The organism is Paenisporosarcina sp. FSL H8-0542 (assembly GCF_038632915.1).
Taxonomy (GTDB): domain Bacteria; phylum Bacillota; class Bacilli; order Bacillales_A; family Planococcaceae; genus Paenisporosarcina.
On record NZ_CP152050.1, the window covers coordinates 12,501 to 70,171 of the forward strand.

Annotated in this window: 50 protein-coding genes, 1 tRNA gene, 6 rRNA genes, 1 other RNA gene and 1 other annotated feature (2 of these 59 cut by a window edge); of the genes, 51 read left to right on the top strand and 7 right to left on the bottom strand. The window is 41.9% G+C overall.

Annotation, left to right across the window (positions count from 1 at the left end; translation table 11 throughout):
* The 6 genes from MHH33_RS00040 to MHH33_RS00065 all read left to right on the top strand — a co-directional run.
* Positions 1-142, top strand: a 16S ribosomal RNA gene (locus tag MHH33_RS00040) (it extends 1,413 nt beyond the left edge of the window).
* 202 nt (positions 143-344) lie between these two features.
* A 23S ribosomal RNA gene (locus tag MHH33_RS00045) occupies positions 345-3,276 on the top strand.
* Between the two features lie 64 nt (positions 3,277-3,340).
* Positions 3,341-3,456: ribosomal RNA gene (gene rrf, locus MHH33_RS00050) — 5S ribosomal RNA — on the top strand.
* The 16S, 23S and 5S rRNA genes sit together here, the layout of an rRNA operon.
* Positions 3,457-4,436: 980 nt before the next feature.
* Positions 4,437-4,913 (top strand): glutathione peroxidase, encoded by a 477-nt coding sequence (locus MHH33_RS00055; RefSeq protein ID WP_342542598.1) that lies wholly within the window; start codon positions 4,437-4,439, stop codon positions 4,911-4,913.
* Between the two features lie 107 nt (positions 4,914-5,020).
* On the top strand, positions 5,021-6,484 hold the full coding sequence (guaB, locus tag MHH33_RS00060) for an IMP dehydrogenase (protein ID WP_016428950.1): 1,464 nt from the start codon (positions 5,021-5,023) through the stop codon (positions 6,482-6,484).
* Positions 6,485-6,627: 143 nt separating this feature from the next.
* Positions 6,628-7,983 carry a serine hydrolase gene (locus MHH33_RS00065; protein ID WP_016428951.1) on the top strand — a complete coding sequence of 452 codons (1,356 nt, stop codon included), beginning with the start codon at positions 6,628-6,630 and terminating at the stop codon, positions 7,981-7,983.
* Positions 7,984-8,036: 53 nt separating this feature from the next.
* Here the strand turns inward: MHH33_RS00065 and MHH33_RS00070 are convergent, their stop codons facing one another.
* Positions 8,037-9,446, bottom strand: coding sequence for a PLP-dependent aminotransferase family protein (locus tag MHH33_RS00070; protein WP_342543704.1), 1,410 nt, complete (start codon positions 9,444-9,446; stop codon positions 8,037-8,039).
* Between the two features lie 104 nt (positions 9,447-9,550).
* Between MHH33_RS00070 and pdxS the strand changes: the two genes are divergently transcribed.
* The 4 genes from pdxS (at position 9,551) to serS (ending at position 14,843) form a co-directional block, all read left to right on the top strand.
* Positions 9,551-10,441 carry a pyridoxal 5'-phosphate synthase lyase subunit PdxS gene (gene pdxS / locus MHH33_RS00075; RefSeq protein WP_016428953.1) on the top strand — a complete coding sequence of 297 codons (891 nt, stop codon included), beginning with the start codon at positions 9,551-9,553 and terminating at the stop codon, positions 10,439-10,441.
* 1 nt (position 10,442) lies between these two features.
* On the top strand, positions 10,443-11,030 hold the full coding sequence (gene pdxT / locus MHH33_RS00080) for a pyridoxal 5'-phosphate synthase glutaminase subunit PdxT (protein ID WP_342542599.1): 588 nt from the start codon (positions 10,443-10,445) through the stop codon (positions 11,028-11,030).
* Positions 11,031-11,368: 338 nt separating this feature from the next.
* Positions 11,369-13,030, top strand: coding sequence for a M4 family metallopeptidase (locus MHH33_RS00085; protein ID WP_016428955.1), 1,662 nt, complete (start codon positions 11,369-11,371; stop codon positions 13,028-13,030).
* Between the two features lie 115 nt (positions 13,031-13,145).
* Positions 13,146-13,360 (top strand) — a binding site (T-box leader).
* 205 nt (positions 13,361-13,565) lie between these two features.
* Positions 13,566-14,843 carry a serine--tRNA ligase gene (gene serS, locus MHH33_RS00090; RefSeq protein WP_016428956.1) on the top strand — a complete coding sequence of 426 codons (1,278 nt, stop codon included), beginning with the start codon at positions 13,566-13,568 and terminating at the stop codon, positions 14,841-14,843.
* A 38-nt stretch (positions 14,844-14,881) separates the two neighbouring features.
* On the opposite strand, the gene tadA is transcribed toward serS, so the two are convergent.
* Positions 14,882-15,367 carry a tRNA adenosine(34) deaminase TadA gene (gene tadA / locus MHH33_RS00095; protein ID WP_016428957.1) on the bottom strand — a complete coding sequence of 162 codons (486 nt, stop codon included), beginning with the start codon at positions 15,365-15,367 and terminating at the stop codon, positions 14,882-14,884.
* Positions 15,368-15,452: 85 nt separating this feature from the next.
* Between tadA and MHH33_RS00100 the strand changes: the two genes are divergently transcribed.
* The 3 genes from MHH33_RS00100 (at position 15,453) to MHH33_RS00110 (ending at position 18,008) form a co-directional block, all read left to right on the top strand.
* Entirely contained in the window at positions 15,453-16,592 is a 1,140-nt protein-coding gene (locus MHH33_RS00100) for a glycosyl hydrolase family 18 protein (protein WP_342542600.1), read from the top strand.
* Positions 16,593-16,704: 112 nt separating this feature from the next.
* On the top strand, positions 16,705-17,343 hold the full coding sequence (locus tag MHH33_RS00105; RefSeq protein ID WP_342542601.1) for a deoxynucleoside kinase: 639 nt from the start codon (positions 16,705-16,707) through the stop codon (positions 17,341-17,343).
* Positions 17,340-18,008: a deoxynucleoside kinase gene (locus MHH33_RS00110; RefSeq protein ID WP_016428960.1), complete on the top strand. Its 669-nt coding sequence runs from the start codon at positions 17,340-17,342 to the stop codon at positions 18,006-18,008. Before MHH33_RS00105 ends, MHH33_RS00110 begins: the two co-directional genes overlap by 4 nt.
* 51 nt (positions 18,009-18,059) lie before the next feature.
* Here the strand turns inward: MHH33_RS00110 and MHH33_RS00115 are convergent, their stop codons facing one another.
* From MHH33_RS00115 to MHH33_RS00125, 3 genes are all read right to left on the bottom strand, one after another.
* Positions 18,060-18,527: a hypothetical protein gene (locus tag MHH33_RS00115; protein ID WP_342542602.1), complete on the bottom strand. Its 468-nt coding sequence runs from the start codon at positions 18,525-18,527 to the stop codon at positions 18,060-18,062.
* 202 nt (positions 18,528-18,729) lie between these two features.
* Positions 18,730-18,822, bottom strand: a tRNA-Ser gene (locus tag MHH33_RS00120).
* Positions 18,823-18,987: 165 nt separating this feature from the next.
* Complete coding sequence (locus MHH33_RS00125; protein WP_342542603.1) at positions 18,988-19,833, bottom strand: hypothetical protein; 846 nt, start codon at positions 19,831-19,833, stop codon at positions 18,988-18,990.
* Between the two features lie 159 nt (positions 19,834-19,992).
* Between MHH33_RS00125 and ffs the strand changes: the two genes are divergently transcribed.
* The 18 genes from ffs (at position 19,993) to rsmI (ending at position 36,501) form a co-directional block, all read left to right on the top strand.
* Positions 19,993-20,260, top strand: an RNA gene (gene ffs / locus MHH33_RS00130) — signal recognition particle sRNA large type.
* Between the two features lie 152 nt (positions 20,261-20,412).
* Entirely contained in the window at positions 20,413-22,185 is a 1,773-nt protein-coding gene (gene dnaX, locus MHH33_RS00135; protein WP_342542605.1) for a DNA polymerase III subunit gamma/tau, read from the top strand.
* 14 nt (positions 22,186-22,199) lie between these two features.
* Positions 22,200-22,520 (top strand): YbaB/EbfC family nucleoid-associated protein, encoded by a 321-nt coding sequence (locus MHH33_RS00140; protein ID WP_016428964.1) that lies wholly within the window; start codon positions 22,200-22,202, stop codon positions 22,518-22,520.
* 11 nt (positions 22,521-22,531) lie between these two features.
* The gene (gene recR, locus MHH33_RS00145) at positions 22,532-23,128 is read left to right on the top strand and encodes a recombination mediator RecR (RefSeq protein WP_016428965.1); all 597 of its coding nucleotides are present in this window, start codon (positions 22,532-22,534) and stop codon (positions 23,126-23,128) included.
* 20 nt (positions 23,129-23,148) lie between these two features.
* Positions 23,149-23,361, top strand: coding sequence for a YaaL family protein (locus tag MHH33_RS00150; protein ID WP_016428966.1), 213 nt, complete (start codon positions 23,149-23,151; stop codon positions 23,359-23,361).
* Positions 23,362-23,428: 67 nt separating this feature from the next.
* Positions 23,429-23,689, top strand: coding sequence for a pro-sigmaK processing inhibitor BofA family protein (locus tag MHH33_RS00155; RefSeq protein ID WP_016428967.1), 261 nt, complete (start codon positions 23,429-23,431; stop codon positions 23,687-23,689).
* Between the two features lie 307 nt (positions 23,690-23,996).
* Positions 23,997-25,551 (top strand): 16S ribosomal RNA (locus MHH33_RS00160).
* Between the two features lie 202 nt (positions 25,552-25,753).
* A 23S ribosomal RNA gene (locus MHH33_RS00165) occupies positions 25,754-28,685 on the top strand.
* A 64-nt stretch (positions 28,686-28,749) separates the two neighbouring features.
* A 5S ribosomal RNA gene (gene rrf, locus MHH33_RS00170) occupies positions 28,750-28,865 on the top strand.
* Between the two features lie 917 nt (positions 28,866-29,782).
* Positions 29,783-31,210, top strand: a complete 1,428-nt coding sequence (locus MHH33_RS00175) for an aminotransferase class I/II-fold pyridoxal phosphate-dependent enzyme (RefSeq protein WP_342542606.1) — start codon at positions 29,783-29,785, stop codon at positions 31,208-31,210.
* The gene (gene tmk / locus MHH33_RS00180; protein ID WP_016429976.1) at positions 31,207-31,851 is read left to right on the top strand and encodes a dTMP kinase; all 645 of its coding nucleotides are present in this window, start codon (positions 31,207-31,209) and stop codon (positions 31,849-31,851) included. The genes MHH33_RS00175 and tmk overlap by 4 nt, the downstream gene beginning before the upstream one ends.
* A gap of 55 nt (positions 31,852-31,906) precedes the next feature.
* On the top strand, positions 31,907-32,236 hold the full coding sequence (locus MHH33_RS00185) for a cyclic-di-AMP receptor (protein ID WP_016429975.1): 330 nt from the start codon (positions 31,907-31,909) through the stop codon (positions 32,234-32,236).
* A gap of 111 nt (positions 32,237-32,347) precedes the next feature.
* Positions 32,348-33,352, top strand: a complete 1,005-nt coding sequence (holB, locus tag MHH33_RS00190) for a DNA polymerase III subunit delta' (RefSeq protein WP_016429974.1) — start codon at positions 32,348-32,350, stop codon at positions 33,350-33,352.
* Positions 33,345-34,160 carry a stage 0 sporulation family protein gene (locus MHH33_RS00195; RefSeq protein ID WP_016429973.1) on the top strand — a complete coding sequence of 272 codons (816 nt, stop codon included), beginning with the start codon at positions 33,345-33,347 and terminating at the stop codon, positions 34,158-34,160. Before holB ends, MHH33_RS00195 begins: the two co-directional genes overlap by 8 nt.
* A gap of 25 nt (positions 34,161-34,185) precedes the next feature.
* The gene (gene yabA, locus MHH33_RS00200) at positions 34,186-34,551 is read left to right on the top strand and encodes a DNA replication initiation control protein YabA (protein ID WP_016429972.1); all 366 of its coding nucleotides are present in this window, start codon (positions 34,186-34,188) and stop codon (positions 34,549-34,551) included.
* Positions 34,552-34,614: 63 nt separating this feature from the next.
* Positions 34,615-35,361 carry a tRNA1(Val) (adenine(37)-N6)-methyltransferase gene (locus MHH33_RS00205; RefSeq protein ID WP_016429971.1) on the top strand — a complete coding sequence of 249 codons (747 nt, stop codon included), beginning with the start codon at positions 34,615-34,617 and terminating at the stop codon, positions 35,359-35,361.
* Positions 35,348-35,620, top strand: coding sequence for a GIY-YIG nuclease family protein (locus tag MHH33_RS00210; protein WP_342542607.1), 273 nt, complete (start codon positions 35,348-35,350; stop codon positions 35,618-35,620). The genes MHH33_RS00205 and MHH33_RS00210 overlap by 14 nt, the downstream gene beginning before the upstream one ends.
* Entirely contained in the window at positions 35,620-36,501 is an 882-nt protein-coding gene (gene rsmI, locus MHH33_RS00215; protein WP_342542608.1) for a 16S rRNA (cytidine(1402)-2'-O)-methyltransferase, read from the top strand. Before MHH33_RS00210 ends, rsmI begins: the two co-directional genes overlap by 1 nt.
* Before the next feature lie 39 nt (positions 36,502-36,540).
* Here rsmI and MHH33_RS00220 read toward each other — a convergent pair whose 3' ends face one another.
* Positions 36,541-36,819 (bottom strand): AbrB/MazE/SpoVT family DNA-binding domain-containing protein, encoded by a 279-nt coding sequence (locus MHH33_RS00220; RefSeq protein ID WP_016429968.1) that lies wholly within the window; start codon positions 36,817-36,819, stop codon positions 36,541-36,543.
* 341 nt (positions 36,820-37,160) lie between these two features.
* Here MHH33_RS00220 and metG point away from each other — a divergent pair, with 341 nt between their 5' ends.
* From metG to spoVG, 11 genes are all read left to right on the top strand, one after another.
* Positions 37,161-39,119 (top strand): methionine--tRNA ligase, encoded by a 1,959-nt coding sequence (gene metG, locus MHH33_RS00225; RefSeq protein WP_342542609.1) that lies wholly within the window; start codon positions 37,161-37,163, stop codon positions 39,117-39,119.
* A 259-nt stretch (positions 39,120-39,378) separates the two neighbouring features.
* Positions 39,379-40,149 carry a TatD family hydrolase gene (locus MHH33_RS00230; RefSeq protein WP_016429966.1) on the top strand — a complete coding sequence of 257 codons (771 nt, stop codon included), beginning with the start codon at positions 39,379-39,381 and terminating at the stop codon, positions 40,147-40,149.
* Between the two features lie 129 nt (positions 40,150-40,278).
* Positions 40,279-41,487, top strand: a complete 1,209-nt coding sequence (locus MHH33_RS00235; RefSeq protein ID WP_016429965.1) for a G5 and 3D domain-containing protein — start codon at positions 40,279-40,281, stop codon at positions 41,485-41,487.
* 180 nt (positions 41,488-41,667) lie between these two features.
* Positions 41,668-42,234 carry a ribonuclease M5 gene (gene rnmV / locus MHH33_RS00240; RefSeq protein ID WP_016429964.1) on the top strand — a complete coding sequence of 189 codons (567 nt, stop codon included), beginning with the start codon at positions 41,668-41,670 and terminating at the stop codon, positions 42,232-42,234.
* A complete protein-coding gene (gene rsmA, locus MHH33_RS00245; RefSeq protein WP_016429963.1) occupies positions 42,227-43,120 on the top strand; it encodes a 16S rRNA (adenine(1518)-N(6)/adenine(1519)-N(6))-dimethyltransferase RsmA in 894 nt (297 codons plus the stop codon). The genes rnmV and rsmA overlap by 8 nt, the downstream gene beginning before the upstream one ends.
* Before the next feature lie 147 nt (positions 43,121-43,267).
* Positions 43,268-43,531, top strand: coding sequence for a Veg family protein (locus MHH33_RS00250; protein WP_016429962.1), 264 nt, complete (start codon positions 43,268-43,270; stop codon positions 43,529-43,531).
* A gap of 114 nt (positions 43,532-43,645) precedes the next feature.
* Positions 43,646-43,834 (top strand): small, acid-soluble spore protein, alpha/beta type, encoded by a 189-nt coding sequence (locus MHH33_RS00255; RefSeq protein ID WP_016429961.1) that lies wholly within the window; start codon positions 43,646-43,648, stop codon positions 43,832-43,834.
* 158 nt (positions 43,835-43,992) lie between these two features.
* A complete protein-coding gene (gene ispE, locus MHH33_RS00260) occupies positions 43,993-44,859 on the top strand; it encodes a 4-(cytidine 5'-diphospho)-2-C-methyl-D-erythritol kinase (protein WP_016429960.1) in 867 nt (288 codons plus the stop codon).
* 56 nt (positions 44,860-44,915) lie between these two features.
* Positions 44,916-45,746, top strand: coding sequence for a pur operon repressor (gene purR / locus MHH33_RS00265; RefSeq protein ID WP_342542610.1), 831 nt, complete (start codon positions 44,916-44,918; stop codon positions 45,744-45,746).
* Positions 45,746-46,120, top strand: a complete 375-nt coding sequence (locus MHH33_RS00270; RefSeq protein WP_016429958.1) for a RidA family protein — start codon at positions 45,746-45,748, stop codon at positions 46,118-46,120. Before purR ends, MHH33_RS00270 begins: the two co-directional genes overlap by 1 nt.
* 153 nt (positions 46,121-46,273) lie before the next feature.
* Entirely contained in the window at positions 46,274-46,564 is a 291-nt protein-coding gene (gene spoVG / locus MHH33_RS00275; RefSeq protein ID WP_016429957.1) for a septation regulator SpoVG, read from the top strand.
* A gap of 21 nt (positions 46,565-46,585) precedes the next feature.
* Here the strand turns inward: spoVG and MHH33_RS00280 are convergent, their stop codons facing one another.
* Positions 46,586-46,708: a hypothetical protein gene (locus tag MHH33_RS00280; protein WP_342542612.1), complete on the bottom strand. Its 123-nt coding sequence runs from the start codon at positions 46,706-46,708 to the stop codon at positions 46,586-46,588.
* A 442-nt stretch (positions 46,709-47,150) separates the two neighbouring features.
* On the opposite strand from MHH33_RS00280, the gene glmU reads away from it, so the two are divergent.
* The 9 genes from glmU to mazG form a co-directional block, all read left to right on the top strand.
* Positions 47,151-48,512, top strand: coding sequence for a bifunctional UDP-N-acetylglucosamine diphosphorylase/glucosamine-1-phosphate N-acetyltransferase GlmU (glmU, locus tag MHH33_RS00285; RefSeq protein ID WP_342542613.1), 1,362 nt, complete (start codon positions 47,151-47,153; stop codon positions 48,510-48,512).
* A gap of 24 nt (positions 48,513-48,536) precedes the next feature.
* A complete protein-coding gene (locus MHH33_RS00290) occupies positions 48,537-49,496 on the top strand; it encodes a ribose-phosphate diphosphokinase (protein WP_016429955.1) in 960 nt (319 codons plus the stop codon).
* Between the two features lie 75 nt (positions 49,497-49,571).
* On the top strand, positions 49,572-50,228 hold the full coding sequence (locus MHH33_RS00295; RefSeq protein ID WP_016429954.1) for a 50S ribosomal protein L25/general stress protein Ctc: 657 nt from the start codon (positions 49,572-49,574) through the stop codon (positions 50,226-50,228).
* Positions 50,229-50,334: 106 nt separating this feature from the next.
* Positions 50,335-50,898 carry an aminoacyl-tRNA hydrolase gene (gene pth, locus MHH33_RS00300; RefSeq protein WP_342542614.1) on the top strand — a complete coding sequence of 188 codons (564 nt, stop codon included), beginning with the start codon at positions 50,335-50,337 and terminating at the stop codon, positions 50,896-50,898.
* Positions 50,899-50,953: 55 nt separating this feature from the next.
* The gene (locus tag MHH33_RS00305; protein ID WP_016429952.1) at positions 50,954-51,181 is read left to right on the top strand and encodes an anti-sigma-F factor Fin; all 228 of its coding nucleotides are present in this window, start codon (positions 50,954-50,956) and stop codon (positions 51,179-51,181) included.
* A 292-nt stretch (positions 51,182-51,473) separates the two neighbouring features.
* Entirely contained in the window at positions 51,474-55,016 is a 3,543-nt protein-coding gene (gene mfd / locus MHH33_RS00310) for a transcription-repair coupling factor (RefSeq protein ID WP_342542615.1), read from the top strand.
* A gap of 90 nt (positions 55,017-55,106) precedes the next feature.
* Positions 55,107-55,643 (top strand): stage V sporulation protein T, encoded by a 537-nt coding sequence (gene spoVT, locus MHH33_RS00315; RefSeq protein WP_016429950.1) that lies wholly within the window; start codon positions 55,107-55,109, stop codon positions 55,641-55,643.
* A 384-nt stretch (positions 55,644-56,027) separates the two neighbouring features.
* Positions 56,028-57,647, top strand: coding sequence for a polysaccharide biosynthesis protein (locus tag MHH33_RS00320; RefSeq protein ID WP_342542616.1), 1,620 nt, complete (start codon positions 56,028-56,030; stop codon positions 57,645-57,647).
* Positions 57,648-57,652: 5 nt separating this feature from the next.
* Positions 57,653-57,671, top strand: partial view of a nucleoside triphosphate pyrophosphohydrolase gene (mazG, locus tag MHH33_RS00325; protein ID WP_342542617.1) — the start only. The gene runs 1,445 nt beyond the window's last position; the window shows 19 of its 1,464 coding nt (coding positions 1-19); it begins with the start codon at positions 57,653-57,655; the stop codon falls past the right edge of the window.

The following is a 57,671-nucleotide window of genomic DNA, read 5'->3' on the forward strand; positions in this document are numbered from 1 at the left end:
CCCGTCACACCACGAGAGTTTGTAACACCCGAAGTCGGTGAGGTAACCTTTTAGGAGCCAGCCGCCGAAGGTGGGACAGATGATTGGGGTGAAGTCGTAACAAGGTAGCCGTATCGGAAGGTGCGGCTGGATCACCTCCTTTCTAAGGATAATCACGGAATATAGACCTTGGGTCTATAAGTTGACGTTTTGCGTTCAGTTTTGAAGGTTCATCTTCTTTATAGAAGACGATACTTTTAAAACTTGTTCTTTGAAAACTGGATAAAACGACATTGAAAGCAATAAACATTCAAGTAATTCAACATACAACTTCGGTTGTATGCGTAAGAACTTTTTAACTTTTAGGTTAAGTTAATAAGGGCGCACGGTGAATGCCTTGGCACTAGGAGCCGATGAAGGACGGTACTAACACCGATATGCTTCGGGGAGCTGTAAGTAAGCTTTGATCCGGAGATTTCCGAATGGGGAAACCCACTGTTTTTAATAGAGCAGTACGTTTGCGTGAATACATAGCGCATCCGTGGCACACCCAGGGAACTGAAACATCTAAGTACCTGGAGGAAGAGAAAGAAATTCGATTCCCTGAGTAGCGGCGAGCGAAACGGGAAGAGCCCAAACCAAGAAGCTTGCTTCTTGGGGTTGTAGGACACTCAATACGGAGTTACAAAGGAACGAGTTAGACGAAGCGATCTGGAAAGGTCCGCCGCAGCAGGTAAAAGCCCTGTAGTCGAAAGTTCGTTCTCTCCTGAGTGGATCCTGAGTACGGCGGAACACGTGAAATTCCGTCGGAATCTGGGAGGACCATCTCCCAAGGCTAAATACTACCTAGTGACCGATAGTGAACCAGTACCGTGAGGGAAAGGTGAAAAGCACCCCGGAAGGGGAGTGAAAGAGATCCTGAAACCGTGTGCCTACAAGTAGTTAGAGCCCGTTAATGGGTGATAGCGTGCCTTTTGTAGAATGAACCGGCGAGTTACGATTGCATGCAAGGTTAAGCTGAGAAGGCGGAGCCGCAGCGAAAGCGAGTCTGAATAGGGCGATAGAGTATGTAGTTGTAGACCCGAAACCAGGTGATCTACCCATGTCCAGGGTGAAGGTAAGGTAACACTTACTGGAGGCCCGAACCCACGCACGTTGAAAAGTGCGGGGATGAGGTGTGGGTAGCGGAGAAATTCCAATCGAACCTGGAGATAGCTGGTTCTCTCCGAAATAGCTTTAGGGCTAGCCTCAATTTTGAGAATCCTGGAGGTAGAGCACTGTTTGGACTAGGGGCCCATCCCGGGTTACCGAATTCAGACAAACTCCGAATGCCAGAGATTTATAATTGGGAGTCAGACTGCGAGTGATAAGATCCGTAGTCAAGAGGGAAACAGCCCAGACCACCAGCTAAGGTCCCCAAGTAATTGTTAAGTGGAAAAGGATGTGGCGTTGCTTAGACAACCAGGATGTTGGCTTAGAAGCAGCCATCATTTAAAGAGTGCGTAATAGCTCACTGGTCGAGTGACGCTGCGCCGAAAATGTATCGGGGCTAAACAATTCACCGAAGCTGTGGATGGATTCCGTATGGAATCCGTGGTAGGAGAGCGTTCTAAGGGCGTTGAAGCTAGACCGGAAGGACTGGTGGAGCGCTTAGAAGTGAGAATGCCGGTATGAGTAGCGAAAGACGGGTGAGAATCCCGTCCACCGAATGACTAAGGTTTCCTGAGGAAGGCTCGTCCGCTCAGGGTTAGTCGGGACCTAAGCCGAGGCCGATAGGCGTAGGCGATGGACAACAGGTTGATATTCCTGTACCACCACTCCACCGTTTGAGTAATGGGGGGACGCAGAAGGATAGGGTAAGCGTACTGTTGGTTATGTACGTTCAAGCAGTAAGGCGTGGAATGAGGCAAATCCCGTTCCTATAACGTTGAGCTGTGATGACAAGGACCATTAGGTCTGAGTTCCTGATTTCACACTGCCAAGAAAAGCCTCTAACGAGGTGGAAGGTGCCCGTACCGCAAACCGACACAGGTAGTCGAGGAGAGAATCCTAAGGTGAGCGAGAGAACTCTCGTTAAGGAACTCGGCAAAATGACCCCGTAACTTCGGGAGAAGGGGTGCTCTATTAGGGTGTTAAAGCCCGAGAGAGCCGCAGTGAATAGGCCCAGGCGACTGTTTAGCAAAAACACAGGTCTCTGCAAAACCGTAAGGTGACGTATAGGGGCTGACGCCTGCCCGGTGCTGGAAGGTTAAGAGGAGTGCTTAGCGCAAGCGAAGGTGCGAATTGAAGCCCCAGTAAACGGCGGCCGTAACTATAACGGTCCTAAGGTAGCGAAATTCCTTGTCGGGTAAGTTCCGACCCGCACGAAAGGCGTAACGATCTGGGCACTGTCTCAACGAGAGACTCGGTGAAATTATAGTACCTGTGAAGATGCAGGTTACCCGCGACAGGACGGAAAGACCCCGTGGAGCTTTACTGTAGCCTGATATTGAATTTTGGTACAACTTGTACAGGATAGGTAGGAGCCTGAGATTCCGGAGCGCCAGCTTCGGAGGAGGCGTCGGTGGGATACTACCCTGGTTGTATTGAACTTCTAACCCTTGCCCCTTAGCGGGGCAGGAGACAGTGTCAGGCGGGCAGTTTGACTGGGGCGGTCGCCTCCTAAAGTGTAACGGAGGCGCCCAAAGGTTCCCTCAGAATGGTTGGAAATCATTCGTAGAGTGTAAAGGCAGAAGGGAGCTTGACTGCGAGACCTACAAGTCGAGCAGGGTCGAAAGACGGGCTTAGTGATCCGGTGGTTCCGCATGGAAGGGCCATCGCTCAACGGATAAAAGCTACCCCGGGGATAACAGGCTTATCTCCCCCAAGAGTCCACATCGACGGGGAGGTTTGGCACCTCGATGTCGGCTCATCGCATCCTGGGGCTGTAGTCGGTCCCAAGGGTTGGGCTGTTCGCCCATTAAAGCGGTACGCGAGCTGGGTTCAGAACGTCGTGAGACAGTTCGGTCCCTATCCGTCGTGGGCGTAGGAAATTTGAGAGGAGCTGTCCTTAGTACGAGAGGACCGGGATGGACACACCGCTGGTGTACCAGTTGTTCTGCCAAGAGCATCGCTGGGTAGCTATGTGTGGCCGGGATAAGTGCTGAAAGCATCTAAGCATGAAGCCCCCCTCAAGATGAGATTTCCCATTACGCAAGTAAGTAAGATCCCTCAAAGACGATGAGGTAGATAGGTTCGAGGTGGAAGCGCGGTGACGTGTGCAGCTGACGAATACTAATCGATCGAGGACTTAACCAAAATGAATTTGAATGGTTTTCAATGACCCGTTTATCCAGTTTTGAGTGAACAAACACTCAAATAGTCTAGTGATAATGGCAAAGAGGTCACACCCGTTCCCATACCGAACACGGAAGTTAAGCTCTTTAGCGCCGATGGTAGTTGGGGGTTTCCCCCTGTGAGAGTAGGACGTCGCTAGGCAAAATAAGAAACCGATACCTTTCGAGGTGTCGGTTTTTTTGTGTTGTTTTTTAAGCTTAGTACGAAGGTGTGCGAGAAAGAGGAGGAACAAAGAGTTCGAGGAAACAAAGGGATGAGACTCGGAGCGTATAATATACGCGAGACTCGAAGACCTGCGGTTGACGAAGAAATCTGCCTTGCATCGTCTTTCGCAGCCTAGCACCGATGGTAGTTGGGGGCACCCTCTGTGAGAGTAGGACGTCGCTAGGCAAAATAAGAAATCGATACCTTTCGAGGTGTCGGTTTTTTTATGTTCTTTTTTAAACAGGAATCGAAGGTGTGCGATAAAGAGGAGGAACAAAGAGTTCAAGGAAATAAAGGGATGAGACTCGGAGCGTATAATATACGCGAGACTTGAAGACCTGCGGTTGACGAAGAAATCAGCCGTTCATCGTCTTTCGCAGCCTAGCGCCGATGATAGTTGGGGGGCACCCCCTGTAAGAGTAGGACGTCGCTAGGCAAATAAGAAACCGGTATGGTTTGAACAAGCGCATAGCGAAAATATAAACAATTAGTCTTTCTAAGACCTTAACTTTATGTAATAACCCAAGAACTTAAATGGGAAACCACTCTGCGTATGCTCCAGGGCTCTTTTCCGAGGAGGAAGGGTTATTTAAAGGGAAGATTCGGTTGATTAGGAGAAGTTGATTCAACAAGTCTACTAGCCAGTGAGATGAGTTTGAGCGATAAATTTTCAAACCCCTGATATAGAAAAGATATCTTGTTTCACTAATCAACTTAACTTGGCTTATGAGATTAGCTACAGCATGCTATATGTCTTGAAAGAGTGATTGTCATGAAGTAATCCATTAATCTATCAATCGTTAACTATTAAACCTATAGCTAGTTTGTAAGCGTATTGATGAATCCAATTACTTGTACATTACCGGGTAACTCGATATGTTAAGAATATAAAATGCAAGACGAGAGGATGTTGCCAAATGACGAATGTTTATGATTATGCTGCAACTTTAGTGAATGGCAAGGAAGTTTCATTAAGTGATTATAAAGGGCAACCTATGATTATTGTGAATACTGCTAGTAAATGCGGATTCACTCCACAGTTTCAAGAGTTACAAGAATTATATGATGAATATAAGGATCAAGGTCTTGTCGTTTTAGGTTTCCCATGCGGGCAATTTAGCAATCAAGAGTTTGATGATGTAAAAGAAACAATGGAATTTTGTCAATTGAATTATGGCGTATCATTCCCGATGTTCCAGAAGATAGATGTGAAAGGTGACAATGCTCATCCATTGTTCCAACACTTGGTTTCTGAGAAGAAAGGGTTATTGACCGAAGATATTAAATGGAACTTTACAAAGTTTTTGGTCGATCCCGACGGGCAAGTTGTAAAACGTTATGCACCACAATCATCGCCAAAGAAAATTGAAGGTGATTTGTTGCAATATATTTAATGAAATATCCGAATAATCTTTCTTATTACATGTTCCTTGACAGTCCATGTAGCCGCTGATAACCTTATCAATAATATTCATGAGGATATAGGGAGGCGTAAGAGATTATGTGGGAATCAAAATTTGTTAAAGAAGGCTTAACGTTTGATGATGTACTGCTTGTTCCAGCGAAGTCTGAAGTGTTACCGAAAGATGTTAGTTTGTCTGTTCATTTGACGTCAAAAATCAAATTAAATATACCAATCATCAGTGCTGGTATGGATACGGTCACTGAAGCTGCAATGGCGATTTCAATGGCTCGTCAAGGTGGTCTTGGTGTGATTCATAAAAACATGAGCATTGAAGAACAGGCTGAGCAAGTAGTCACGGTAAAACGTTCTGAAAATGGCGTTATTACAGATCCTTTCTTCCTTACGCCGACTCATCAAGTATACGATGCAGAACATTTAATGGGTAAATACCGTATTTCTGGTGTACCGATTGTTAACAATGAAGAAGAGTTAAAGTTGGTCGGGATTATTACAAACCGTGATCTTCGCTTTATTCAGGACTACTCATTGGCAATTGAAGATGTGATGACGAGAGAAGAATTGGTTACTGCTCCAGTAGGGACAACTCTTGAGGATGCAGAAAAGATTTTACAACAATATAAAATTGAAAAGCTACCGATTGTGGATGAGTCCGGTGTATTAAAAGGATTAATTACGATAAAAGATATCGAAAAAGTAATTGAGTTCCCCAATGCAGCAAAAGACCATCATGGACGTTTATTGGTGGGTGCGGCAGTAGGAGTTACTTCTGACACAATGAAGCGTGTTGAACACCTTGTAAAAGCTCAAGTCGATGTGATTGTTATCGATACGGCTCATGGTCATTCACAGGGCGTAATCGATACTGTCAGTGAGATTCGTAAAACGTATCCTGAATTGGATATCATTGCAGGGAATGTAGCAACTGCTGAAGGTACGGCGGCATTATTTGAAGCTGGTGCTGATGTGGTGAAAGTAGGAATTGGTCCAGGATCAATTTGTACAACTCGTGTTGTTGCTGGTGTCGGTGTTCCCCAAATTACGGCTGTTTACGATTGTGCGACAGAAGCTCGTAAACATGGCAAAACAATCATTGCCGATGGCGGGATTAAGTATTCTGGAGACATTGTAAAAGCTTTAGCGGCAGGTGGACACGTTGTTATGCTCGGAAGTTTACTAGCAGGAACTTCAGAAAGTCCTGGAGAAACTGAAATCTTCCAAGGTCGTCGATTCAAAGTATATCGTGGAATGGGTTCAATTGGGGCGATGGAAAAAGGCTCGAAAGACCGTTATTTCCAAGATGATGCTAAAAAGTTAGTACCTGAAGGAATTGAAGGTCGTCTTCCTTATAAAGGACCACTTTCAGATACAATCCATCAATTGATGGGTGGTATTCGTGCAGGTATGGGATACTGTGGAACGAAAGATTTACAAGATTTACGCGAGAATTCACAGTTCATCAAAATGACGGGTGCAGGGTTGATTGAAAGCCATCCGCATGACGTGCAAATTACGAAAGAATCTCCAAATTACTCTATCTAATTAAATAACGGAACTTTAGCACCTATCTGCCGTCTATATTTTAGGCAGATTGGGTGCTTTTTTTTCAGAACGTCCCGTATGCCAGATTTTTGTGATAAAATGAGCAAGGGAAAATTAAAAAAGAGAATGGCGGAGGTTCTGAAGTGAAAAGTGCAGTGAGCAAGGCGCTAGTGCGCTGGTTACTCCTTCCGATTCTGATGGTAAGTATGGTTGTAACGCAACCGGCTTCTACAGATGCTGAAGAGAGTCTGAATTTATTGGTTGACGGTGCTATATTAATTGACGCGGATACAGGAAAAATATTATACGAACAAAATGCAGATACAGCTTTAGGTATAGCAAGTATGACGAAAATGATGACTGAGTACTTATTATTTGAAGCGATTGAAAACGGACAAGTTACTTGGGATCAACAATATTCAGTAACAGATTACACATGGAAGATTTCACAAGATCGTGTATTGAGTAACGTGCCTCTTCGTCGTGATGGGTCATACTCTATCAAGGAATTATATGAAGCAATGGCGATTTATTCAGCCAATGCAGCAACCATTGCCATCGCTGAAACGATTGCAGGTACGGAATCAGAATTCGTCAACATGATGAACAAGAAAGCCGAAGAGATGGGATTGGAAGGATATAAATTCGTCAACTCTACTGGGTTGAGCAATTCTGATCTACAAGGCATGCACCCTCAAGGCACTGGACCTCAGGATGAAAACGTTATGCCTGCAAAGTCTGTTGCGAAACTTGCTTACCATTTGTTGAAAGATTACCCGGAAGTGCTTGAAACGACGAGCATTCCACGAAAAGTTTTCCGTGAAGGCACAGACGACGCCATCAACATGGAAAACTGGAACTTCATGCTTCCAGGATTGGTGTATGAATACAAGGGTGCTAAAGTAGACGGGCTGAAAACCGGTACAACGAATTTTGCCGGCCACTGTTTCACTGGTACAGTTGAAAAAGATGGAATGCGTGTGATTGCGGTTGTCATGAAGGCAGTAGACAGCAAAGGCGAGGGTTCTTACAAAGCACGATTTGACGCTGCTCGTGCATTGTTTGATTATGGGTTCTCGCAATTTGCAAAAGAAGAAGTTTTACCTGCAGGGTATGTATTTAAAGACCAAAAAGATATCCCTGTAATTAAAGGGAAAGAAGACCAAGTCGGCATTACAGTAAAAGAGCCGATTGAAATGGTCATTAAATCAAGCGAAAAAGATTTATACAAGCCCAAATTGGTGCTTGATGAGAAGAAAATGAAAGATGGTTCTTTGGAAGCTGCGATTAAGAAGGATGAAGTAATTGGTCATGTGGAAATTGTAAAGTCTGAAGGGTCAGATTACGGGTACATCACAGGCGCATCAAATTCTTCTGATGTTGTAACAACTGAAGCCGTTGAACGTGCAAGTTGGTTCTCTTTAGGCTTACAAGGTGTTGGTCATTTCTTCGGCAAACTATGGAATGGTGCTTCTGACTTTGTCGGTGGATTATTCTAAGCAAAAAACAAATCAAAACCGTGATTCCTTCAATTGAAGAAATCACGGTTTTTTTATGCTTTCTTTATATGCCAAGCTTTCATTAAGGCCTCTATTGCTGGTCCAAATGCTTCTTCTTCAAAACCACCGAAACCAATCAGCACTTGGGGGTTGGAGGGGATATTTTCGGTTGGATGATGGTAGTCGGACAAGGCGTATACCCGAATGTCTTGCTGTTTGGCAAGTTCAACTAACTCGCGATCAGACGATTCGCTATCAATCGTTAAAACGATGTGCATGCCTGCTTGCTCGCCTGAAATTTGAACTGTAGGTTTATACGCGTCCAATGCTTGCGTTAACTTCTCCAATTTTTTACGGTATAACTTTCTCATACGATTCAAGTGCTTTGAAAAATGGCCGTCTCTCATGAACTGCGCAAGAACATGTTGATCGAGTCTCGGCACCGTTGATGAATAATACGGAAATGTTTGCCGATACGCTTGCAGTAAGTGCATTGGTAACACAAAATAGGCAATGCGTAGGGAAGGCATAAGTGATTTTGAAAAGGTACTGATGTAAATGACGCGTTCTCGCTGATCCATTCCCTGAAGAGATGGGATTGGTTTACCAACGTAGCGGAATTCACTGTCATAGTCATCTTCGATAATATAGCGCCCTTCTTTGGCAGAAGCCCAGTTAAGTAATTGAACCCGTCTGGAAGCGGAGAGAATCGCCCCGGTAGGGAATTGGTGGGAAGGCGTCACATAGGCAACGTTTGCAGGTTTCTTATCCAATTCTGCTACTTGCATACCATCTTCATCGACAGGAACGGCCAAAGTTTTCCGATCGTTATTGTCAAAAATATGGTGGGTCATCGGATAGCCCGGGTTTTCAATGGCGAAGACGGATTGTTTCCCGAGTAAACGGATCAAAAGTGGCATCAGCTGTTCGGTTCCTGAACCTATCACTACTTGTTGTGCTGTACAACGAACACCACGAGAGGAGTATAAATAACTCGCAATTTCCTGTCTTAACTCCACATCCCCTTGAGGGTGACCGAGTAGCAATAAATCCCGAGACGTTTCATCTAACACTTCTTTTGCATACTTTCGCCATTGATTGAAAGGGAAAGCAGAAGTGTCAATACGACCCGAGTTAAAATCAATACTGTAGACGTGTTTCAACGATTCCGATTGCTCATGTTCCATACGTGTTTCATCTACATAAGCAAGCTCTTCCACTTGTTCTACGTAATATCCACTCCGCGCAACAGCTTTAATAAAACCTTCAGCAACCAGCTGTCCATAGGCGAGTTCAATTGTTGTTTGACTGATAGCTAGAAACTCCGACAGTTGTCTTTTAGAAGGCAACTTAGTGCCGACCTCTAAGTCACCCCGAATGATTGCTTCCTTCATTTCATGATAAAGCTGCTCATATAGAGGTGTTGGTGAGGATTTATCTACTTGATTGAGCCAAATATCCATCATTCGCTCCTAACTGACCTTATTAAATAGTTCGAAACTGACACTTTTTAAATGGTCATACTTCACTATACTAATAATATTAGATGAAATGGAGGCTATATACAATGACTCAACATTTAACAGGTACGGATCGTGTAAAACGTGGTATGGCAGAAATGCAAAAAGGTGGCGTCATCATGGACGTTATCAACGCAGAACAAGCTCGTATTGCTGAAGCGGCAGGAGCAGTAGCGGTAATGGCATTGGAACGAGTACCTTCTGATATTCGTGCAGCAGGTGGCGTAGCACGAATGGCTGATCCGCGTATTACGGAAGAAGTACTGAATGCAGTAACAATTCCAGTTATGGCAAAAGCACGTATAGGTCATATTTCTGAAGCCCGCATGTTAGAAGCAATGGGTGTAGATTATATTGATGAATCGGAAGTATTAACACCAGCAGACGAAGAGTTCCATTTAATTAAGAGTAATTTCACCGTTCCTTTTGTATGTGGGAACAAAGATTTAGGAGAAGCAGCTCGAAGAATTGGTGAAGGTGCTTCCATGCTTCGCACAAAAGGGGAACCTGGTACGGGTAATATTGTAGAAGCAGTGCGTCATTTGCGTAAATTAAATGCTCAGGTACGTAAAATCATTCACATGAATGAAGACGAATTAATGACGGAAGCAAAAATTCTAGGTGCTCCTTACCATGTGTTACTTGAAATCAAACACTTGGGCAGATTACCGGTTGTAAACTTTGCAGCAGGTGGGGTAGCTACTCCTGCAGATGCAGCATTGATGATGGAACTTGGAGCAGACGGAGTTTTCGTAGGATCAGGTATCTTCAAATCAGATAACCCTGAAAGATTTGCACGTGCAATCGTTGAAGCGACGACGCACTACCAAGACTACAAATTACTTGTTGAGATTTCAAAAGACCTTGGAGTGCCGATGAAAGGGATTGAAATGTCTCGTTTAGAAGCGAAAGATCGAATGCAGGATCGAGTACTGTAATATGGTGAAAATCGGTGTATTGGCTCTACAAGGAGCTGTTCGAGAACATATTCAATCGATAGAAGCGAGCGGAGCACAAGCAATCGTTGTCAAACGTGTGGAAGACTTGTCTGGGATTGATGGATTAATTCTACCGGGCGGAGAAAGCACAGCGATGCGTCGACTGATTGATTTATACGGCATGATGGAACCATTACGCGAATTTGCAAAAGCGGGACATCCGATGTTTGGGACATGTGCAGGGCTTATCCTCCTGGCCGGTTCACTTGTAGGATATGAGCAACCGCATATAGGAGTAATGGATGTGACAGTAGAACGTAATTCATTTGGTCGACAAGTCGATAGTTTCGAAGTGAGCCTTTTAATAAAAGGTGTAGCGGATGATTTTCCTGCTGTGTTCATAAGGGCACCGCATATTAATGAAGTTGGACCTAAGACAGAAGTCTTATGTGAACATAACGGTCGTATTGTGATGGCTCAACAAGGACAATTTTTAGGATGCTCTTTTCATCCTGAACTGACGGACGATCATCGTGTAACTGCTTATTTTGTCCAATTAGTAGTAAATTTTATAAAGCAAAAAGTTTAAGATTAAGCCTGCCATTGTGCAGGCTTATTTTTTTTGAAGTTCTAAATGGGATTATTAAATTGTAATCATCTAATTGAATTTAGGGAAATATGTAAATACAAATCAAAAATGGATATTAATTAGATAATCTTTCTATCTATTGATATAGGTTTATTAAACCAAATGATTCTAAAGATAGGTTTAAGAAAAATTATCCATTTTTTCAACAGGATAATAAACCTGTATTTAATCAATAAAAAACAGTGATAGTTACCTATTTATTCAGAATAGTAGAAAAGATACAATACGAATTACCCGGAATTATTTCGGAATTTTCAGAAACTGAGGAGTGAAGTTGAGTGAAGAAGAAAAAAGTCGTGAGTCTGAGTTTAGCAGCAACAGTTGCATTATCGGCAGCTATTGCACCAGTACAGGCAGCACCAGGAAATGCAAATTCTGAAAAAGTCCACATGAATCAAAAAAGCAATACACCGGATTTTATTTCTGGTAAACTAACAGCCCCATCAAAGAAAGCAGCAAAAGACATCGTGTTAAATTATTTAGCAGAAAAACAAGGACTCTATAAAACCAGCAATGATTCTTATTCTAATTTCAAAGTACTGAATGAAACAAAAGATGAAGCGGGCTTCACTCTAGTAAAATTACAACAAGTTTATAAAGGTGTACCAGTTTTCGGATCAGTATTAACAGCGCATATTGATGCGGATGGTGTATTGACAGCTGTATCCGGTGAACTAGCACCAGAATTAGATAAAAAACAATCTTTAAAGAGTGGCGCAAAAATCAAACATGCTGAAGCTCAAGCGATTGCATCCAAAGATCTGGAAGCAAAAGTAGGAGAAGCTCCAGAACTTGCGAAAGAAGCAAAACCTGAATTCGTAATCTATGTGAAAGATGGAAAAGCTAACTATGCGTATGCTCTTGAGTTTGAATTCTTATATCCATCACCAGGTAACTATCAGTACTTCGTAGATGCACAAACAGGGGATATTTTAGCCTCGTATAATCAGATTCATGAAGCAAAATCATCACCTGGTGCTACATCACCAACAGGTACCAACACAGTAGGTTCGGGTAAGGGTGTTTTAGGTGATACGAAGTCATTTAATACGGTAACGAACAGCAATGGTTCATATTTGGTGGATCGTACGCGTGGAAATGGAATCTTTACGTATAATGGTAAAAACCGTACACAAACACCAGGAACGTTATGGTTGGATACAGATAACGTGTTGAATGCGGCTTTTGATGGACCAGCTGTTGATGCTCACGCTTACGCTGCCCAAACATATGATTATTATAAAAATGTCCATAACCGTAATAGCTATGATGGCAATGGGGCACAATTAATTTCTACCGTACATTACGGTCGCAATTACAACAATGCTTTCTGGAGCGGTTCGCAAATGGTGTATGGTGACGGAGATGGCTCTACATTCATCCCTCTATCAGGATCGCTTGACGTTATCGCACATGAGTTAACTCATGCCGTGACGGATACAACTGCGGATTTAGTCTATCAAAATGAATCAGGCGCAATCAATGAATCAATGTCTGATATTTTCGGTACGTTAGTAGAATATCATTTCAATAACAATCCTGACTGGTTAATGGGAGAAGACATTTATACACCGGGAACATCAGGCGATGCATTACGATCCATGGCAGACCCAACAAAAAATGGAGATCCGGATCATTACTCGAAACGTTATGTGGGAACACAGGATAATGGCGGTGTTCACTCGAACAGTGGAATCAGCAACAAAGCTGCATACCTGTTAGCAAATGGCGGCACACATTACAGTGTCAGCGTAGCAGGAATCGGCAATGACAAAACGGGTAAAATTTTCTACCGTACGTTAACACAGTATTTAACACCAAACTCTACTTTTAGCCAATACCGTGTAGCAGCTGTTCAAGCAGCGACTGATCTTTATGGCGCAAGCAGCAGTGAAGTGGCAAGTGTGAAATCAGCATTTACAGCAGTGGGTGTAAATTAATTATTGAAATTTAAAAGACATCAGCTTGTTCCTTAAATGGAGTAAGTTGATGTTTTTTCTTGTATAACAGCTTGCCAAAATACATATCCTGTAGTAAAGTATGGATAATTTCACATATGAAACGTTGATGGGAAGTAGTAACAAGTTCCGTTTTTTGAAGAGAGCCAGCGGTTGGTGCGAGCTGGTAAAAACACTTGTGAATCCGTCCTGGAGTTGCGCGACTGAAAATTAGTAAGTTGCAGCCGGTTGAAAAGCCGTTATGAGACAAGTGGATTTGTTCGCATGGACAAATCAATCAGGGTGGCAACGCGGGTAGCTCTCGTCCCTTTCCAAGGGGATGGAGGGCTTTTTTTGTTGTCCAGCTTCGTAGCCCAGCTCGCACCTTCGCTTCAGAAACTCATTCGAAAACGAGTTTTCGATTCCTCACCGGAGGAGTCGAGCTAGAGTGGGCTACAACGCTTTTCGGCGATTTCTAAAACGTCTTTTTAACGCTTGTTACTAATCTCCCATCATCGAAATCGAAGGAGGAAAATACATGTTAGATGTAAAACGCGTAAGAGATAATTACGAAGAAGTGAAAGCAAAACTTGAAAAACGCGGTGAAGACTTAGGGAACTTTGATCAATTTGCAGAGCTTGATTCTAAACGTCGTGAACTAATCGGCAAAGCAGAAGTATTAAAAGCAGAACGAAATGAGGCATCTGAAAAAATTGCGGTTATGAAGCGCAATAAAGAAAATGCGGACGATGTAATCTTGCGTATGCGTCAAGTAGGCGATGAAATTAAAGTGTTGGATGAAGAATTACGTAGTGTAGAAGAAAAGTTTGCAGATATGATGATGCGTCTTCCAAATATTCCACATGACAGCGTTCCGGTTGGGGATTCTGAAGATGATAACATTGAAGATCGTACATGGGGAGAAATACGTGAATTTGATTTTGAACCAAAACCTCACTGGGATATCGCGACAGATTTGAATATTGTCGATTTCGAACGTGCGGCAAAAACAACTGGTAGCCGTTTCCTATTCTACCGTGGTCTAGGTGCTCGTTTGGAACGTGCTCTTATGAACTTCATGATCGATCTTCATACCGAAGAGCATGGCTATGAAGAAATGCTACCTCCATACTTGGCAAACCGTGCAAGTCTTACAGGTACAGGTCAATTGCCGAAGTTTGAAGAAGATGCATTCTTAATTGAAAAAGAAGATTTCTTCTTGATTCCGACGTCTGAAGTAACGGTAACAAACTTCTACCGTGATGAAATTTTAACAAAAGATGCATTGCCACAAGGTTTTGCTGCATACAGTGCTTGTTTCCGTTCTGAAGCGGGTTCTGCCGGGCGTGATACACGTGGTTTGATTCGTCAACATCAATTCAACAAAGTGGAACTTGTTCGTTTTGTGAATCCTGATGATTCTTATAATGAATTGGAGAAATTAACAGGACATGCGGAGAAAGTTCTTCAATTATTGGGCTTGCCATATCGTGTCTTGAAAATGTGTACAGCGGATTTAGGATTTACGGCAGCGAAAAAATACGATATCGAAGTATGGATTCCTGCACAAGGCGTGTACCGTGAAATTTCTTCTTGCAGTAACTTTGAGGATTTCCAAGCACGTCGTGCAAACATTCGCTTCCGTCGTGAGCCAAATGCCAAACCGGAATTTGTGCATACGTTAAACGGTAGTGGATTGGCACTTGGCCGTACAGTAGCTGCTATTTTGGAAAACTTCCAACAAGAAGACGGCTCTGTTATCATTCCTGAGGTTTTACGTTCATATATGGGTGGAAAAGAAATCATCAGTAAATAAATATTGAAAAATGAAGAAAACCGGAAATGAACTTTAACTTAAGTTCGTTTCCGGTTCTTTTTTTGTTCACGCAAATTACGGAAAAATTGTGTAAGAATTCCGCCGCATTCTTCAGCTAATATTCCTTCAGTTACCTCACATTCATGATTAAACCGTGCGTCGTTTAACAATCGATAGAGTGAGTCGACGCAACCTGCTTTAACGTCACGCGCACCGTAAACCACCCGGGGAATTCGTGACTGCAATATTGCCCCAGCACACATCGGGCAAGGTTCAAGTGTGACGTAAAGGGTCATTTCTTCCAGACGCCAACTTCCGATTTTTGCACAAGCTTGCTGGATTGCCAACAACTCTGCGTGAGTCGTTGCGTTTTGAGTCGTTTCTCTTAAGTTATGTGCACGTGCAATGATTTCATCCTGATAAACAATAACTGCACCAATTGGCACTTCACCTAGAGTGGCAGCTTTTTGAGCTTCGCTTAATGCTTCAAGCATGAAAGTCCGGTCTTTTTCAAATACATCCATTCCGCATCGCTCCTTCATTTTAGTGTAGCATGTTTTGTTCATCCTACGCATAGCATAAATGAGATGTGGAACAAGGAGGTTTTAGATGAATATTTATGTAGTAAAGCAAGGGGATAGTCTGTACTCTATTGCCAATAGGTTCGGGGTCGACCCTACCACACTGGCCAATTTCAATGAGCTTACTGATCCGAACGTTTTGGTAGTCGGTCAAACGATTGTCATTCCTGGCGCACCAGATCCAAATCGCCCAACGACTGAAACGAATGCGTACGTGGAATGGTACACCGAAAAACCATCCCAAGCCGTGCTGGATGAGGTAAAGAAACGTGGTCCATTATTGACGTATATGATGCCATTTTCATATGAAGTCAAACGGGATGGTACGTTAACGCCATTGGATTGGAGTGGACTTGATCAGATTGCGCAAGATCAAAATATGGTTTCTGCAATAGTTATTTCTAATATTGAGAATGGTGCATTCAGTGATACTTTAGCGCAAGACATTTTCGCGAGCACTGCTGTGCAAGATAAACTCATTCAAAATATCCTGGCTGAAGCCAAGGCGAAAAATGCAAAAGATATTCATGTGGATTTTGAGTATTTACGAAAAGAAGATCGACAAAACTATGTTAACTTCTTAAAGCGTTTAAAAACAGCGGCAAAAGGTTTGACTCTTTCTGCTGCACTTGCTCCGAAAACGTCCGCCGATCAGGTCGGAAAATGGTATGGAGGGCATGACTACAAAAAAATCGGTGAAGTAGTCGATTTTGTTGTCATTATGACCTATGAATGGGGCTATAGCGGAGGTCCACCGATGGCCGTGTCTCCAATTGGACCGGTACGTAATGTACTCACATACGCATTAACAGAAATACCTGCTAAAAAAATCATGATGGGTCAAAATTTGTACGGGTATGACTGGACATTACCATATAAACCAGGAAATCCACCGGCTCAAACGATTAGTCCGAAGCGGGCTGTGGAACTTGCCCGGGAACGTAATGCAGCAATCTTATATGATGAGGTAGCGCAAGCACCATATTTCAATTACTGGCGGGATGGAAAAGAACATGTAGTATGGTTTGAGGATGCCCGTTCGATTAAAGCGAAATTTGATTTATTAAAAGAATTAGGTTTGAAAGGAATCAGTTACTGGCACATTGCCTTCCAATTCCCACAGAACTGGGTCGTTCTTAATGAAATGTTCCACGTGAAAAAAAGATAGAGCTAAAACCCTTTTCCGCTTTGGAAAAGTGGTTTTTAGCTCTGTTTTTCGTTTTCCAGCTATGATAGAATAAAGGGCACTGAACGACTGAGAACGAGTAGGAGGACTTCTGATGCCGATTCCATTTATCACAGTTGAAGGCCCAATTGGTGTTGGAAAAACTTCATTATCTAAGGCCATAGCCGATGCAAATAAGTTTCAACTTTTAAAAGAAATTGTGGATGAAAATCCATTTTTAAATAAGTTTTATGAAGATATCGATGAGTGGAGTTTCCAAACGGAAATGTTTTTCCTTTGCAACCGCTACAAACAACTAAGTGATATTCAAAAGAAATACATTGCCAATCATGAACCTGTCGTTGCAGATTACCACATTTTCAAAAATTTAATCTTCGCCAAACGTACACTTCCGGCAGAAGAGTATGTGAAGTACGAATCAATTTACCGTATTTTGACTCAGGATATGCCAAAGCCGAACATGGTCATCTATTTGCATGCAAGCTTGGATACACTGATGAAACGCATCGCACAGCGCGGGCGTGAATTCGAAAAATTGATAAGTGCAGAATATATGGAACAACTTTCAGCTGATTACCATGCATTCATTCAGTACTTCGAAGAAACACATCCGGAAATTCCAGTTCTTCGTTTCAACGGAGATGAAATTGATTTTGTTCAAAACGAATCTGATTTGAAATGGATCTTAAATAAAGTAGATGATACACTACAAAAAAGGAGTCTCCACGCATGAACTTACGTGAAAAATATGGCATTCCAAAAAATGCCGTGATTACAATAGCAGGTACAGTGGGTGTAGGGAAATCAACGATGACCAAAGCACTTGCAGACGCACTAAAATTCCATACCTCTTTTGAAAAAGTGGACGCCAATCCATATTTAGATCGTTTCTATGATGACTTTGAAAAATGGAGCTTCCACTTACAAATTTATTTCCTGGCAGAACGTTTTAAAGAACAAAAACGTATTTTTGAATACGGCGGCGGTTTTATTCAAGATCGCTCGATATACGAAGATACAGGGATTTTCGCTAAAATGCATATGGAAAAAGGAACAATGAACCTAACAGATTATGAGACGTATACAAGTCTCTTTGATGCAATGGTGATGACGCCGTATTTCCCGCATCCAGACTTACTTATTTATTTGGATGGATCTATTGAAGACATTTTAAGCCGCATTCAATTACGTGGGCGTCCAATGGAACAATCCACGCCAGTTGAGTATTGGTACGAAATGCATGAACGCTATGAAAACTGGATCAATTCTTTCAACGGCTGTCCTGTCCTGCGATTAAATATCAATGATTATGATTTGATGAAAAATCCTGAGACTGTGGAACCGATTGTTGAGCGTATTGGCCACTTTATTCAACAAACATCGATGTTACGTAGATAAAATGAACGAGCCTCCAGCGCAAGCTGGAGGCTTTTTCTATTTATGAATATCTCATTTGTTTTGCTTAACTGTTAGGTAGCTGGCAAACGCAATGATTGGGAAAAGTGCCAACAGACCGATGAGTAAAGTGAAACCGTCATTATTGTTAGGACCTGAAAAAGGGGTGGGAAGTTTGTTGCCAGCATATTCCCCATCACGCGTCGCTTTATAATATTGCCCATCGGGGTCTTCAATCGCTATCGCTTCATCTGTGCTTGTATCAATGATAGAAAAATACTTCGTGCCACTGGCGTACGAATTTGAGAAATTACCGGAATACGTACCCTCATTCGTAGAATATAAAGTAACTTCTCCGATTTCTTTATCGATTTGATCGACAATCTCATCACTTAAGACGTAAACATAGCCATCCCATACGACAAAAGAATATGCCCACTCAGCTGATGATTTATTGGGCAAGAAGACCGTCGTACATACAAGTGATATTAAAAAGGAAATTAATAAAGATTTACATTTCATCCGAACCCTCCTTATTCTTCCATTTGACGTTAGAAAAGCAGTTTACGTTACAAATCATTGGAAATTAGTTGTTGGAAAGCACAAAAAAAGGCAACTCAATGAGTTGCCTTCATAATATTCTGATTAGTTATGTTAGAAGAAAATTCGTTACGTTAGTAACGAATAACAATCTCCATTTATATGCGCGTGTTTGTTGAAAAAATGGAGGAGGTAGAGGGATTCGAACCCCCGCGGGATTTGACTCCCCTGTCGGTTTTCAAGACCGATCCCTTCAGCCAAACTTGGGTATACCTCCGTGTCAACAAGATATAATTTATCATGTACAAAAACTAAAGTCAACAACTACAGGTGATTAAATTAAAATTTAAGTATTTTGTTTTTTTGCGCACTTTTTTCAAATGATTTGCGGTGCATAAGATAATAAAGGAAAGCGGGAAGTGAGAGCTGCCCTTTTGAAGTGTTAAATCACTTTTTCTTTCACGATTACTTCCAGCATGGTTTTATACTGTGTGAAATTATACGAAGAGTTATTCACTCTTACCGTCATAAAATCAATTTGATCAACGATTTCATTTTCCAACAACTTTCTCGCTTCCAGAACTTTTAAGGTTCCTTCGACTCCTGTATAGTCATTTGCTTTTCCATACCCTTGATTCGTATAGTAATCAATAAATCCTTCAGCCCAATTGTTGTCTCGTTCTTTATAGGCTTTTTCAAATGAGGCATGAAGATTTTCTTGATCCACGTAAATTAACAAAGGGTTCAATGGTTCAATTATTTTTGCCAGCTGTAAGATATAGTCTGAAACAATACCGCTAGAGGCGTTGTATTTAATCATGCTGATGGTTATAGGGTTCTGTATCAAACAGCATTCGAAAATATAGGTTTTGTGACTCTTGAGCGCGTGTTGAACAAATTCCTTCCAATTATTTATCATAAGTGGAATATGTATATCGAGAGGCAATTCATAAATATCATTTTTTGAAAGAAGCGTATATACGTCATCAGAAAGACTTGAATGGTTTGTATTTTTCATTTTTTGATAGGAAATGAAAGTTCCGTTCTCTTGTTGTTTCGCATTTTCTTTTAATATAGTTGCGTACTCAGTGTTTGCTGAAAGTAATTTTTCAAATTCTTCGTTTGTATAATAAGCAACTCCATCATAATCTGCAGGATGGTTTAGGTTTCCTTCAGAGAAAAGTTCGTTTTCAATATCATGCTCTTTCAATAGTTCATGCATAAGCTTGGCTGTTGTTGATTTCCCAAAGCCAGGCAACCCTTCAACTAAAATCAATTTTGTGTTCATGCTAGGTTTCTCCTTAAAGTGAGGATAAATTTACATTCCTATTATTCAATAAGAAAAACCCTTTTTCCTTCAAGCGAGGTAATGATTTTGTAAAAAGTCTCAGAGAATGGAAATAGAAGGATTTGATTTTTTGTGGCTAAGTAAGTATACTAATAAATACCGTGCTAGGTGGGAAGGTAGCGGTGTCTTGTAACTCGCAATCCGCTCTAGCGAGACTGAACTCCTTCTCTGAGGCTGTTTATATGTAGGGTCTGACTTTTGCACGTAGTGTTGACGTCTGGGTCCTGCGCAATGGGTATCCATGAATCAGGTCAGGTCCGGAAGGAAGCAGCCTTAAGTGGACTTTTCTCATGTGCCGCAGGGTAGCCTAGGCAGAGCTAACGACAGAGGTTCCGCTTATGTATAGCAGTCGAAGGAAGGTGCACGGTATACATACTTCCATACAGGTGTTTGTTCGCTAACCATGCGAATGAACGCCTTTTTTCATTCTCGAATTCTTTGCTTTCAAAGAGCTAGAGTGAGTGCCTTATGTTATAATTAAAGAACTGTTTAAAATCACACTATAAGGGGAGAAATCAGTTGGCGTATCAAGCTTTTTATCGTGTTTACCGACCTCAATCATTCGCAGAAATGTCAGGTCAAGCACATGTGAAACAAACCCTTCAAAATGCTCTCCTTTATAATAAAACGACACATGCTTATTTATTCAATGGTCCACGGGGGACAGGGAAAACAAGTGCGGCAAAAATCTTTGCCAAAGCGCTGAACTGTGAAAAGGCACCCGTATCTGAGCCGTGTAATGAATGTGAAACGTGTAAAAGTATAACCAACGGATCGAATACAGACGTTATTGAATTCGATGCTGCGTCTAATTCACGAGTTGAAGAAATTCGCGATATCATTGAAAAAGTTCGGTTTGCTCCTGCAAACTCGCGTTTTAAGGTGTATATCATCGATGAAGTGCATATGCTCTCCAACAGTGCTTTCAATGCTTTATTGAAAACACTTGAGGAACCACCGGCTCACGTTGTGTTTATACTAGCGACCACAGAACCTCATAAATTGCCACTCACGATTATTTCCAGATGTCAGCGCTTTGACTTCAAACGAATTACGGCATCCGACATTGTGGACCGCATGAATGTCGTATTGGCTGATTCAGGAATCCCATCAAATGATCAAGCATTGAAAGTTATTGCGCAAGCTGCATCAGGCGGTATGCGTGATGCGTTGAGCATGCTCGATCAAGTGGTATCGTTCAGTGGTGACGAAATGACAGTGGAAGATGCACTTCTTGTAACAGGGTCAATTGGGCAGGATATCTTCTACCAACTGGCAGAGTCCTTATTAACGAAAGATGTTGGGAAAGTATTAACTCTTTTAGAAGAATTAATGAAAGAAGGAAAAGATGCAGTTCGCTTAACTGAGGACTTAATTACCTTCTTCAGAGACCTGCTATTAATGAATACAGCTCCATCTCTTGATGAGTTATTGGAACTCGCATCCGGTGAGGAGAAGTTTAAACAACTTGCCCATCAGTTCCCGATTGATACGTTATATCGTTACATCGAAATCCTATCAGCCACTCAACAGGAAATGCGTTACTCGAATCATGCAAAAGTCTATTTAGAGACCGCTCTATTAAAAATGTCACAAGTTAAAGTAACTAATTCTCAGCAAGCGACAGTGGATTTAAGTCCCTTTGAAGAGAAAATTGCTCAACTTGAACGAACTGTCATCGCGCTTGAACAACAACTGAAACAAGGTATTGCAACAAATGGTGCACAAACTCCTCAAGCGAGTGAATCACAAAAACGCCAGAGGTTAAGAACTCAAACTGGTTTCAAAGCACCGTCAGGCCGCATTCAGGAAGTCTTAAAAACGGCAACGAAGCAAGATATTCAGTTAATCAAATCGCACTGGCCAACGATTATGACGCAATTGCAAAAATCACATGCCGCATTATTGAATGAAGCAGAACCAGTTGCGGCATCTACCGGTGCATTTGTGTTAAAATTCAAATATGATATTCATTGCCAAATGGCTGCGGATAATCAAACGTTTTCAAGCGCCTTTTCTCAATTGCTCATGAATTTAACAGGCAAGATGTATGAGATTCTTTTTGTTCCTGAAGAAGCTTGGGTGAAAATCCGTGAAGAGTTTATTCGCAACAAAGGGTTGAAGGCGTCCGATTCTGATGCAGATGCAACAGCTGAGCCAAGTGAGACGGAACAAGCTGCAGATGAAATGTTAAGCTTTATGCAGGAAGAGAAAGCAGCCACGGAAGACCCGTTGATTGTGGAAGCGGAAAAATTATTTGGTAAAGAATTTGTAGAAATACATGATGATTAGGGAGGAAAAATAGTATGCGTGGAATGGGTAATATGCAAGGTATGATGAAACAAATGCAAAAAATGCAAAAGAAAATGGCTGAGGCTCAAGAAGAATTGGGAACTCAACATTTTGAAGGTGTTGCAGGTGGCGGTATGGTTAAAGTAACTGTTACTGGACACAAAGAAGTAATCAGTGTTGCTTTGGATGAATCAGTTGTTGATCCAGAAGACATCGAAATGTTACAAGACTTAATCGTAATCGCTACAAACGAAGCGATGAAAAAAGCGGAAGAAACTTCGAACTCCACGATGGGACAATTCACGAAGGGATTGAACCTCCCTGGCATGTTCTAGGAGGAAATCACATGCATTATCCTGAACCGATATCAAAACTAATTGATAGTTTTATGAAATTGCCAGGTATTGGGCCGAAAACTGCGGCCCGTCTGGCATTTTTCGTGCTAAGCATGAAAGAGGACACTGTACTTGAATTTGCTAAAGCGTTGGTAGATGCTAAGCGTAACTTAAGTTACTGTTCTATTTGTGGTCATATTACAGATATAGACCCATGCCATATTTGTCAAGACAAACAACGCGACGACACCATCATTTGTGTTGTCCAAGATACGAAAGATGTCATCGCCTTGGAAAAAATGAGAGACTACAAAGGACTTTATCATGTGTTGCATGGAGCGATCTCGCCAATGGATGGGATAGGACCTGAAGATATTAACGTTCCGCCTTTACTGAAAAGACTGCAGGATGAGCGAGTGCAAGAATTGATTTTAGCAACGAACCCTACAATAGAAGGTGAAGCAACTGCTATGTATATTTCCCGTCTTGTAAAGCCATCCGGAATTCGGACAACCCGAATTGCACATGGTCTTCCTGTAGGTGGAGATTTAGAGTATGCGGATGAAGTTACTTTATCGAAAGCGTTAGAAGGCCGACGTGAGTTATAAAGAGGAGGCCTAACTGCCACATGTTTTTCAAGAAAGCGAAACTTAAAAGAGAGTTTGATACAAAGTTAATTTCTTTAATGAAAGAAACGAAAGAAGAATGGCAGCAAGCGCAACTCATTGAAGAACTAATGGATGACTATGAGTTGGCTATCATTGTCCAGCGCAAAATTACCGAAAGCAAACACTTCTTTCTATATAAAGAAGCAAGAATACGAAAAATCCTTTTGAAATGAAGTATATGTTATACCGATTCCTTCATATAGTTAGTTGATAACTTATATGAGAGGTGGGAGAAGCTCCATGAAGCTGACTCTTTATTTAATTGGTATAGCTGTACTTCTTTTTTTATTTTTAAACAAAGCATCAAAAGGACGAGTAATCGAAGCATTCTCTATTTGGTGGTTTAGAATTGCCTTTGCTTTTGTCATCTTGTTTGCAATCCACTTGATCGCAAGTCAATTTGGTCTTTTCATTCCCGTCAACATTGTATCTGGCTTATTGATTGCATTCCTTGGCGTTCCAGGAATAGCTAGTGTATTAACGATTTCTATATTCCTATAACTTTTTAAGAAATAGTGTTGACTTTTATAAGTCAGGCTGATATATTTATAAAGTTGCTGATTTGAAAGCGACAAAGTGAAAAAAGAATATCAAAACTTTTTGTTGACATAGCAAACAGGATTTGATAAGATATAAAAGTTGCCATTACAACAACGGCAAACAAATGAACCTTGAAAACTGAACAGCAAAACGTCAACAATAAAGCGGAACACACTTCGGTGTGGGAAGCAAAACTTGAACTTAATTGTTCATTTTAAAACGTCATTAATTTGACGCCAGCAACAAAGTCGAGCTAATCGACTCACCTATTATGGAGAGTTTGATCCTGGCTCAGGACGAACGCTGGCGGCGTGCCTAATACATGCAAGTCGAGCGGAATGATGAAGAAGCTTGCTTCTTCTGATTTTAGCGGCGGACGGGTGAGTAACACGTGGGCAACCTACCTTGTAGATTGGGATAACTCCGGGAAACCGGGGCTAATACCAAATAATCCATTTTGCTTCATGGCGAAATGTTGAAAGGCGGCTTCGGCTGTCACTACGAGATGGGCCCGCGGCGCATTAGCTAGTTGGTAGGGTAACGGCCTACCAAGGCGACGATGCGTAGCCGACCTGAGAGGGTGATCGGCCACACTGGGACTGAGACACGGCCCAGACTCCTACGGGAGGCAGCAGTAGGGAATCTTCCACAATGGACGAAAGTCTGATGGAGCAACGCCGCGTGAGTGAAGAAGGTTTTCGGATCGTAAAACTCTGTTGTAAGGGAAGAACACGTACGAGAGTAACTGCTCGTACCTTGACGGTACCTTATTAGAAAGCCACGGCTAACTACGTGCCAGCAGCCGCGGTAATACGTAGGTGGCAAGCGTTGTCCGGAATTATTGGGCGTAAAGCGCGCGCAGGCGGTCCTTTAAGTCTGATGTGAAAGCCCACGGCTCAACCGTGGAGGGTCATTGGAAACTGGGGGACTTGAGTACAGAAGAGGAAAGCGGAATTCCAAGTGTAGCGGTGAAATGCGTAGAGATTTGGAGGAACACCAGTGGCGAAGGCGGCTTTCTGGTCTGTAACTGACGCTGAGGCGCGAAAGCGTGGGGAGCAAACAGGATTAGATACCCTGGTAGTCCACGCCGTAAACGATGAGTGCTAAGTGTTAGGGGGTTTCCGCCCCTTAGTGCTGCAGCTAACGCATTAAGCACTCCGCCTGGGGAGTACGGCCGCAAGGCTGAAACTCAAAGGAATTGACGGGGGCCCGCACAAGCGGTGGAGCATGTGGTTTAATTCGAAGCAACGCGAAGAACCTTACCAGGTCTTGACATCCCACTGACCGGTTTAGAGATAAGCCTTTCCCTTCGGGGACAGTGGTGACAGGTGGTGCATGGTTGTCGTCAGCTCGTGTCGTGAGATGTTGGGTTAAGTCCCGCAACGAGCGCAACCCTTGATCTTAGTTGCCAGCATTCAGTTGGGCACTCTAAGGTGACTGCCGGTGACAAACCGGAGGAAGGTGGGGATGACGTCAAATCATCATGCCCCTTATGACCTGGGCTACACACGTGCTACAATGGACGATACAAAGGGCTGCAAACCCGCGAGGGGGAGCCAATCCCATAAAATCGTTCTCAGTTCGGATTGTAGGCTGCAACTCGCCTACATGAAGCCGGAATCGCTAGTAATCGCGGATCAGCATGCCGCGGTGAATACGTTCCCGGGCCTTGTACACACCGCCCGTCACACCACGAGAGTTTGTAACACCCGAAGTCGGTGAGGTAACCTTTTAGGAGCCAGCCGCCGAAGGTGGGACAGATGATTGGGGTGAAGTCGTAACAAGGTAGCCGTATCGGAAGGTGCGGCTGGATCACCTCCTTTCTAAGGATAATTACGGAATATAGACCTTGGGTCTATAAGTTGACGTTTTGCGTTCAGTTTTGAAGGTTCATCTTCTTTATAGAAGACGATACTTTCAAAACTTGTTCTTTGAAAACTGGATAAAACGACATTGAAAGCAATAAACATTCAAGTAATTCAACATACAACTTCGGTTGTATGCGTAAGAACTTTTTAACTTTTAGGTTAAGTTAATAAGGGCGCACGGTGAATGCCTTGGCACTAGGAGCCGATGAAGGACGGTACTAACACCGATATGCTTCGGGGAGCTGTAAGTAAGCTTTGATCCGGAGATTTCCGAATGGGGAAACCCACTGTTTTTAATAGAGCAGTACGTTTGCGTGAATACATAGCGCATCCGTGGCACACCCAGGGAACTGAAACATCTAAGTACCTGGAGGAAGAGAAAGAAATTCGATTCCCTGAGTAGCGGCGAGCGAAACGGGAAGAGCCCAAACCAAGAAGCTTGCTTCTTGGGGTTGTAGGACACTCAATACGGAGTTACAAAGGAACGAGTTAGACGAAGCGATCTGGAAAGGTCCGCCGCAGCAGGTAAAAGCCCTGTAGTCGAAAGTTCGTTCTCTCCTGAGTGGATCCTGAGTACGGCGGAACACGTGAAATTCCGTCGGAATCTGGGAGGACCATCTCCCAAGGCTAAATACTACCTAGTGACCGATAGTGAACCAGTACCGTGAGGGAAAGGTGAAAAGCACCCCGGAAGGGGAGTGAAAGAGATCCTGAAACCGTGTGCCTACAAGTAGTTAGAGCCCGTTAATGGGTGATAGCGTGCCTTTTGTAGAATGAACCGGCGAGTTACGATTGCATGCAAGGTTAAGCTGAGAAGGCGGAGCCGCAGCGAAAGCGAGTCTGAATAGGGCGATAGAGTATGTAGTTGTAGACCCGAAACCAGGTGATCTACCCATGTCCAGGGTGAAGGTAAGGTAACACTTACTGGAGGCCCGAACCCACGCACGTTGAAAAGTGCGGGGATGAGGTGTGGGTAGCGGAGAAATTCCAATCGAACCTGGAGATAGCTGGTTCTCTCCGAAATAGCTTTAGGGCTAGCCTCAATTTTGAGAATCCTGGAGGTAGAGCACTGTTTGGACTAGGGGCCCATCCCGGGTTACCGAATTCAGACAAACTCCGAATGCCAGAGATTTATAATTGGGAGTCAGACTGCGAGTGATAAGATCCGTAGTCAAGAGGGAAACAGCCCAGACCACCAGCTAAGGTCCCCAAGTAATTGTTAAGTGGAAAAGGATGTGGCGTTGCTTAGACAACCAGGATGTTGGCTTAGAAGCAGCCATCATTTAAAGAGTGCGTAATAGCTCACTGGTCGAGTGACGCTGCGCCGAAAATGTATCGGGGCTAAACAATTCACCGAAGCTGTGGATGGATTCCGTATGGAATCCGTGGTAGGAGAGCGTTCTAAGGGCGTTGAAGCTAGACCGGAAGGACTGGTGGAGCGCTTAGAAGTGAGAATGCCGGTATGAGTAGCGAAAGACGGGTGAGAATCCCGTCCACCGAATGACTAAGGTTTCCTGAGGAAGGCTCGTCCGCTCAGGGTTAGTCGGGACCTAAGCCGAGGCCGATAGGCGTAGGCGATGGACAACAGGTTGATATTCCTGTACCACCACTCCACCGTTTGAGTAATGGGGGGACGCAGAAGGATAGGGTAAGCGTACTGTTGGTTATGTACGTTCAAGCAGTAAGGCGTGGAATGAGGCAAATCCCGTTCCTATAACGTTGAGCTGTGATGACAAGGACCATTAGGTCTGAGTTCCTGATTTCACACTGCCAAGAAAAGCCTCTAACGAGGTGGAAGGTGCCCGTACCGCAAACCGACACAGGTAGTCGAGGAGAGAATCCTAAGGTGAGCGAGAGAACTCTCGTTAAGGAACTCGGCAAAATGACCCCGTAACTTCGGGAGAAGGGGTGCTCTATTAGGGTGTTAAAGCCCGAGAGAGCCGCAGTGAATAGGCCCAGGCGACTGTTTAGCAAAAACACAGGTCTCTGCAAAACCGTAAGGTGACGTATAGGGGCTGACGCCTGCCCGGTGCTGGAAGGTTAAGAGGAGTGCTTAGCGCAAGCGAAGGTGCGAATTGAAGCCCCAGTAAACGGCGGCCGTAACTATAACGGTCCTAAGGTAGCGAAATTCCTTGTCGGGTAAGTTCCGACCCGCACGAAAGGCGTAACGATCTGGGCACTGTCTCAACGAGAGACTCGGTGAAATTATAGTACCTGTGAAGATGCAGGTTACCCGCGACAGGACGGAAAGACCCCGTGGAGCTTTACTGTAGCCTGATATTGAATTTTGGTACAACTTGTACAGGATAGGTAGGAGCCTGAGATTCCGGAGCGCCAGCTTCGGAGGAGGCGTCGGTGGGATACTACCCTGGTTGTATTGAACTTCTAACCCTTGCCCCTTAGCGGGGCAGGAGACAGTGTCAGGCGGGCAGTTTGACTGGGGCGGTCGCCTCCTAAAGTGTAACGGAGGCGCCCAAAGGTTCCCTCAGAATGGTTGGAAATCATTCGTAGAGTGTAAAGGCAGAAGGGAGCTTGACTGCGAGACCTACAAGTCGAGCAGGGTCGAAAGACGGGCTTAGTGATCCGGTGGTTCCGCATGGAAGGGCCATCGCTCAACGGATAAAAGCTACCCCGGGGATAACAGGCTTATCTCCCCCAAGAGTCCACATCGACGGGGAGGTTTGGCACCTCGATGTCGGCTCATCGCATCCTGGGGCTGTAGTCGGTCCCAAGGGTTGGGCTGTTCGCCCATTAAAGCGGTACGCGAGCTGGGTTCAGAACGTCGTGAGACAGTTCGGTCCCTATCCGTCGTGGGCGTAGGAAATTTGAGAGGAGCTGTCCTTAGTACGAGAGGACCGGGATGGACACACCGCTGGTGTACCAGTTGTTCTGCCAAGAGCATCGCTGGGTAGCTATGTGTGGCCGGGATAAGTGCTGAAAGCATCTAAGCATGAAGCCCCCCTCAAGATGAGATTTCCCATTACGCAAGTAAGTAAGATCCCTCAAAGACGATGAGGTAGATAGGTTCGAGGTGGAAGCGCGGTGACGTGTGCAGCTGACGAATACTAATCGATCGAGGACTTAACCAAAATGAATTTGAATGGTTTTCAATGACCCGTTTATCCAGTTTTGAGTGAACAAACACTCAAATAGTCTAGTGATAATGGCAAAGAGGTCACACCCGTTCCCATACCGAACACGGAAGTTAAGCTCTTTAGCGCCGATGGTAGTTGGGGGTTTCCCCCTGTGAGAGTAGGACGTCGCTAGGCAAAATAAGAAACCGATACCTTTCGAGGTGTCGGTTTTTTTGTGTTGTTTTTTAAGCTTAGTACGAAGGTGTGCGAGAGAGAGGAGGAACAAAGAGTTCGAGGAAACAAAGGGATGAGACTCGGAGCGTATAATATACGCGAGACTCGAAGACCTGCGGTTGACGAAGAAATCTGCCGTGCATCGTCTTTCGCAGCCTAGCACCGATGGTAGTTGGGGACACCCCCTGTGAGAGTAGGACGTCGCTAGGCAAAATAAGAAACCGATACCTTCCGAGGTATCGGTTTTTTTTATGTTCTTTTTTAAACAGGAATCGAAGGTGTGCGAGAAAGAGGAGGAACAAAGAGTTCGAGGAAACAAAGGGATGAGACTCGGAGCGTATAATATACGCGAGACTCGAAGACCTGCGGTTGACGAAGAAATCTGCCGTGCATCGTCTTTCGCAGCCTAGCGCCGATGATAGTTGGGGGCGCCCTCTGTGAGAGTAGGACGTCGCTAGGCAAAATAAGAAACCGATACCTTCCGAGGTGTCGGTTTTTTTGTGTTGTATTCAATGGTTTGAACAGGAGCGCAGCGAAAACAGAACTAATAGGGGGTTAAGAGTAATGGAAACCAAATTCTTAAATTAGGATCCATGACGCTGACTCTTCATGAATCTTTTCTGTTGGTGGAAGGTTTATATTATGGGAAGTAGGATTGAACGGGTGAATTGATTCAACAAGTCAACTTACCAGTGAGATGAGTTTGAACGAGAAATACTTCAATCTGAGCGATAAATTATCAATCGCATATATAAAAAGAGATATTTTGTTTCAGTGGTCAACTTAACTTGGTGTATGAGATAACAGTGCAATGGCCGTCGGTGATTGTCCATCTTGTTGTATAATAAAGCTATATGAAAAATTGTGAGGGATTAGATATGAAGGAACGTCCAATAGTAGAAGCGATGCAACGTTTTTATGAAAATCAAAATAGCTCGTTTCATGTTCCTGGACATAAACATGGGGCATTGTCCGAATTGCCGCGTGCTTTTAAAGATGTAATGAGGTTTGATTACACAGAGCTCAGTGGACTTGATGATTATCATCATCCGGAAGAAGTCATCGCGGAGGCACAAGATTTATTGGCAAAAACCTACGGAGCGCAACATAGTTATTTTCTGGTGAATGGCTCTACCGTGGGAAATTTGGCGATGGTGTATGCAACTTGTGGGGTAGGAGATCGAGTACTGGTGCAAAGGAATGCTCACAAGTCGGTATTCCATGCACTTGAGCTGGTAGGTGCACAACCCGTGTTTTTAACACCTCAATGGGATGAGGCTACCTATACGCCATCACACGTCAGCTTTTCTACTGTAGCTGCGGCTATCGACTATTATCCAGATGCAAAAGCAATTATTTTAACTCACCCCACTTATTATGGCGTGACGAATTCTGAAATGATTGAAACCATTCAGTTGGCGCATGAACACGGAATTCCCGTCCTAGTTGACGAAGCACATGGGGCGCATTTTATTGGAAAAGGCAAATTTCCGATGTCCGCAATTGAAATGGGCGCAGATGTGGTTGTACAGTCCGCTCATAAAACACTGCCGGCATTGACCATGGGTTCATTTCTTCATATCAACTCAAATCGAGTGGCAAATGATAGAGTGAATCGCTATTTGCGTATGCTTCAATCCAGCAGTCCCTCGTATCTATTACTCGCATCCTTGGATGATGCCCGACATTATATCGGAACGTATGCGCATGAAGATCATCAGCTGTTTATCAAGTCACGAAATCAGTTCGTGGATGGGTTAAAGACGATTCCTTCTCTTGAAGTTATTGAAGTTGATGATCCACTGAAGTTACTTTTACGGGTATCCCATTTGACTGGCTTCAGCTTGCAAAAACAATTGGAGCACCAGGGAATCTATGTAGAACTAGCGGACCCCGAGCAAGTTTTAATGATCTTGCCTTTATTAAAAGCTAGACATCACTTCCCGTTTGCAGAAATACGAAGGAAGATAAAATCTGCTGTTGAAAAATGTTCTAAACAGCAAAGAGATAAAGTGGAAATTGATTATTCGCATGATATAGAAGCGCTATCAACTTTAGCCGTTTCATATAAAGAGTTACAGACGGCAGAAAATGAATGGATTTCATTTACGAAAACTACCGGACGAATCTGTACGGGAATGGTTATTCCGTATCCACCCGGTATTCCTTTGTTTGTTCGTGGGGAGAAAATTACAACTAATAAATTGAAAATGCTTGCAGATTATTTAGCGAGTGGTGCAACGATTCAAGGTGAGCATGATTTGAGCCGAAAACAGTTGCTTGTCTTGAAGGAGGAAAAAGAATGAACAACCAAGGATTTTTTATTACAATTGAGGGACCAGAAGGTGCAGGAAAAACAACTGTGATGGGTGATGTTGTTGCACAATTAACGAATGAGGGATACGAGATTGTATCAACACGTGAGCCGGGTGGTATCCGCATATCAGAACATATACGTGAAGTCATATTAAATAACGATTACACGGAGATGGATGGCCGTACAGAAGCACTATTGTATGCCGCGGCGAGAAGACAACACTTGGTGGAAAAAATCACGCCTGCATTAAATGAAAATAAAATCGTTTTATGTGATCGATTTATTGATGCATCTCTTGCTTACCAAGGTCACGCCCGCGGGTTGGGAATTGACGAAGTACTTTCCATCAATGAGTTTGCAATTGGCAAGTTAATGCCCAACCTAACATTATTATTTGATTTGGAACCTTCATTGGGTCTAAAAAGGATTGCAAAGCATGATGAAAGGGAAAAGAATAGACTAGATGCTGAAAATTTGGCATTTCATGAAGCAGTAAGAGAAGGTTACCAGGAAGTCGTCAAACGATATCCAGAACGAATACATGTGGTGGATGCTTCCAAATCACAGGAAGAAGTAACGGAATACGTACTGAATGTTCTGAAAAATTATCTTGCTTCACGTATGAAATGAATAAACTTTTCATGTTATAATAGTAGGAAGAACTTCTGGAAAAGGGGCCGAGTTGATGAAGCTTATAGTGGCTGTGGTGCAAGATCAAGATAGTAACCGTTTATCAAACGCACTTACGAAAGGTGACTTTCGTGCAACCAAATTAGCAAGTACTGGTGGTTTTTTACGATCAGGAAATACGACGTTTTTAATCGGTACCGATGACGAATTAATTCCGAAAGCACTTGATTTAATCCGTGATAATTGTCGTTCTCGTGAGCAGATGGTTGCTCCGGTATCGCCAATGGGCGGTAATGCTGACTCATACATTCCTTATCCAGTAGAAGTTGAAGTAGGTGGCGCAACAGTATTTGTGCTTCCGATTGAACAGTTCCATCATTTTTAAATTTTAGTACTGCATTTATGAATCAATTTTATTTAGCTACACACGAAAAATCCCGTGTTTTCCGGATGTCCGGAGCACGGGTTTTTTCAAAAAGAAAGGGTGAGCAACTTCATGGATGCAAACCAAAAAGATGTCAGACAGTTACAGCCAGTTGTAATGAAACAACTCCAAACGGTTTTTCAGAAAAATCGTGTTGCTCATGCGTATCTTTTTGAAGGAGCAAAAGGAACTGGCAAAGTAGCGGTCATGCGCGCTTTTGTGAAATTATTATTATGTGAACAACCCGTACAAAATGTTTCATGTGAAACGTGCCGAGGGTGCAGAAGATTTGAATCTGGCAACCATCCTAACTTTATTCAAATTGAGCCGGATGGACAAGATATCAAAAAAGATCAAATGCTCCAGTTGATATATGAGATGAATAAAACAGGCCTTGAAGCTGGCCGTAAAATATATGTGCTCCACAGGGCAGATCGCTTAAACGCATCTGCTGCGAATACATTGCTCAAATTTTTAGAAGAACCTGAAGGTCTAATTACAGCGATTTTGTTAACGGAAAAACCACATGCGATTTTACCGACAATTCGATCGCGTAGTCAAATTATTTCTTTCCCTGCTATTCCTTATGAAGAACGGGTGAAAGTACTGATAGATCAAGGCTTGACTGCGTCTATGGCGGCAACTGTTTCCATGTTGACGAATGATTTGGAAGAATCTTCACAATTGGCAAAAGATGAGCAGTTTGCACAGGTTCGAAAAACAGTGTTAAAATTGGTTGAGGCAGTCGAATCTAATGTACATGAAGCGATGTTGACCGTACATGAAGATTGGTTACCTTTGTTAAAAGAAAAAGAAGAAACAGAACAGGCATTGGATTTGCTTTTATTCGCATACCGCGATTTAGTATCAGTCAAGGCCAAAAGTGATTCAGCTTACGCGTATCCAGATTTTTTGCCCTTTTATCAACGACGTGCCCTTCATACTACGTATGAGCACTTGTCCAATAAAATAGAGGCCATATTAAAAGCGAAGCAACAACTGCATCGCAATATGAATCGGACGCTGTTAATGGAACAGTTAATGCTGAATCTTCAGGAGGGGTTTTCGTTTGTATAACGTGGTAGGTGTCCGCTTTAAGAAAGCGGGTAAAATATATTATTTTGATCCAGCTGATTTTCCTTTAGAAAAAGATCAGTATGTTATAGTTGAGACAGCTAGAGGGGTAGAATACGGGAAGGTCGTCGTTCCTGTAAAGCAAGTTGAAGAACACGATGTGGTTTTGCCACTTAAGCAAGTTGTACGTCCGGCTGATGAGCGTGATCGCCATCAAGTGGAAGAGAACCAACTTGAATCGCAACAGGCATTTGAGCTTGGAACAGAGAAGATTGTTGAACACACGCTGGATATGAAGCTGGTCGATGTAGAGTATACATTTGATCGAAATAAAATAATTTTTTATTTCACGGCTGAAGGTCGAGTGGACTTCCGTGATTTGGTGAAAGATTTAGCTTCTGTTTTCAGAACTCGAATCGAGTTACGTCAAATCGGGGTTCGAGACGAAGCAAAAATGCTTGGTGGAATCGGACCATGTGGTCGTATGTTGTGCTGTTCTACATTTTTAGGTGATTTTGAACCTGTTTCAATCAAAATGGCCAAAGATCAAAACCTTTCTCTAAACCCATCAAAAATTTCGGGTTTATGTGGTCGATTGATGTGCTGTTTGAAATACGAAAATGATGAGTATGAAACAGCAAAAGAGTTAATGCCCGATATGGGTGCGCGAATTTCCACACCTGATGGCAAAGGAAAAGTCGTCGGAATTAATTTGCTGGAACGCGTGATGCAAGTTGAATTAGCTGAGCAACAACGTGTGCTTGACTATACATTAGAAGAAATTCAACAATATGCAGAAAACCAAGTGTAATGGACTGAACAACGAGGTGATGTACGTGAAAGATCGTAATTTTTTGGATACGGTCATGGAGTTTGAACAGCAACTGGAATCTTTGCAAGGGCAGTTCCATGCACTTAAAGAGTTCGTGGCATTGATGATGGAAGAACATCAGTCTTTGCAGCAAGAAAACTTCCTTCTTCGAACGCGACTGGATGAAATTCATGCAGCGGAAGAAGAAGTCCTGAAGCAGAACGAACTAAATGCAAAAAAATTAAGCCGGCTTGATATTGGAGAAGGTTACGATAACTTGGCACGATTATATCAAGAAGGATTCCATGTGTGTCATGTGCACTTTGGAAGCTCACGTAAAGGTGAAGATTGTTTATTTTGCCTTTCTTTTTTAAATAAACAAAACGGGTGATGAAAGACTGATTCCACTTATTCAAGTGGATGTCGGTCTTTTGTTATGTCGGAGGGTTAACCAATGGAAATCGACTTACAAGATGATGAAAGACTAGACTATTTGCTTGCAGAAGAACTACGGATTATTCAGAGTCCGTCCGTTTTTTCATTTTCACTCGATGCGGTCCTGCTTGCAAAATTTACGTATGTACCGATTAAACAAGGGTCTATCGTCGATTTGTGTTCAGGAAATGGCGTCATTCCTTTATTTTTAAGTGCACGGACGAAAGCCAAAATAACAGGTGTAGAATTACAGGAACGATTGGCTGATATGGCCAAGAGAAGCGTTAGTTATAATCAATTGAATGAACAAATTACTATTGTTGAAGGGGATGTAAAAACGATTCCAAAAGAGTTAGGAATTGAAAAGTATGATGTGGTGACGTGCAATCCTCCATATTTTCCTGCCCATGAAGCAAGTAATAAAAACTTGAAAGAGCATTTAGCGATAGCCCGTCATGAACTTTATTTAACGTTAGACGAAGCGGTTCAATCTGCAAGTCAGCTGTTAAAACAAGGTGGAAAAGCGGCATTTGTTCATCGACCTGGCAGATTGTTGGACATTGTTACGGCGATGAGAGCCAATCGACTGGAGCCGAAACGCATTCGCTTTGTTTATCCGAAAGAAGGCAAAGAAGCGAATACCTTGTTAATAGAAGGAATCAAAGATGGAAAACCTGATTTAAAAATTCTTCCCCCTTTATATGTGTACGATGAAAAAGGTGTATATACAGAAGAAGTGCGTGAGATGCTTTATGGAAAGAACTAATGAGCATGTTTTTTATGTATTGGAATGTGCTGATGGTTCCTATTATGCCGGCTATACCAACGATTTAACAAAACGTGTAAATGTTCATAATAGCGGCAAAGGCGCCAAGTATACCCGAGCAAGACGACCGGTCACTTGTATTTATCAGGAAGTATTCGAAACGAAACAACTGGCGATGAAAGCGGAGTATGCATTTAAACAATTAAAGAAAAGTGACAAAATAGATTATATGGCAAATGGAATGAGAGGTGAACAGTAATGCACGCACAAAAGAGTTTTTCAGGACAATCTTCTACTGGTATTTTATATTTGGTGGCGACACCTATTGGAAACTTGGAGGATATGACCGTTCGTGCGATTCGAATGATGAAAGAAGCGGATTATATTGCTGCGGAAGATACACGTAATACGAAAAAACTGTGTAACTACTTTGAAATTGATACACCGCTTATCAGCTACCATGAACATAACTTGGAATATGGTGGGGACAAACTTTTAGAGCTTCTGCGAAAAGGAAAGAATATTGCACTTGTTAGTGATGCCGGCTTACCGTGCATTTCAGATCCGGGAGCAGATATTGTGGCAAAGGCAGTAGCGGAGAATTTATCCGTGGTGCCAATTCCTGGTGCGAATGCTGCATTGAGTGCGTTAATATCATCTGGACTTTCCACTTTGTCATTTACTTTTTATGGTTTCCTTCCGAGGCAAAAGAAAGATCGGAAAGCTGCGCTTGAAGACCTTCAATATCACAAAGAAACGATGCTTTTTTATGAAGCTCCACATCGATTAAAGGAAACACTAAGAGATGCTCAACAAATACTGGGATCTTCGCGAAAAGTGGTCTTGGCTCGAGAAGTTACGAAGAAGTTCGAAGAGTTTGTAAGAGGAACTTTAGAAGAAGCAGTGGCTTGGGTAGAGAGTGAAGACGTGCGTGGAGAATTTGTATTGGTTATCGATGGTTCTAAAGAAGAAAATCCTGAAAAAATGGAAAAATGGTGGTTGAATTTATCCATAACTGAGCATGTTAACCATGTAATGGATAATCAAATGCTTTCTTCAAAAGAAGCCATTAAAGTCGTGGCCAAGGAAAGAGATTTACCAAAGCGGGATGTTTATCAGCAGTATCATATTGAAGCATAAAAAATCCGGAGTGACGTATTGTCGCTCCGGATTTTGAAATTATTTAGTAAGATTAGATTGAATTTCTTTTACCAATAAGTCTGCGCCTTCTGGGCTCAAGATCAGTTTTCCGCCTACTAAACGTAGGTTGTCATCTGATACTTCACCAGTAACAGCACATGTCATGTTTGGTAAATATTTTTTCAAGATGATTTTATCGTCATCCACGTAAATTTCCAATGCGTCTTTTTCAGCAATGCCTAATGTACGGCGAAGCTCTATTGGAATAACTACGCGTCCTAATTCATCAACTTTACGAACGATACCTGTAGATTTCATGAAAAGTACTCCTCCCGAATTATAAAAGTAATTCGTCAAATTTCGACATTTCTTTCTTGTCTGTTATTTATCATACCAACTCCTCCCAAATTCGTCAATAACTATTACTCCCAATTCAAAGTAATAATTGTTAAAAATATGATATTATATAGTTATAATATAATATTTTTGACACGAAATATTTGTTAGTGTCAAGAATATGGCAATAATAGAAAAAAACTGAATTAAAACTCAATGTAATTATTATTCGACAATTTCCGTCAATCTTACAGCATTGAAACAATTCAGGTACTCAGATAGAATAGTATTACTACTTTATGGGCACGAAAGGGCGAATTTAAGTGAACAGTAAAAAAAATTCTTTTTATATTACGACTCCAATTTATTACCCAAGTGGCAAATTCCACATTGGAACTGCATATACAACGGTGGCTTCCGATGCGATGGCTCGCTACAAGCGTTTACGTGGCTTTGATGTTCATTTTTTAACAGGAATGGATGAGCATGGTCAAAAGATTCAGGAGAAAGCGCAAGAAGCTGGAAAAGATCCACAATCATATGTCGATGAAATTGCGGAAGCTTCCAAACAGGTTTGGGACTTGATGCACATTTCCAATGACGATTTTATTCGTACGACTGAACAGCGTCATAAAGATGGCGTTGAAAAGATTTTTCAGTTATTCCTTGATAACGGCGATATTTACAAAGGTGAGTATGAAGGATGGTATTGCACGCCTTGTGAATCTTTCTTTACTGAATCACAATTGGAAAATGGAAACTGTCCGGACTGTGGACGTCCAGTGAAAAAAGTCAAAGAAGAATCATATTTCTTCAATATGAAAAAATATGCTGACCGCTTGCTGAACTATTATGAAAATAATGTGGAATTTATTGAACCTGAGTCCAGAAAAAACGAAATGATAAATAACTTCATCAAACCAGGATTGGAAAATTTATCTGTGTCCCGAACTTCATTTGATTGGGGAATCCGAGTACCTGGAGATGCAAAACATGTCATTTATGTATGGGTAGATGCTCTATCAAACTACATTACAGCTCTCGGGTATAAGTCGGATGATGAATCATTATTTAATAAGTTCTGGCCTGCTGATGTACATGTGGTCGGTAAGGACATTGTGAGATTCCATACAATTTACTGGCCAATTTTCTTGATGGCTTTGGATTTACCGTTACCTAAAAAAGTATTTGCACATGGCTTTATCATGATGAAAGACGGGAAAATGTCGAAGTCAAAAGGCAATGTTGTCACACCGGAACTTTTAGTGAACCGTTATGGACTAGATGCTACTCGTTATTTCTTATTACGTGAGTTACCATTCGGTGCTGATGGTGTCTTTTCACCGGAATCTTTTGTGGAACGTACGAACTATGACTTGGCAAACGACTTAGGAAACTTACTTAATCGTACTGTTTCCATGATGAATAAATATTTTGATGGTGTGATTCCAACAGAAGGAAATGAACCAACAGAATTTGATGCTACTTTACAAGAGCATGCAAAAGAAGTGAAAGAAAAATATGAAGCAAGTATGGAGAAGATGCAGTTCAGTATCGTGTTAAGCGATTTGTGGTCTCTTGTTTCTCGTACGAATAAATATATTGATGAAACACAACCATGGGTATTGGCTAAAGAAGAATCAGACAAATCAAAACTAGGTTCAGTTATGTGGAATTTGGCTGAAAGTCTTCGTAAAATAGCCGTTTACTTACAACCTTTTATGACAAATGCGCCAAAACAAATTGCTGAGCAACTAGGGTTGTCTGCAGATGCATTGACATGGGATTCACTTGAAAACACATCAAGCATTGCAACTGGCACAAAAGTGATTGAAAAAGGCGTACCGATTTTCCCAAGGTTAGAAGTGGAAACAGAAATTACGTATATTCAAGAACAAATGCGTGGTCCTGTAAAAGCGGAAGAATATGAAGTGGTAAAAGAAGAAGTGGCAGAAGTGCCAGAAATCACAATTGATGAATTTTTGAATGTAGATTTACGAGTGGCCACTGTCACAGCTTGTGAAGCAATTCCTAAAGCGGATAAATTATTGAAGCTGCAAGTAGATTTGGGATACGAACAACGTCAGGTTGTATCGGGCATTGCCAAAAGTTACAAGCCTGAAGAATTAGTCGGGCAGAAAGTTATTGTTGTAGCCAACTTAAAACCAGTCAAGCTGCGCGGAGAATTATCGCAAGGAATGATTCTTGCTGGAGAAAAAGACGGTTATTTAACATTGGCAACCGTAGATGAAAAGCTTGAAAATGGTGCGAAAGTAAAATAAAAGAGAATCCCTATAGCCTGTCCAGCATTTGCTGAGCAGGCTTTTTCCTTGTCACTATGAATCGGAACGTGCTATTCTTTGGAAAGTTTAGGTCGTTGGAATCACTGGAAATAAAATACAATTAGTTATAATTGCCATTTCCAGGTTATTTAGTCCTGATTGTTATGAAGAACACATGGTTCTGTCGTCAATTTGTTACAAGACAGAGATGTAGGAAATACTTATTAATTCTAAAATAGAAACAGTGAGGCGATTAATCATGTACATAGACACACATGTCCATTTAAATGCAGATCAATACGATGAAGATTTACAACAGGTCATTGAACGGGCACTAGAAGCAAAGGTAAACCACATGGTTGTCATTGGTTTTGACCATAAAACGATTAAGCGAGCGATTTCGCTAGCGGAACAATATGATTTTATTTATGCAGTTGTTGGCTGGCACCCGGTAGATGCTATTGATTGTACAGATGAAGACTTGCAATGGATTGAGGAATTAGCGGCTCATCCAAAAGTTGTGGCTATTGGTGAGACTGGTTTGGATTACCATTGGGATAAGTCTCCGCATGATGTGCAACAAGAGTTGTTCAGAAAGCAAATTCGTTTGGCACAAAAAGTGAATTTGCCGATTGTCATCCACAACCGTGATGCTACCGAAGATGTCATCCGCATTTTACAGGAAGAACAGGCTGAAAAAACCGGAGGAGTAATGCATTGTTATGGTGGCAGTGTTGAAACCGCTAAAATCTGCATTGATTTAAATTTCATGATTTCCCTTGGGGGTCCCGTGACTTTCAAAAATGCGAAGAAGCCGAAAGAAGTAGCTGCCGAAATTCCTTTGGAGTATTTAATGATTGAAACAGATGCTCCTTACTTGGCACCTCATCCACATAGAGGAAAACGCAATGAACCGGCACTCGTAACACTTGTAGCAGAAGAAATCGCTCGTTTGAAAGATGTTTCAATTGATGAAGTGGCAAGAGCCACGACTGAAAATGCCATAAAATTTTACAAACTACCTGTATAAAAACTGGAACCGTCTCCAATACTTGGACAAAGGAGGAGCTTTCAACCAGAATAGTTTGACTAATTTAGAATGGTTGACAGGCATTTTTGAAATCTATATAATCACACGAGTGATAAGGAGGCGTTTTTCATGTCAAATAATTCCATGAAAAACCTGTTCACCAAAGCATTGAGGAGTAAACAAATAGGAATAGCAGCAATCGCAGTTATCTTAATTGTTTCAGTAATATCAGCCGTTCTTTTCATAGGAACGAAACAAACTGTCGCTTTGACGGTTAATGGTAAACAACAAGAAGTTAACACCCATGCAGATACAGTTGGAGACTTATTAAATGAACAAAACATAAAAGTTTCCGACGCTGATTTAGTGTCACCCTCATTGAACACGAAGATAGAAGAAGGACTTTCTATTAAGTGGGAGCAGGCAAAAAAAATTACGATTACAGTTGATGGGAAAAAACAAACCATCCAAACAACTGCTAATCAAGTTAGTGAAGTTTTAGCAGAAGCAAAGATTGAAGTTTCTGAGCAAGATAAGTTAACACCTAGGCTTGATGCCAAGGTCGGACCCGATACAAACATTGCGATTGAAAAAGCGTTCCAAGTAACGCTCGTAGATGGTGTCAATGAAATGAAGGTTTGGTCCACTTCGACTACGGTCGCTGACTTTTTAAAACAACAAGAGATTCAAATGAATGAATTTGATCGTGTCGAACAAAGAATGGATGAACTAGTGATTCCAAACGATGTTATACAAGTCGTTCGCGTAGAAAAAGTCACCGATGTAGTGGAAGCAGCAACGAATTTCGCTGTGGAAACACGTAAAGATAAGAACCTGTTAAAAGGTAAAGAAAAAGTTGTACAAGAAGGTAAAAAAGGATCCGTTAAACAAACTTATGAAATAATTTCTGAAAACGGGAAACCGGTCGCCCGCATTCTAAAAGGCGAAGAAGTAGTTAGTGATCCAGCCAAGAAAGTCGTGGCTATTGGAACGAAGATTGTTACGGCAAGCGTTTCACGTGGTGCCTCTAGTTCATCAGAACCTAATGGCAAAGAATTTTATGTCTCTGCGACAGCGTATACAGCTTACTGTAATGGCTGTTCTGGAATTACTGCTACAGGTATCGATTTGCGTTCAAACCCTAACTTAAAAGTAATAGCGGTAGATCCAAGTGTTATTCCATTGGGTTCCAAGGTTTGGGTAGAAGGCTATGGTTATGCAGTGGCTGGTGATACTGGTGGAGCGATCAAAGGAATGAAAATTGACTTGTTCATGCCAACAACAGATCAGGCATTTGGATTTGGGCGAAAACAGGTTCGGATTAAAGTATTGGACTAATTTAAATCCAGCTTTCCCATGTATTTTGGGAAAGCTTTTTCTCGTTTAGAGAAAACAGAATGAAATTTGCCTCTTGTCGTTAGTGTCGGACTATCTTGGCCTGCTACGCTTTTCTATGTACATTGAATGCGTGCGCAAGTAAAATAGGCAAAGAAGCAGTTGGAAATGAGGCAGTGAATCGTGTTTATTGAAGAAGTAATAGTGGTGGAAGGCAAAGATGATACAACCGCTATTAAGCGTGCTGTGAGAGCGGATACCATCGAAACGAACGGATCTGCCATTTCATCAGAAACCATTCAGCGTATTCAGCATGCGCAAAATAAAAGAGGGGTCATTGTTTTTACAGATCCTGACTACCCCGGTAGACGTATTCGTGCCATTATTGAAGAACAGGTACAGGGTGTAAAGCATGCGTTTTTACCGAAAGAGAAAACCATTGCAAAAAATGGTAAAGGTCTTGGCATAGAGCATGCAGCGGACGAAGATATACGTCAAGCACTATTAAATGTATATACACCTAGAAATATGTTGAACGAAATAAAAGAAATTCCACTTCACCAATTGATGGAAGCGCGATTAATTGGGCATCCTAGTGCTAAAGCGCGTCGCGATAGACTTGGCGAACTTTTGCAGATTGGTTATACGAATGGAAAACAACTACAAAAAAGATTATCAATGTTCCAAATTGAAAGCGAGCAGTTAAAAAAAGCTTTAGCACAATTGGATCAGGAGGGCATACATGAGTAAAGATATTGCAACCCCAAAACGTACACAAGAAATATTAAAAAAATATGGATTTTCCTTTAAAAAGAGTTTAGGTCAAAATTTTTTAATCGATCCGAACGTGCTTCATAATATTGTCAGTCATGCAAAGCTGACAAAAGATTCTGCTGCTATTGAAATCGGTCCTGGAATAGGTGCGTTGACAGAGCATTTAGCGCGTAATGCGGGACAAGTGGTTGCATTTGAAATCGATCAACGACTATTACCGGTGTTGGAAGATACGCTTTCTCCGTACAATAACGTAGAAATCGTCCATTCGGATATTTTAAAAGCCAACGTGGCAGAAGTGATGCAGGAAAAACTGGCAGGATACAAGGATGTTATGGTCGTAGCAAACTTACCTTACTATGTAACAACACCTATCTTGATCAAATTATTAATGGAAAAACTGCCGATTCGCGGAATGGTTGTCATGATGCAAAAAGAAGTGGCGGATCGCATCACAGCTTCTCCGAGCACGAAAGCATATGGATCATTGTCGATTGCCATTCAGTATTATATGAAGGCTGAAATTGCCATGACCGTACCGAAAACAGTATTTATCCCACAACCTAATGTTGATTCAGCTGTCATTAAATTAACTAGACACGAGACGGCTCCGGTACATGTTCAGGATGAAGATTTCTTATTCACGGTTTCGCGTTCTTCTTTTGCCCAACGCAGAAAAACCATTCTAAACAATTTGCAGTCACAACTTCCACATGGGAAAGAAAAGAAAGATTTGATTTTAGCTGCACTCGAAGGTGCGAACATAGACCCAACCCGTCGTGGGGAAACATTAACCATTCAAGAGTTCGGGAAATTGGCAGATTTATTGCTTCCTGATTTCAAGGAAACACTGACTTTATAACAAACTCAGCACACTTATTTTAAAAAAAGACGGCTGGATTATACGAAACTTATTGACAAGTGCTTTTGTTCATTGTTAAAATAATAAATTTGGTTGACAAATATTTTTTGATATGGTATGCTTGTTACTAAGTGAGGTGTAAGCGAAATGCCAAAAACTTTAGCTGATATTAAGAAGTCTTTAGATTGTCATTTAGGTAAACGTTTGCAATTAAAAGCAAACGGTGGTCGCAAGAAAACGATTGAACGAGCAGGCGTTTTACGTGAAACGTATCATGCAGTGTTCGTAGTGGATCTTGATCAGGACGAGAACGCTTTCGAGCGTGTGTCTTACAGCTACACAGATATTTTAACTGAAGCAGTAGAAATTACAATTGTTGACGGAATGCAAGAACTTGTAGTCGTCAAATAATCTTTCGCACTTATGTACTTATTTTTTATCAAAACACTCTTGGGTTATATTCCATGAGTGTTTTTTTGTTTTCAGTGCATACTACATTTGTCAGTCCTCAAGAGGAGGAAAAACATGCCACGTAATCGTGTAATGTCAGATCGTCTAAAAGAGGAAATTGCGAAAGAACTTGGATTTTACAATGTCGTTGAGCGTGACGGTTGGGGAGGCATAACTTCTCGGAATGCTGGTAATATGGTAAAGCGAGCTGTTGAAATGGCACAGACCGGATTAATGAACGGGCAAAATCGCTACAAGAAGTAAGTCGCAATGATAATTTCTAATGGGACTGACAAAGGCGGAGCAATCCGCCTTTTTTATGGATAAAAAGTCAAGCTGATATCTTTTCGAGGCCTCCTTTCCTAAATCACTAGCTGTGGTAAAATAGGGAACAGCAATGAACAGATGAAGGAGGCATAGCCATGCTTTATGTGAAAGCTCCTGCAAAAATTAATTTAACCCTGGATGTCCTACAAAAACGTCCGGATGGCTATCATGAAGTAGAAATGATTATGACAACGGTTGATTTGGCAGATCGTATTGGATTAGAACCGAGAATTGATGGTCAGATTCGTATAATTTCAGCTGACCGATATGTGCCGGATGATCACAGAAACTTAGCCTATCAAGCTGCTAAGTTATTAAAAGATACATATAAGATACAAGAAGGCGTATCGATTACTTTAGAGAAAAAAATACCTGTTGCTGCTGGTCTGGCAGGAGGAAGCAGTGATGCGGCCGCTACTTTAAAGGGATTGAATGAATTATGGGATTTGAAGTTGACTGCTGATCAATTAGCCGAACACGGGGCTAAAATTGGTTCGGATGTTTCGTTCTGTGTTTATGGAGGAACGGCATTGGCCACTGGTAGAGGAGAACAGATTCAGGAATTGCCGGCCCCGCCAAACTGCTGGATTATATTAGCTAAACCTTCGATAGGTGTATCGACGGCAGATGTCTACGGAAGTCTGAAAGTTAATGAAGTGGCCCATCCCAATACAAAAGAAATGATTCGTGCAATTCGTGAGAAAGATTATGTATTAATGTGTAATACTATGGGAAATGCATTGGAATCAGTTACGTTAAAAATGCATCCCGAGGTCTCCATGATCAAAGAACACATGATGAAATTTGGAGCAGATGCGGTATTAATGAGTGGTAGTGGTCCAACAGTATTTGGCGTAGTTCAACACGAGTCCAGAGTGAATAGAATCTATAATGGTTTAAGAGGCTTTTGTGACGAAGTGTATGCAGTCAGATTGTTGGGAGAGCGAGATGCACTTGCCTAAAACCGTATATTTGTTTAAACTTACGTATAAATCATTCGTGTTTAGGAGTGTGGCCAATGAAGTGGAAACGCAGTGAGCGACTCGTTGATATGACTCATTATTTGTTAGACCATCCCCAACAGTTAATTCCATTAACATTGTTTGCGGATATGTACCAATCTGCTAAATCTTCAATAAGTGAAGATTTGACCATTGTGAAAGAAACGTTCGAAGAAAAAGGCATCGGCTTGTTAATGACAGTCCCAGGGGCCGCTGGCGGGGTTAAGTATATTCCAAGTATGCGTGATGAGGCGGTTCGTGAAGTCATTAAAGACTTTATGGACGAGCTTGGTCACTCAGACCGTTTGTTACCTGGTGGGTATTTATTTATGACGGATTTACTTGGAAATCCTGAACTGATGAATCGTGTAGGAAAAGTATTTGCTTCAGCGTTTGCCAAACAACCAATCGATGTCATTATGACCGTGGCGACAAAAGGGATTCCGATTGCTCATGCCATTGCTCGTCATTTAAATGTACCTGTTGTGGTCGTACGTCGAGATAGCAAAGTTACGGAAGGTTCTACTGTCAGCATTAACTATGTTTCTGGATCTTCACGTCGTATCCAGACGATGGTGTTGTCAAAACGCAGTATGAAGAGTGGACAACGCGTTCTTATTACGGACGACTTCATGAAAGTCGGCGGTACAATGAATGGAATGAAAAACTTACTTGAAGAATTCAATTGCCAATTAGCAGGTGTTGCCGTATTAGTTGAAGCGGAGCACGCCGACGAACAGTTAATTGAAAATTATTTATCACTTGTAAAACTGCATGAAGTAAATGAAAAAGATCGTACGATTGCTTTAACAGAAGGTAATTATTTTTCGAAAGGTGGAAATGAATAATGAAAGCAGTATCGACAACTAAAGCACCAGCAGCAATAGGACCATACGTTCAAGGAATGATTGTAAACGGCATGTTTTATAGTTCTGGCCAAATTCCATTGACAGCTGAAGGGAATATGGTGGAAGGCTCAATTACAGAACAAACTCACCAAGTTTTCGCAAATTTAAAAGCTGTACTTGAAGAAGCGGGATCATCTTTACAACAAGTGGTGAAGACAACTGTCTTCATTAAGAATATGAATGACTTTGTTGTATTCAACGAAATATATGGTCAGCATTTTGGTGAACATAAACCCGCACGTTCCACTGTTGAAGTGGCACGTTTGCCGAAAGATGCACAAGTGGAAATAGAAGTTATCGCGTTAATTTCATAAGATATTTTCGAGCCATAGAGATATTTTCTATGGTTCTTTTATTGCCCTCTTAAATATTTTAAAAATTCAATTAAAAAAGAAGGGAAAATATGATAAATGTAGAATATAGTTGTCAGAGACTGTAAGGCAACTAAGAAGAAAGGTGGTGAGACAATGGAAGTAACTGATGTAAGATTACGTCGAGTACAAACCGATGGCCGCATGCGTGCCATTGCTTCCATCACACTAGACAGCGAGTTTGTCGTTCATGATATTCGTGTCATTGACGGTAATACAGGGCTATTTGTGGCCATGCCAAGTAAACGGACACCAGATGGAGAATTTCGAGATATTGCACACCCGATTAATTCTGGGACACGTACTAAAATTCAAGAAGCTGTATTGAACGCTTACGAGGAGTCTAGCGAAGAAGACATGATTCCCTATGAAGAAGCAGGAGCTTAATAGATTAGCTTAAGAGACTTGTCATGTCGTATGATAGGTTTCTTTTTTTGTAATAACATTAATCAATCTCTCTTTTGATGACGGCGTCCATGCCATTGCTCTGACGACGTCATCTAGTATTTTGATTTCAAATGGATTGGCCATCAAGGTAATAGGAGACTAAACTTCCTCTATCATATTAACGTTAAAATATTTCTTCCTATCATGTACTAAATTCTCTATGTGCGTCATGCAAATTGTGAAAGAGAAGTGAAATAACAAGAAAAGGACTTACACCTTAGGGTGAGAAGTCCTTTTTAATGTCTAGTTTCAAAAGCCAGCCTGCACATAGTAAATGGACAAAAAACCCAAAATTAGAGAAGGTTTGTGCCTTGGCCGGAGTCTGGCTAGGGAGAGATTTTGTGCTTATCTTTGTGGACATCTCCAAGCTTTAGTACAAAATCAAGAGTGTCTCTTAGATTTTTAAATAAAAAAGGTTAATAATAATGGTTTTGTCATCAATTTGTCAAGCGGGATTTCCTTGAATTACGGGTCTATTTCGGCTATAGTCAAAAGAGTAAATTGAACCTATTGGAGGACTCACTAGATGGCACAAACATATGCAGTGGTATTAGCTGCTGGTCAAGGTACACGTATGAAGTCCAAATTATATAAAGTACTACATCCTGTCTGTGGCAAACCGATGGTTGAACATGTGATTGATCACATTCAAGGTATTGGAGCCGAACGAATTGTGACAATCGTTGGCCACGGTGCTGAAAAAGTACAGGATCAACTGGGAAGCCGTAGTGAGTACGCACTTCAAGAACAACAACTCGGTACGGCTCATGCAGTATTGCAGGCAAGTGAGGTATTAGGAAATCTATCTGGGACAACTCTTGTCATTTGTGGTGATACTCCGCTGATTCGCCCAGAAACAATGAAAGCGCTTCTAGCACACCATCACGAAACGGCTGCGAAAGCAACGATTCTTACTGGGATTCCTGAAAATCCTACAGGTTATGGCCGCATTATTCGTAATGCAGAAGGACATGTTGAACGCATCGTGGAACAAAAAGATGCTTCGCCTGAAGAACAAAAAGTGAAAGAAATTAACTCTGGCACATACTGCTTTGACAATGAATCCTTATTCGCAGCGTTAAAACTTGTGAAAAATGATAATTCTCAAGGTGAATATTATTTACCGGATGTTATTGAAATATTGAAAAACCAGGGCTCTATCATTTCCGCTTATGCGACAGATGATTTTGAAGAGACTCTAGGCGTAAATGATCGTGTGGCACTATCGCAAGCTGAAACATTGATGCGCGAGCGGATCGTTGAGAAACATATGCGCAACGGTGTAACTATTATTAATCCAACAAATACATTCATCAGCGCGGATGCGGTAATCGGTTCAGATACTGTGTTGCAACCTGGTGTCATAATTGAAGGAGTCAGTGAAATCGGGGAAGATTGCCTGATTGGTCCGAATAGTCATATCACAAACAGCAGAATCGGTCATCGTACAACTGTCCATTCGTCCGTTGTCACTCAAAGTGTTATTGGGGAAGATACGGCTGTTGGTCCGTTTGCACACATTCGCCCAGATTCAGAAATTGGCAATGCTGCTAAAATCGGCAACTTTGTTGAAATTAAGAAAACGAAACTAGGTAACCAATCGAAAGTATCACACCTAAGTTATATTGGTGATGCTGAGGTTGGTGAACGAGTAAATATTGGCTGTGGTACGATTACAGTGAACTATGATGGTAAGAATAAATTTGTTACAACAATTGATAATGATTCATTCGTAGGGTGTAATTCGAATTTGATTGCTCCTGTCAGCATTGGTCAAGGCGCTTATGTAGCAGCTGGATCGACCATTACGAAAAATGTGCCGGCACAAGCTTTGGCAATTGGTCGAGTCCGTCAAGAAAACAAAGAAGGATATGTCAAAAAAAACTAAACTTAAAATAATAGGAGGAACATCATGGCTTACCATTATGCAGATACTAAATTAAAAATCTTTTCATTAAACTCAAACCATTCACTTGCGAAAGAATTGGCGGATGAAGTTGGGGTATCTCTAGGGAAAATTTCCGTAAACCGTTTTAGTGATGGTGAAGTTCAAATAAACATTGAAGAAAGTATTCGTGGCTGTGACGTCTTCATCATTCAGTCAACTTCTTCTCCTGTAAATGAAAACTTAATGGAGCTTTTAATTATGGTAGATGCTGTGAAACGTGCTTCAGCACGCACAGTTAACGTTGTTCTTCCTTACTATGGTTATGCCCGCCAAGACCGTAAAGCACGTGCTCGTGAACCAATCACGGCTAAATTAGTGGCAAACCTTCTTGAAACTGCTGGTGCAACTCGTGCTATCGTGTTAGATTTGCATGCACCTCAAATCCAAGGTTTCTTCGATATTTTAATCGATCATTTAATCGCGGTACCTATTTTGTCTGACTACTTCTTAGAGAAAAACATTGACCCATCTGAAATCGTGATTGTTTCTCCTGATCACGGTGGAGTTACACGTGCACGCAAAATGGCAGATAGATTGAAAGCACCGATTGCCATCATCGACAAACGTCGCCCGCGTCCTAATGTTGCAGAAGTAATGAACATTGTTGGTAATGTGGAAGGCAAAATAGCCATCCTAATCGACGATATCATTGATACAGCGGGTACAATTACAATCGCTGCGAATGCATTAGTAGAAAGTGGCGCGAAAGAAGTATATGCATGCTGTACACATCCTGTATTATCAGGTCCAGCAATCGAACGTATCGATAACTCAGTAATTAAAGAGTTAGTCATCACGAACTCAATCGAATTACCTGAAGAAAAGAATTCTCCAAAAATCATTCAATTGTCAGTTGCCCATCTTTTAGCTGAAGCAATTGTTCGTGTGTTTGAAGAGAAATCTGTCAGCACTTTATTCGATTGATGCGTCGAATGTTTCATTTTCTGTAAGTTGGGTAAACATAATACCAGAATGACTTACACAGGAGAGTGAAAATAGATGGCTACAACAGTAAAAACACAATCACGTGAAATAGGTAAACGATCTAATTTAACGAAATTACGCGATGAGGGCTTTGTGCCTGCAGTCGTATATGGTTATAAAACAGAATCTTCTTCAATCGCAGTTAGCGAATTGGATTTATTAAAAACACTTCGTGAGGTTGGGCGCAACGGTGTAATGAAATTAGACGTTGATGGTAAACCAGTAAATGTAGTATTAAGTGACTACCAAATGGACGTTTTGAAAGGTAAGTTCGTCCATGCTGATTTCTTGGCCATCAATATGTCTGATGAATTAGATGTTAACGTAACGATTGTCATAACTGGCGATTCAGCTGTCGTTAAAGAAGGCGGCGTTTTGAGCCAACCAAATCGTGAAGTTACAATTAAAGTAAAACCTTCTGCAATTCCAGATTCAATTGAAGTAGATGTATCGGGTCTTGCAATTGGTGAGACATTAACAGTTGCTGATATTCGTGATAAATCTGAATATAATATCTTGAATGAAGATGATTTCACGTTAGTATCCGTTTCTGCGCCTCGTTCGGATGAAGAGTTAGAAACTACTGCTGATGAACCAGCTGTAGCGGAAGACGGAGAAAGCGAAGAAGCGTCTAAAATTGAAGGCCAACCAAAAGCAGAAACAAAAGAATAACCAGTATAATCAAAATGGGATTGTCTTTGGACAGTCCCATTTTTTTATGAACTATGTGCTTTGTGGTAAAATGGGAATCATTCAGAAGATAAAGGACGTATCGTTTATGAAAATGATTATCGGACTCGGCAACCCGGGGAAACCGTATGAACACACAAGGCATAATATTGGTTTTGATGTGGTGGATGAGTTGGCAAATCGATACAATTCTCCATTGAATCAAATTAAGTTCAAAGGAATGTACTCTATAGTACATAGACCTGAAGGAAAAGTTTTACTCGTTAAACCGCTTACTTATATGAATCTTTCTGGCGAATGTGTGGTCCCGATGATGGATTACTACGAAATAGCAGAAGAAGATATTGTGGTCATTTATGATGACCTGGATCTGTCGGTAGGTAAACTGAGACTTCGTCAAAAAGGCAGTGCAGGCGGGCATAATGGCATTAAATCGTTGATACATCATTTAGGTACACAAAACTTCAATCGCATCCGAGTAGGCGTAGATCGCCCACCTGCAGGCATGAAGGTACCTGACTATGTTTTATCAAGGTTTACATCAGAGGAAAAACCTTTGATGGATGAAGCATTGAAAAAAAGTGCAGATGCCTGCGAAGATTGGTTATCTTCACCTTTTCTTGAAGTGATGAATCGTTTTAATGGTGCATAAGGAATAAATTGAGTTCGACCGGTCTATACTTTGAAAAAGGAGGCCGGTCCGTACTATGGCAATTCATGTAAAGTGTCGGCACTGCAAGACAGAAATGGGGCAGCTATCAGGCCAATCCGCTCTGCAGCATGGTCGAGTAAAGCAAATGAGAGAAGAATTTGCAGAAGAGTTCTTCACACAAGATGAAGAAGGAACATTAACAGTGTCCAGCATTTGTGAGCATTGTGAAAAATCTCTACGAGATAACCCAAACTACTATGCTATACAAAAGTGGATACAATAAGAATAAGCTTTGGCGCGGGTCTCGCGCACAAAGCCTTTTTCTGTTTAGATAGCACTGGTTTTTGGTTATTAGAGTGATAGAACACATCTCTATCTTTTCATGTCTAGCTCCAAGTGCCAGCCCGCACCTAAGCTTGGGCCAACAGGATGTTGGTGATGAAGGCGTCGCGACACGATGTCGCGGATTTAGCCTTCCATCCCAATATCATGCGAAAGCAGGCTTTCGAATCGGACTTCCAGCACCGGCGTCGGACTAGATTGGCTCTTTGCGCTTTTCTTATAAGGAGGTTCGTATGGAACCATTACATCAATTATTTATGAAAGACCATCATATAAAGACGTTGCTGACAGATCTTCAAACTGGAGTCGATCAGCAGCTTGTGACAGGCCTCACGGGAGGAGCCCGTCCACTATTTATACACTCTATGGCAAAGGAGACGGAGAGACCAATTTTAGTAGTGTCCCCGAATCTATTACAGGCACAGCGATTGTTTGAAGATATGGTAAAGCTGCTAGGTGAAGATGAAGTTCGTTTATATCCAGCTGATGAATTAATCGCGGCAGATTTGTCTGTATCGAGTCCAGAGCTTCGTGCAGAGCGTATTGAAACGCTTGATTTCATGCTGTCCCAAAAACGAGGAGTTGTCATCACACCAATTGCAGGTCTTCGTCGCCATATGCCAAATTTAGCTCAATGGAGAGCGAGTCGCCTAGAAACAGCTATCGGACAAGAAGTGAAAATGGACGAATGGCTGGATCAGTTAGTGGCGATGGGTTACTCCAGACAAGCAATGGTTACCGCGCCGGGAGAGTTTGCTTTGCGTGGAGGTATTTTGGATATTTATCCGATTTACTTGCAACATCCAGTACGTCTTGAATTTTTCGATACTGAAGTGGATTCAATACGCACGTTTTCTGCGGAAGATCAGCGTTCCATTGAAAAGCTGAAAGAAGTCTGTATCCTGCCAGCAACGGAATTTGTGTGGACGCGACAACAACTTATGATTCTGGCTGAGAAATTAGAAGAATCATTGGCTGGTAGTTTAAAAAAATTGAAGAAGCCCGAAACGAAAGAACTTCTGCTTCAACATATCAATCATGACATCGAATTGCTGAGACAAGGCGATATTCCAGAACAAATGACGAAGTATGTATCCATTCTCGAAGACCACCCTACTTTCCTGGGCGATTATTTTGCTCAAGACGGTTTGGTGTTATTTGATGAGCTCGGCCGTATACAAGAGACAACGGATTCATTGGAACGTGAAGAGAAAGATTGGTATGTTTCATTGCTTGAAGAAGGCAAGACGGTTCATGATGTAAAGCTTTCGTTCAGTTTTAAAGAAATTCTTGGGATGTTGGATCAGAAGAAAATTTATTTTTCTTTGTTTGCTCGTACTTTCTCGGGTATTTCATTAAAGAAATCGATTGCGTTTTCTTGTAAACCAATGCAACATTTCCATGGGCAAATGAGTGTCCTAAAAAACGAAATGGAACGGTTTGAAGCCGGCAAGTTCTTTATTTTTGTCTTGGCTGAAGGAAATGAACGTCAGAAAAAAGTAAAAGACGTTTTGGAAGATTACGGGATGGACAGTCATGTCCTTACGAAACAAGAAGCACCAGATCAATCAGGGATATATATTATCGATGGAGAAATTTCGAGTGGTTTTGAATTGCCACTCCAACGAATTGCGTTAATGACGGACGAGGAACTATTTAAACAGCGACCTAAAAAGAAATCACGTCCACAAAAAATGACGAATGCTGAACGAATCAAAAGTTACTCCGAAATCAAACCTGGTGATCATATTGTTCATATTCACCACGGGATTGGGAAATATATAGGCATTGAAACGCTTGAAATCAATGGCATTCACAAAGACTATTTGCACATTCGCTACCGTGCGGAAGATAAATTGTTTGTACCGGTCGATCAAATCGATCAAATTCAAAAATATGTCGCTTCGGAAGAGAGAGAGCCTAAGCTCCATAAGTTAGGTGGCGCAGACTGGAAGAAAACAAAAACTAAAGTCTCGGCAGCAGTACAAGATATTGCGGACGACTTAATAAAACTATATGCCAAACGCGAATCTGAAAAAGGGCATGCTTTTGAGCCTGATCAAGATATGCAGCAAGCTTTTGAAACGGCTTTTCCATATGAAGAAACAGACGATCAATTGCGCTCCATTGAAGAAGTTAAACGTGATATGGAAAAAGAACGACCAATGGACCGCTTGATTTGTGGGGATGTTGGGTACGGCAAGACGGAAGTGGCAATTCGTGCCGCTTTTAAAGCTGTGCAGGACAGTAAACAAGTGGCCTTCCTTGTACCGACGACCATCTTGGCACAACAGCATTACGAAACAATGAAAGAGCGATTTGCCGATTTCCCTGTGGAAGTTGGTTTGTTGAGTCGATTCCGTTCGAAAAAGCAACAAACCGAAACTACAAAAGGATTAAAAGCAGGCACAATCGATGTAGTCGTGGGCACACATCGTTTATTATCAAAAGACATTGTGTATCACGATTTAGGATTGCTTATTGTCGATGAAGAACAACGCTTTGGTGTGACACATAAAGAAAAAATCAAGCAATTGAAAACGAATGTAGATGTCTTGACGTTAACAGCGACTCCAATTCCAAGGACACTACATATGTCGATGATAGGTGTACGTGATTTATCGGTAATCGAAACGCCACCAGCCAATCGTTTCCCGGTGCAGACATATGTAATGGAACAGAACGGTGCATTAGTGCGAGAAGCCATAGAACGTGAAATGGCGCGAGGAGGCCAAGCGTTTTATCTATACAATCGTGTAGAAGATATGGCACGCAAAGTGGAGGAAATCCAAATGCTTGTGCCTGAAGCACGTGTTGGCTTTGCACATGGGCAAATGACTGAAAGAGAGTTAGAGTCCGTCATTCTGGCATTTTTGGAGGGCGATTACGATGTACTCGTTACTACAACGATTATTGAAACAGGGATTGATATCCCTAATGTTAATACACTTATAGTGCAAAATGCAGATCGCATGGGACTCTCTCAACTGTATCAACTAAGAGGTCGTGTCGGCCGTTCAAACCGTGTGGCTTATGCATACTTCATGTACCAACGGGATAAAGTGCTGACAGATGTCGCTGAAAAACGATTGCAAGCTATTAAAGAATTTACCGAGCTCGGTTCAGGATTTAAAATTGCCATGCGTGATTTATCGATTCGCGGAGCGGGGAATCTACTTGGTTCACAGCAACATGGCTTTATTGATTCGGTTGGATTTGATTTATACGCACAAATGTTACAAGAAGCAATCGAAGAAAAACAAACCGGCGTGAAACAGGAAGAAGTGCTTGATGTCGAGATTTCCTTGCCGTTTGATGCCTATTTGCCAGATGCCTACATTCCTGACGGATTCCAAAAAATTCAGATGTATAAACGCATTAAAGCTGTTGAGAGTGAGAAAGACTATGAAGATTTAGTGGATGAATTAATTGATCGTTTTGGAAATATGCCGATTGAAGCAGAACGCTTAATGCGAATCGCCCGTATTAAAGTTTGGGCAAAAATTTCAGGTGTTGAATCGATTAAAGAACAACATAAACAATTGGTCATAAAATTATCGAAAAAAGGCACACAAAATACGAATGGTGCCATGTTAGTGGAATCTTCAATGGACTATGGGAGAGCGGTTGGTTTCCAAATGAATAACCAACAACAATTACTTGTAACAATTGATGAAAAGAAAACTGCCAAACATCATCCATTCGATGTTTTGGAAGCCATGATGAAGCATTTGCCTGAAGCCCGAAAAGAAGTGAATTCCTTTGTTGGGGAGTAATGGAGACCCTTGCATATTTTATCCAAACATGACGCATACTGAGATAGAAATCAAAGAAATTTGAATTCTGTCGAAAGTGAGGCAACAAAGATGAAAGCTACAGGTATCGTCAGACGAATTGATGACCTAGGCCGTGTCGTCATTCCGAAGGAAATTAGAAGAACGCTTCGTATCCGTGAAGGAGATCCACTCGAAATATTTACGGACCGCGACGGCGAAGTCATTTTAAAAAAGTATTCCCCAATTAATGAACTCGGTGATTTTGCTCAGGAGTATGCTGAAACGCTTTATGCGACACTAGGCACTCCCGCTTTGATTAGCGACCGTGACGAAATGATTGCAGTAGCAGGTGTATCGAAAAAAGATTATTTGAACCGTCGACTGTCTTCTCAAGCGGAGGACATTCTACAAATGCGAACCATCGTGACGGAAAAAATCGAAAAATCGGTAGAATGGATTCCGGGACAAGTAGAACAAGTCAAATCGTATTGTGTAGCACCAATCATTGCTAGTGGTGATCCAATCGGCGCGGTCTACTTACTCTCAAAAGTTCACTTCATCGGTGAAGCCGAAATCAAAGCGGTAGAAACAGCAGCCCATTTCCTAGCCAAACAAATGGAACACTGAAAAGTGAAGTACGCCGTGGTAGACCGACGCCGGTGCTGGAAGGATCGACTCGAAAACTTGTTTTCGCAGGAGAGCCTGAAGCTTAGGCGCGGTCTGGCGTACGTAACTAGACACTGAAAAGTGAAGTGAGCCGTGGTAGACCGACGCCGGCACTGGAAGGATGAAAGGCGAATGAATCGCCTTTCTGACCCCAAAGGGCCCGCGGACTGGCGTACGTAAACTAGACACTGTTACGTGAAGTAAGCATCGGAACTGGAACTGAAAAGCGAAAAGCGTCTTCTTAATCAAATAAGAAGACGTTTTTTTCGTGTTATAATATACTCATCAAAAGCGCGGAATTCCGTGCATGGAACGAGCCACTGGTGATTGGAATGAGGAACAACTATGAACAACGAATGGACGATGCAAAAATTTATGAAGGGCACAGTTTTATTAACCATTGCCGCCTTAATCGTCAAAGCGCTAAGCGCAGTCTACAGAATCCCTTTTCAAAACATTGTGGGAGATCAAGGGTTTTACATATACCAGCAAGTCTATCCATTCATTGGAGTGCTAACCGTTTGGACATCGTATGGCTTTGCGGTAGCCATTTCAAAACTATTGGCAGATGCACATGACCAACCAGAATCCAATCAACGAGTAACTATTTTACGAACTGCTTTTATTTATTTAAGCGTAATATCAATCATCAGTTTTTCCTTGTTGTTTTCGGGAGCCGATGTGCTTGCCCGTTGGATGGGGGATGGGGAACTTGCGCAATTACTACGTACTGGCTCTTTTGTCGTATTATTGATGCCTGTGTTGGCTTTGTTGAAAGGATCTTTTCAAGCGGAAGGTCGAATGGAGCCAGTCGCTTATGGACAAGTAGTGGAGCAAACGGTTCGGGTGACGGTTATTTTAGTCGGAACATTTATTGTGGTGAAAACAGGCGCGTCTTTGTACGTTGCCGGAAGCACTGCTTTGTTAGGTGCTATCGTTGGTGAGATTGCAGGCATTGTGTTGCTTTTATTATTTGTTAGTAAAAAAAACAAACATGAAGTAGGAATGAGAGTTCATAAGCACGTTAAAGTTGGACCCATTATCAAGGATTTGACCATTATTAGCTTAAGTGTCAGCATGAGCTCGCTCATTTTACTTTTTTTTCAACTGGTTGACTCTTTTACAATCTTCAGTAGTTTGACGGAAACAGGGATGGACCGAATAACTGCAATGGAAACGAAAGGCACGTATGACAGAGGATTGCCCCTTGTCCAAATGGGCATTCTCATCGCTTCAACCTTGTCACTTTCCATCGTTCCGTTGATTGCTCACACAACGCAAAAGAAGACAGGACGAAATGCGATTCCATATGCGCAATTAACGTTTCGAATTGCCCTTTTATTTGGAACCGCAGCCACACTGGGACTAATTCTAGTGTTACCGCCAGTTAATGAAATGTTGTTTGAAACAAGAGATTTATCCGCCACATTGATGGTATTTTGCATCCAAATCTTTTGGCTTTCATTAATTTTAACGATGACTTCTTTATTGCAAGGGTTGGGGAAAGTGGTCCTTCCTGCATTTTTGCTGATTGTGGGACTCGTATTGAAGTGGTTGTGTAATGCTTGGTTGTTGCCTAAGATGGGAATTATGGGAGCGGCAATTGCCAGTAATGTTGGCTTCGCCTTCATTGCAATCAGTTTATATGTCTATGTCTATTCAATTTGGAAGATTCGTTTTGCGAATACCAGATTTTATGTTCATTTAAGTGTCGCTTCATTATTAATGATTTGTAGCGTATTAACATGGATGTATGTAGCCGATGGTTGGTTATTTGATGGACTTTCCAGTCGCTTCGCCGCGATGTTGACGGCCCTCACAAGCGTGGGTTTAGGTGCAACTGTATTTTTGCTTTACATCGCCAAAAGTCGAATAATTGCCGAGAAGGAATGGTTCTTATTACCGCTCGGACGAAGAATGGCCATGATTCAATTGTGGTTTTACGGTAAAAAAAGAAAGTGGTGATTCTTATGAATACAATTACAGTGC

What these genes read in the sequence shown, in the direction of transcription:
- MHH33_RS00055 (WP_342542598.1), top strand. Translation starts at nt 4,437, where the DNA reads ATGACGAATGTTTATGATTATGCTGCAACTTTAGTGAATGGCAAGGAA.
- guaB (WP_016428950.1), top strand. Translation starts at nt 5,021, where the DNA reads ATGTGGGAATCAAAATTTGTTAAAGAAGGCTTAACGTTTGATGATGTA.
- MHH33_RS00070 (WP_342543704.1), bottom strand. Translation starts at nt 9,446, where the DNA reads ATGGATATTTGGCTCAATCAAGTAGATAAATCCTCACCAACACCTCTA.
- pdxS (WP_016428953.1), top strand. Translation starts at nt 9,551, where the DNA reads ATGACTCAACATTTAACAGGTACGGATCGTGTAAAACGTGGTATGGCA.
- pdxT (WP_342542599.1), top strand. Translation starts at nt 10,443, where the DNA reads ATGGTGAAAATCGGTGTATTGGCTCTACAAGGAGCTGTTCGAGAACAT.
- serS (WP_016428956.1), top strand. Translation starts at nt 13,566, where the DNA reads ATGTTAGATGTAAAACGCGTAAGAGATAATTACGAAGAAGTGAAAGCA.
- tadA (WP_016428957.1), bottom strand. Translation starts at nt 15,367, where the DNA reads ATGGATGTATTTGAAAAAGACCGGACTTTCATGCTTGAAGCATTAAGC.
- MHH33_RS00100 (WP_342542600.1), top strand. Translation starts at nt 15,453, where the DNA reads ATGAATATTTATGTAGTAAAGCAAGGGGATAGTCTGTACTCTATTGCC.
- MHH33_RS00105 (WP_342542601.1), top strand. Translation starts at nt 16,705, where the DNA reads ATGCCGATTCCATTTATCACAGTTGAAGGCCCAATTGGTGTTGGAAAA.
- MHH33_RS00110 (WP_016428960.1), top strand. Translation starts at nt 17,340, where the DNA reads ATGAACTTACGTGAAAAATATGGCATTCCAAAAAATGCCGTGATTACA.
- MHH33_RS00115 (WP_342542602.1), bottom strand. Translation starts at nt 18,527, where the DNA reads ATGAAATGTAAATCTTTATTAATTTCCTTTTTAATATCACTTGTATGT.
- MHH33_RS00125 (WP_342542603.1), bottom strand. Translation starts at nt 19,833, where the DNA reads ATGAACACAAAATTGATTTTAGTTGAAGGGTTGCCTGGCTTTGGGAAA.
- MHH33_RS00140 (WP_016428964.1), top strand. Translation starts at nt 22,200, where the DNA reads ATGCGTGGAATGGGTAATATGCAAGGTATGATGAAACAAATGCAAAAA.
- recR (WP_016428965.1), top strand. Translation starts at nt 22,532, where the DNA reads ATGCATTATCCTGAACCGATATCAAAACTAATTGATAGTTTTATGAAA.
- MHH33_RS00150 (WP_016428966.1), top strand. Translation starts at nt 23,149, where the DNA reads ATGTTTTTCAAGAAAGCGAAACTTAAAAGAGAGTTTGATACAAAGTTA.
- MHH33_RS00155 (WP_016428967.1), top strand. Translation starts at nt 23,429, where the DNA reads ATGAAGCTGACTCTTTATTTAATTGGTATAGCTGTACTTCTTTTTTTA.
- MHH33_RS00175 (WP_342542606.1), top strand. Translation starts at nt 29,783, where the DNA reads ATGAAGGAACGTCCAATAGTAGAAGCGATGCAACGTTTTTATGAAAAT.
- tmk (WP_016429976.1), top strand. Translation starts at nt 31,207, where the DNA reads ATGAACAACCAAGGATTTTTTATTACAATTGAGGGACCAGAAGGTGCA.
- MHH33_RS00185 (WP_016429975.1), top strand. Translation starts at nt 31,907, where the DNA reads ATGAAGCTTATAGTGGCTGTGGTGCAAGATCAAGATAGTAACCGTTTA.
- holB (WP_016429974.1), top strand. Translation starts at nt 32,348, where the DNA reads ATGGATGCAAACCAAAAAGATGTCAGACAGTTACAGCCAGTTGTAATG.
- MHH33_RS00205 (WP_016429971.1), top strand. Translation starts at nt 34,615, where the DNA reads ATGGAAATCGACTTACAAGATGATGAAAGACTAGACTATTTGCTTGCA.
- MHH33_RS00210 (WP_342542607.1), top strand. Translation starts at nt 35,348, where the DNA reads ATGGAAAGAACTAATGAGCATGTTTTTTATGTATTGGAATGTGCTGAT.
- rsmI (WP_342542608.1), top strand. Translation starts at nt 35,620, where the DNA reads ATGCACGCACAAAAGAGTTTTTCAGGACAATCTTCTACTGGTATTTTA.
- MHH33_RS00220 (WP_016429968.1), bottom strand. Translation starts at nt 36,819, where the DNA reads ATGAAATCTACAGGTATCGTTCGTAAAGTTGATGAATTAGGACGCGTA.
- MHH33_RS00230 (WP_016429966.1), top strand. Translation starts at nt 39,379, where the DNA reads ATGTACATAGACACACATGTCCATTTAAATGCAGATCAATACGATGAA.
- MHH33_RS00235 (WP_016429965.1), top strand. Translation starts at nt 40,279, where the DNA reads ATGTCAAATAATTCCATGAAAAACCTGTTCACCAAAGCATTGAGGAGT.
- rsmA (WP_016429963.1), top strand. Translation starts at nt 42,227, where the DNA reads ATGAGTAAAGATATTGCAACCCCAAAACGTACACAAGAAATATTAAAA.
- MHH33_RS00250 (WP_016429962.1), top strand. Translation starts at nt 43,268, where the DNA reads ATGCCAAAAACTTTAGCTGATATTAAGAAGTCTTTAGATTGTCATTTA.
- MHH33_RS00255 (WP_016429961.1), top strand. Translation starts at nt 43,646, where the DNA reads ATGCCACGTAATCGTGTAATGTCAGATCGTCTAAAAGAGGAAATTGCG.
- ispE (WP_016429960.1), top strand. Translation starts at nt 43,993, where the DNA reads ATGCTTTATGTGAAAGCTCCTGCAAAAATTAATTTAACCCTGGATGTC.
- purR (WP_342542610.1), top strand. Translation starts at nt 44,916, where the DNA reads ATGAAGTGGAAACGCAGTGAGCGACTCGTTGATATGACTCATTATTTG.
- MHH33_RS00270 (WP_016429958.1), top strand. Translation starts at nt 45,746, where the DNA reads ATGAAAGCAGTATCGACAACTAAAGCACCAGCAGCAATAGGACCATAC.
- spoVG (WP_016429957.1), top strand. Translation starts at nt 46,274, where the DNA reads ATGGAAGTAACTGATGTAAGATTACGTCGAGTACAAACCGATGGCCGC.
- MHH33_RS00280 (WP_342542612.1), bottom strand. Translation starts at nt 46,708, where the DNA reads ATGGCCAATCCATTTGAAATCAAAATACTAGATGACGTCGTCAGAGCA.
- glmU (WP_342542613.1), top strand. Translation starts at nt 47,151, where the DNA reads ATGGCACAAACATATGCAGTGGTATTAGCTGCTGGTCAAGGTACACGT.
- MHH33_RS00290 (WP_016429955.1), top strand. Translation starts at nt 48,537, where the DNA reads ATGGCTTACCATTATGCAGATACTAAATTAAAAATCTTTTCATTAAAC.
- MHH33_RS00295 (WP_016429954.1), top strand. Translation starts at nt 49,572, where the DNA reads ATGGCTACAACAGTAAAAACACAATCACGTGAAATAGGTAAACGATCT.
- pth (WP_342542614.1), top strand. Translation starts at nt 50,335, where the DNA reads ATGAAAATGATTATCGGACTCGGCAACCCGGGGAAACCGTATGAACAC.
- MHH33_RS00305 (WP_016429952.1), top strand. Translation starts at nt 50,954, where the DNA reads ATGGCAATTCATGTAAAGTGTCGGCACTGCAAGACAGAAATGGGGCAG.
- mfd (WP_342542615.1), top strand. Translation starts at nt 51,474, where the DNA reads ATGGAACCATTACATCAATTATTTATGAAAGACCATCATATAAAGACG.
- spoVT (WP_016429950.1), top strand. Translation starts at nt 55,107, where the DNA reads ATGAAAGCTACAGGTATCGTCAGACGAATTGATGACCTAGGCCGTGTC.
- MHH33_RS00320 (WP_342542616.1), top strand. Translation starts at nt 56,028, where the DNA reads ATGAACAACGAATGGACGATGCAAAAATTTATGAAGGGCACAGTTTTA.